This window comes from Pseudonocardia sp., assembly GCF_050246655.1.
In the GTDB taxonomy this organism is placed as follows: Bacteria; Actinomycetota; Actinomycetes; order Mycobacteriales; family Pseudonocardiaceae; genus Pseudonocardia.
Genome location: NZ_JBFWVQ010000042.1, coordinates 1 through 47,688 on the forward strand (window position 1 = coordinate 1; position 47,688 = coordinate 47,688).

The window sequence follows — 47,688 nt, forward strand, 5'->3', positions numbered from 1 at the left end:
ACGGGCGCGGCGACGCGGTCCACGCCGTCCAGGCGGTAGCGGACGGTGGCGCCGGGGAACCCGTCGACGACCGCGCGGGCGCCGACGACGGCGACGTCGTCGCTGTCGGTGGCGGTGATCCGCTCGGCGAGCCGCGGGTCGTCCGTCCCCAGGAACGTGACGCGCCCGTCCTGCCAGCCGAACACCCGCACCTCCTCGGGAACCAGCAGGTGGTTCCAGTGGCCGGGCTCGGTGCGGACGTTGGAGAACATCGTGAACGCCGCACGAGTCTTGAGCCCCAGGTAGGGCATGGCGGCGGTGAGGACGAGCAGGCCGATCCCGAACAGCATGAGGCCGCTGCGCACCCGCAGGTCGGCCCGCGGGCCCTGCGCGGGCAGCCAGTGGCGGCGCAGCCGCAGCAGCACCCCGCCGGTGGCGCCCATGAACGTCACGCACAGCAGGACCGCGCCCCAGTGCCGCGCGCCGCCCTGCACGCCGTCGGGCAGCAGCGCGAGGAGCCCGTAGCGCACCGCCACCCACGCGCCGACCAGGGCGACGAGGACGGCCGCCTGGCGCCCGACCGCAAGAGCGCGCAGCCCGGCCGGCACGAACCGGCGGGCGCCCCCGGCCCCCAGCGCGGCACCGCGGGCGAGCACGGCGGGCGGAAGGAACAGCGCGTACATCGACCAGGCGAACCCGGAGAACGACGAGTGCCCGGCGAACGCCGACACGAGGTGGAACCCGAACGCCAGCACGACCGCGTACGGCCGGGTGCGGTGCATCAGGAGCAGCAGCGGGATCGCGGCCTCGAACGCGATCGTCGCGACGATCACCCACCGGTGCAGCCCGTGCGGCACCTCGACCAGCGGGATCGACTCCAGCACCCACACCGAGCACGACGACAGGACGTCCAGGAAGCCGCTGTTCGCCTTCGAGAGCGCCGCGAACACCCAGAGCAGCACGAACGAGACCCGCAGGAACGGACCGGCGCGGCGAAGGACCTCCGCCGGGTTCCCCGCGGCCGCGGGATCACGCAGCCGCAGCAGCAACCACCACGGGACGAGTGCGAACCCGAGGATCCCCATGGCGACCTGGTGGTTGCTCGGGCTCGGGAGCGAGACGACGGACTCGACCGCGAGCAGCGCCAGCACGAGCATCAGCCGGGCGGGCCGCGCCGGGCGCAGGAGCAGCCAGAACGCGGCCGCCGCCACCGGGATCGCCATCCACCAGACGATCGTGCTCTGGAACTCGTGGATCAGCGTCCCCACGGCGAACGCGGCGGCGAACACCGCGTAGGCGGTACCCGCGAAGGCGGGTGGCGGTGGCTGTCGTGGTGCGGTCGACCGGTCGGTGGTGACCGGGTACGCCATGCTCGGCACTCCCTAGTCGGCGACGAAAGTAAAGAGATCCCCTAGGCAGGGCAACGGGCGTCCGACTCTCACGTTACGGACTCTCCAAGGGCCGGTGTCCGCCGCATGACGGGACCGCGGCATGATGAGGCCGTCCCCCGAACGGACTAGTGCCGCTGTATCGACTGCACCGGCCCGCACCGGCCCCGCACCGGCGCGCATCGACTCGAAGGAGGCACGACGATGGACGCTCCCCCCGCCACCCGCACCTACACGGCACCGCTCGCAGTCGCGGGAGCGGCGATCGTCGCGGGCGTCGTGGTCGTCGGCGCTTTCGCGCTGGTCAGCTCGCTCACCGGGGTCCCGTTCCGGGACTTCAGCAAGGACCCGGTGGAGACGCTCGTCGTCGTCTACTACATCGGCTACCTCGCCCACGCGGTGATGCTCGTCTGGTACACCGGCGCCGTCGCCGCGCTGATCGCCGGCATCGCGCTGCGGGCGGTGGGCGAGCGGGCCGCGTCGACGATGCTGCTCGCCGGGGGGGCGTTGACGACGCTGCTGGTGGTCGACGACGTGTTCCTGCTGCACGAGAACGTCTACCCCCGCATCGGCGTGTCCGAGCTGGTCGCGTTCCCGCTCTACGGGATTCTCACGCTCGCGTTCGCGTGGCGGTTCCGCCGCCGCCTCGGCGCGAACCTGCTGATCCTCGGTGCGGCATACGGGTTCTGGATCGTGGCGGCGGGCTTCGAGGTCGCGCAGGAGCTCCACGGCATCCACCTCCACCTCGGCGAGGACGGCTGCAAGGCCATCGGGGTGGCGCTGTGGGCGGCGTTCATGATCCGGATCGCCCTGCTGGAGCTGGTGGGAGCGCTGCGGGGCACCGGGGACACGGCCGCGCCGGAGACCGAGGGCGAACCGGTCACCGCACAGCTGCCCGTCACCGCCCAGCTGCCCGGCACCGCCCCGGAGCGGTGACCTCGGCGCGCGCGTCCTGACCGGCCCCCGATTGCGCGAACCCCGCCCGGCTGCACCGGAGGGGCACCCTCGCAGACCGCGGACCCGCCTCGCAGATACTGCAGCGCCTGCGAGGCGTGCCTGATCCCTGCGGGAACGCCGGGGTGGCCTGCTGCGCGGCCCGGCCGTACGGTCGGAGGCGACGGGCCGGCGCCGGGAGGGCGACCTTGGACGACGTGTGGCAGGCACAGCGCGAAGCGGCGACGAAGCTTGCCGGGCTGTGGCAGGAGATGGTCGAGCAGAGCATGCGGGGAGCATCGGACACCTTCGACGCGGGGAACCGGTCGGTCGACGCGCTCACGCGGCAGGCCCAGGAGTACGCCGCCGTCCTCGCGCAGCCGATGCGCGACGTCGTCGAGGGGCAGCGCGACTTCGCCGAGCAGGTCGGCCGCTGGGCCGAGATGCAGCGCGAGCTCGCCGAGGAGCTGGCCGCCTGGTCGGCCCGCCAGCGCGAGTACCTCGACGCGCTCGACAGCCTGCTCCCCCGCCGCCCCGGGACCTGACCTGGGACACTGCGGCTGCGCCGTCGGACACGCCCGTGGCCCTGCTCTGCCGACCGGCGTAACGACGGACGCGCTGCAACCGACCCATGAGGAACACGCCTCGCCGATCCCAGGGAACCGACATGGCCGACTCGTACCCGCCGTACTCCGGCGCGCCGGACCCACAGTGGAGCGGCCAGCCCTCGGGGGGTTTCCCACCACAGTCCTACCCCCCGCCGGGCTACGGAGAACAGGGGTACGGACCGCCGGGGTACGGACAGCCGGGGTACGGACAACAGGCGTACGGACAGCACGCGTACGGACAGCAGGCGTACGGGCAGCCCGTGTACGCGGTGCCGACGTCCGGGATGGCGGTCGCGTCGCTCATCTGCAGCCTGGCCGGCCTGTTCACACTCGGGATCGGCTCGATCCCCGGCGTGATCCTCGGTCACATGGCGCTGCCCGAGACCCGCAGCGGTGAGCGCAGCGGGCACGGTCTCGCCATCGCAGGCCTGATCATCGGCTACGTGCAGATCGCGGGCTGGCTGATCTTCTGGGCGTTCCTCTTCCTCGGCGCGGCCGCCGGCGCGGCGGGCGGCTGACGGCGACCGCACCGGACGGCTCTGTACAGCCCCAGCGGCCCGCGTGATGCTGGGCGCCGTGCAGGCCGTCCTGCGGATCCTCGGGCCGCTCGAGCTCCAGGGAGGCGAGGGCGCGGTCCGGCTCGGCGGCCCCAAGGAGCGCTGCCTGCTCACGGTGCTCGCCCTGCACCTGGGCGAGGTCGTCGCCGAAGGCCGCCTGATCGGCGCGCTGTGGGCCGACGATCCGCCGCGGACGGCGGCCAAGACGCTGCAGAACTACGTGCTGCGGCTGCGCAGGCACCTGGCCGGATGCGGTGGTGCGGCGATCCTCACGCGCCCGCCCGGCTACCTCCTCGACGGTCTGGCCACCGACGCCGGTGCCGCCGAGGCGCTGGTCGCCCGCGCCCGGGCGGCGACCGTCGCGGGCGATCACGACACCGCCGTCGGCCGCTACGAGGAAGCGCTCGCGCTGTGGCGCGGGCCCTCGATCGCGGAGTTCGCGCACCGGGACTTCGCGCGGGCCGCCGCGGCCGGGCTCGACGAGCTGCGGGTGACGGCCGCCGAGGAACGGGCGGCCGCGCTGCTCGCCGCGGGCCGCCACCGCGACGCCGTCGCGGACGGTGAGAAGCTCGTCGCCGAGGAGCCGCTGCGCGAGCAGCGCTGGACCCACCTGATGCTCGCGCTCTACCGCGACGGGCGCCAGGCGGACGCGCTGGAGGCCTACCTGCGGCTGCGTTCGGTGCTCGCGGACGCGCTCGGGGTCGAGCCGGGGCCGCGGGCCCGGGAGCTGCACGCCGCGATGCTGCACCAGGACCCCGCGCTGGAGCCGGACACGCGGCCCGGCGCACCCCCCGCCGGGTCCTCCTGGACGCCTGTCGGTGCGCCGTCCACGTCACCCACCGCCGCCTCCGGCGCACCGGCCGCCGGACCACCCACCGCACTACCAGGAAGACCGCCCACGAGCACCTCCCGTACCGGGCACGCACCGTGCATCGGCCGCACCCGGGAGGTCGCCGCCCTGCTCGCCCACCTCGACGACGCAGCCGACGGCCGGGGCCGGACGACGTTCCTGTCCGGTGACGCGGGGATCGGCAAGACGCGGCTGCTCGCGGAGGTCGCGGTGCGGGCGGCCGCCCGCGGCGCGCGCGTGCTGTCCGGACGCTGCCTGGAAGGGCCCGGCGCGCTGCCGTTCCACCCGTTCGTCGAGGCGATCGGGCCCGGGCTCGGGCACGGCGGGGCCGGTTCCCCCGCGCGGACCCTGGCCCCCGACGAGCGCCGGGCCCGGGTCCTCGACGCCGTCGCCCGCCACGTGGTCGCGCTGGCCGCCGACGCGCCCGTCGCCCTGCTGCTCGACGACCTGCACTGGGCCGACGACGGCACCGTCGCCCTGCTGCGCCACGTCGCCCGCTCCAGCTCCGGACGGGCCGTCCTCACCGTGGGCGCCTACCGGGGCGGTGACCTCGCCCCCGGCCACCCGCTGCTGGACGCCCTCGGCGCGCTGCCCAGCGAGACCGAGTGCGCCGTGCTGCGGCTCGGCGGGCTCGACCGCGACGCCGTCGCGGAGCTGGCCTGCCGGGTGGCGGGCGCCCCGCTGGCCGCCGAGCTGGTGGCGGCCGTGCGCGCCGAGACCCGCGGGAACCCGTTCTTCACCCGCGAGGTCGTCCGCCACCTGCAGGAGGACGGGCTGCTGGCGCCGGGCCCGGACGGGCTCGGGGCGCAGCTGCCGCTGCAGGTCGTGCCCGAGGGGGTCCGGCAGGTGCTGGCGCGCCGGCGTCGCCGGCTGGGTGAGCAGGCGAACACCCTGCTGGACGTGGCCGCGGGGATCGAGGGCCCCTTCCCGCTCGAGCCGGTCCGCGCCGTCGCCGGGCTCACCGAGGCGGACGCGCTGCGCGCGCTCGACGAGGCCCTGGCGGCCGGGCTCGTCGTCCCCGATACCGCACCGGACCGCTACGACTTCACGCACGCCCTGGTCCGCCACGCCGTCCACCGGGAGCTGAACCCGTCGCGGCGGCTGCGGCTGCACCGCGCCCTCGGCGAGGCGCTCGCCGACGCCCGCGAGCAGGGTTCGCGCGTGGCGGCCGCCGAGATCGCCGCGCAGTTCCACCGCGCGGCAGCGCTCCCTGGCGCCGCCGCCGGGGTGGAACCCGCCCTGGAAGCCGCCGCCGGGGCGCGCAGCGCAGGGGCCCACGACGAGGAGGCGACGTTCCTGCGGATCGCCTCGGAGCTGCTCCCACCCGGCGACCCGCGCGGACCGGGCCTGGTCGGCAGGCGGGCCGTCGCGCTGGCGTGGGCGCTGCGCTTCGACGACGCCGTGACGCTCGCCCACGACGCCCCGCACGCGGACCTCGCCGAGATCGCGACGGCGCTCGCCGCGGCGGGCAGCAACACGCACGCCTGGAAGCTGGCCGCGGCGGGCCTCGCCGCGACGGGCGGCCCGGGCGGCGCGGATCCCGTGGCCTGGGCGCAGCTCACCCTGCTCGACCTGGACCGGCGGGAGGCCGCCGATCCCGCCCACCCCGGGATGCCGCTGGAGCTGCCCGGGCGCCGCGACGCCCTGCGGATCCTGCACGGGGCGGGACGGCTGGTGCGCCGAGGCGACCTGGCCCGCTACGCCGTGGCCGCCGTCCACGGCCGCCGCGACCGGATCCCCGCCGCGGACGCCGCCGACGCCACGGTGGCGGCGTTCCTGGTCGGCGACTACGCCTCCGCGGTCCCCCTGTTCGCCGCGGACGCCGACGAGGCGGAGTCGCACGGGCAGCTCGCCTGGGCGGTGTACTGCCGCGCGGGCGAGGCCCGCTGCCGCGTCGCCCTCGGCGACCTCGACGGCGCCCGGACGGCGCTGGGACACACCCGGCAGCTCGTCGCGCGGTTGCCGAGCCTGGCGCTGGGCTGGCAGCTGCTGCACCACCAGGGCGCGGAGGACGCGCTGGTGATGGCCCTCGACGAGGGCTGGGAGGCGCGGATCGCCGCGTTCGCCCCCTGGGTGGCCCCCGGTCCCGAACGGCACTGGGGCAACGCCGCGATCGTGGCCATCGCCGCCCGCGCCCACGCCCGGACCGGCCGCGCGGACCGGGCGCTGCCGCTCCTGGGCCGCCCCGTCCGGGCGATGCCGCAGGCACCGGCGTGGGCGCCGAACTTCGGGCGGATGGCCTGCGAGGTCGCCGAGGCGCTCTGGCTGCTCGGGCGCCGCGACCACGTCGCGGTGGTCGAGTCGGCGCTGCGGGACAAGGCCCTGCCCGCCGACTTCCGCTTCCCCATGACCGACGTGCGCCTCGCGCTCGCCCGCCTGTGCGCGCTCGACGGCCGCCGCGAGGACGCCCGCCGCTGGTTCGACGCGGCGCGGGCCGTCCTCGACGCGCAGGGGGCCCGGCCGCTGCGGGCGGTCGTCGACCACGACGAGGCCGTGATGTTCCTGCGCGCCGGGGACGCGGCGGCCGCCGCGCCGCTCGTCGCGGAGGCCAGGGCGGCGTTCACCGCGCTCGGCATGCCCGGGTGGCTGCACCGGCTCGCCGCCGCCACACCGGCCTGACGCCGTGCGACCCGGGTGCGACCGGGCTGCGACCGCCGGGGGTGATCCTCGGTGCCGGCCCGGGCAGCGGGAGGGGGGCCAGGTCCCGCGCCCGGGCCGCACCAGCGCAACCGCTCCCGTCCGGAGGTCGCCATGTTGGCCGTACGCCTGCACGCCTACCACGAGCCACCGCGCCTGGAGGAGGTGCCGGAACCGACGATCACCGGCCCGCACGACGTGATCATCCGCGTCGGCGGGGCGGGGCTCTGCCGTACCGACGTGCACATCCGCGACGGCTGGTTCGCCCCCGCCGTCCCCACCGAGCTGCCGCTCACGCTGGGGCACGAGAACACCGGCTGGGTCCACGAGGTCGGGACCGCGGTGGAGAACGTCGTCGTCGGCGACGCCGTCATCTGCCATCCGCAGCTGTCGTGCGGGCTGTGCCCCCCGTGCCGCGTCGGCGACGACATGCGCTGCGAGCGCGGCCTCGACTTCACCGGCCTCACCCGCGCCGGCGGCTTCGCCGAGCTGCTCAAGACCACCGACCGCGGTGTGCTCCGCCTGCCCGACGGGCTGGAACCCGCGGCCGTCGCGCCGCACGCCGACGCCGGGCTGACGGTGATGCACGTCGTGCGCAAGGCGGTCCCGCTGCTCGGCCCGGGCACCGCGGTCGTCGTCGTGGGCATCGGCGGGCTCGGCCACATCGGCGTGCAGTGCCTGCGGGCGCTCACCGCCGCCGAGGTGGTGGCCGTCGACCCCGACCCCGAGGCGCTCAAGCTCGCGCACGACTGCGGTGCACACCACACCGTCCCGGCGGGCGAGGGGGCCGGGGAGCGGATCGCCGAGATCACCGGCGGCGCCGGGGCGCACGCGGTCATCGACTTCGTCGGCGAGGGCGACGCGCCGTCGTCGTCGCTCGCGATGGTGCGGCCGCGGGGCACCTACTTCGTCGTCGGGTACGGCGGCGAACTGCGGGTGCCGACGTTCAACCTGGTGCTCCCCGAGATCAGCATCGTCGGCAACGCCGTCGGCACCCACGACGACCTGCGCGAGCTGATCGCTCTCACCGCCGCGGGCGCGGTGAGCCTGCGCACCCGCTCCTACCCGCTGGACGCGTTCGCCGACGCGATCGCCGACCTCGAGAACGGCCGGATGCACGGCCGGGGCGTCCTCGTGCCCTGATCCCGGCACCGTGGCCCGGGTACGACGCACCGGCGAGCGTGCACCTCGTCAGGCCGCAACCTGACTCAGCGCACGCTCGCCGCGCCGTTCATGCCGCGAGGCGGGCCTCAACCGTGTCGAGGCGCTCCCGGTACTCGGGCTCGCTCGACATCGCCGCGGCCACCCGGTAGTGCGGCGCGGCCTCACCCGGTCGGTGGGCGCGCTCCAGGGTGCGTCCGAGCAGGAAGCGGGCGTAGTGGTCGGCGGGCTCGCGCTCGACCAGCTCGCGCAGCGCCGTCTCGGCCCTTCCCAGCTGCGCGGTGTGGTAGTAGAGCCGCGCCAGCAGCATGAGGCCGGCGGACGTCCGCGCCAGCTCGTCGCGGTGCTCGACGAGCATGTCGTGGGCCTGCAGGGCCTCTCCTCCGTCGAGGTACGCCTCCGCCAGGCGGACGCGCTCCGGTGTCACGATCATGTTGCTCCTCTCTGTGCGTCCCCTGAACGGCGCAGCACCCCTGGGCATTCCCCGGTACATTCGGTCACCACTGATCGAAGTGCGTCACGCGAGAGAGGGGTCTGTGTGAGTCGTCCGGACGCCGCATCACACCGACTGTCCACCGCAGCGCCCTCGGGTCCGATGCTCACCGCGGTGCGCGTGCTGACCGCATTGGCGGTGCTCACCTTCCTCTACATGGGCGCCACGGCCGGGGAGATCTTCAGCCAGGCGCAACCGTGGCTGTACCTGCACGGCATCGGCGCGATCGTGCTGCACGTGCTCACCGGGCTGACGGCTGTCGCCGCCCTGCTGGTGCAGCGCTCGACCGGCGGCTCGCTCGTCCCCGTCGTGGTCGCGGCAACGGTGTTCGTGCTGACGTTCGTGCAGGCCCTGCTGGGCACGCTCGCCACGCTGTGGATGCACATCCCGCTGGCGCTCACGCTGCTGCTCGCCCTCTGCTGGGTCCTCGCCTGGTCGTTCTCCCGGACTCGGGTGGCATGACCCGGGAAATGGTCCCGTGATCGCACCGGTGGTCGACGCGGCCTGGTGGCGGGCGCACCCGGACGGCTCCCCCGGCAGCCCGGTGCTCGCGGACGTGCGGTGGTACCTCGACGGGCGCTCCGGCCGGGAGGCCTACGAGCGGGGCCACCTGCCCGGGGCGGTCTTCGTCGACGTGGACCGCTGGCTCGCCGCCCCGGGGATCCCGGAGCGCGGGCGCCATCCCCTGCCCCCGCCCGAGGTGTTCGCCGAGGGCATGGCGTCGGGCGGGATCGGCGACGCCGACGTCGTGGTCGCCTACGACGACCTCGGCGGCGTCGTGGCGGCGCGGCTGGTGTGGATGCTGCGGGTCACCGGGCACGAGGCGGCGCTGCTCGACGGCGGCCTCGCCGTCCACGACGCGCAGCGCGACGGTCCGCTGTCCACCGGGACCGTCGCGCGACCGCGCGCGAGGTTCACCCCGCACCCGTGGCCCGCGGAGGCGATCGTCGAGCTCGACGAGGTGCTCGCGGGCGGGCTCGTGCTCCTCGACGCCCGCGACGGGGCGCGCTACCGCGGCGAGACCGAGCCGGTCGACCCGCGGGCGGGGCACGTCCCGGGGGCGCGCAGCATGCCGTGCCGGGAGAACCTCGGCCCGGACGGGCGGCTGCTGCCGGTGGAGCAGCTGCGGGCCCGTTTCGCCACGATCGGGGTGACGGACGCGACCGGCACCGTCTCCTACTGCGGCTCCGGGATCAATGCCTGCCACAACCTGCTGGCGATGGAGCACGCGGGACTGGGCCGGGGACGGCTCTGGCCGGGCTCGTGGTCGCAGTACAGCAACCGGCCCGACCTGCCCGCCGGGACGGGCTGACCCGACGCCCCACCCGGCCGCGCATCACCCCGCCCCGCCGCGCCCCGCCGCGCCCCGCCCCCACCCGCGCGAACGGCCCATACGGGAGCTAGGTCTTCCCGTACGTGCCGTTCGCGCAGATCCGGGTGGGCGCGCCGATGCACCCGCGTCGCATGCCACGGCGTTTCCGCGCACACCGGCGGGTACACACCGATCGCCGACCCGGGCCGGGCGACGCTCCGGGCGTAGCATCGGAGGTGCCCGACCCCTCCGTCCGGCTGGCGACATGGAGCTCATCCCACCTGCATCGATGCGACGTCCGGGGCCCCTGCGCTGGGCCTGGTACGCCGTCGGCGGCCGGCTGCCCCCGCAGTTCCGCGACTGGGTCCTGTTCGACCTCACCTGCCGCACCTGGCCGCTGCGCCACCTGCTGCGCCTGGTGGCCCAGATCGTGCCGATCGCCGCCCTCCTGCTGCTGGTGCTGCCCGGGCCGCTGACGGTGCGCGTCGCGGCGGTCGTCTGCGGCGGGCTGATCGGCCTGGCCTACTCGGCCGTCTTCCTCTACGAGGCCACGGAGACCCGCGCGCTGAAGGCGGGATTCCCGCGCGGCACCCTGCAGCGGGTCCGCGAGGAACGGCGAGCGACCCGGGACCTGGCCCGGGCCGCCGCCCGCCACGACCGGACGTTCCGGCACCTGCCCTGGTCGCGTCCCTGACCGGACAGCAAGCAGAACCTTCCCCCGCCGCCAGCACAACGTCCCCGTCGCGGCGATTACCGCGTGTCCGCCGTCACGCGATGCTCTTCCTACCGGCCGAGTGGCGGACCGGACGACGGGGAGAGTGGCGAGATGGGGACCGAGACGCTGACCAGGCGGGACCGGGCGATCCTGCGGGCAGTGGCCGCGGGCGGCGCGGAGCTGCTCTGCGGGTCCGGCCCGGATCTCCTGATCGACGGGCGCTGCTGCTGCGACCAGCTCGCCGCGCGCCGGCTGGCCCGGGCGGGGCTGATCGCGGCCGCCGGTCCGGCGGGCGAGCGGGTGCCGGCCCGGCTGACGCCGGCCGGGATGGCCCAGCTCGCCGCCTGAGACGCCGGGTCGCCCGACGGACGGGCGGCGGTGGCGGCGGCGGGAGCCCCGCCCGGCCGCCGGATACGGTGTCGACGTGGAGCCGACCCCGACGCGCCGGGTCTGGCCGTTCGCCGTCGCGTTCGCGGTGAGCCTCGTCCTGCTCCTCAGCCCGGGATCGGGCTCGCCACCGCCGTTCGCCGGCGCGGACAAGATCGTCCACGTCGCGATCTTCGCCGGGCTCGCCGTCGCCGGGCTGCTCGCGTGGCGTGCGCCCGCCCGGCTCGCGGCCGCACTCGTGGCCTACGGAGCGGCGATCGAGGTGGCCCAGGGGGCCCTGCCGATCGCGCGCAGCGCCGACCCGCTCGACCTGCTCGCGGACGCCGCGGGCGTGGCGCTCGGGATGGCGCTGGGGCTGGCGATCGCGCGGTTCGGGCTGCGTCGACTCGCTCGACTCGGCACACCACTCGTGGCTGATCGAGAGCACTCCGTACGCCACGATCACGGTTGCATCCCAGGTGGCCGCGCTCGTTGACACGAACGAGCGACGCTCGACAAGCTTCCCGGCAATTCGTCGCCGACTGTCGAACATCTCAGCCGCCCCGCCACCACATCTCCACGAGGAGATCGACCGACGTCGGAGCACCCGCTCACCCGCCGCCGCCTCCTCGGCCTCTTCGGTGCGGCCGCCGCGATCCCGGTCACCGCACCGGTCCCGGCGGCCTGCGGTAGCAGCGTCGGCGGTGGCGGGGGCGGCGAGACCGCGGGCGGGGGCACGGTCAAGGTGGGGCTGGTGATCCCCCAGTCCGGCGTGTACGCCGCCCTCGCCACGGACATGAAGCAGGGTTGGGACCTCTGGCTGGAGCGCAACGGCAGCACGTTCGGCGACTACACCGTCGAGACGGTGGTCGCTGACGAGGGCGAGACGCCCCAGACCGGGGGGGCCGCGGTCCAGACGGTGCTGCAGCAGGACAACGTCGACGTCGTCGTCGGCATCGTGAACTCCGCCACCGCGCTGGGGGCCGCGCCCAGTTCGCGCAGGCCGAGAAGATCCTCGTCGTGGCCAACGCGGCGCTCGTCCCCCAGGGCCGCCGGGTCTGGGCACCGTTGACGGTCGCCGAGCACCTCACGCTCGCGGCGCGCCCCGGCTCGTGGACCGTGCCGAAGATCCTCGACCTGCTCCCCCGCCTCGCCGAGCGCCGCGGCCAGCTCGCCGGGCAGCTCTCCGGCGGCGAGCAGCAGATGCTCGCCGTCGCCCGCGCACTGCTCATCAACCCGCGCCTCGTGCTGCTGGACGAGCCGTCGGACGGGCTCGCGCCCGCGATCGTCGACCAGATCGCCGAGGTCGTCGCCACGATGCGCGGCGAGGGTGTGGCCGTCCTGCTGGTGGAGCAGGACCTGCACCTCGCGTTCGCCGTGAGCGACGAGATCGCGTGCATGGAGAGGGGCCGGATCGTGCACCGGGTGCCGACGCCGGAGTTCCGCCGGGACCCGGAGACCGCGCACCGGCTGCTCGGGGTGACCTGACCGGATTCCCGCACCCGTGCGCCGCGGCGGCGCACGGCGCCCTCGCAGGCATCAGAACTGTGGATAGGTCTTCCACAATATGGCCGCGCCTTCGGCTTCGGTGGTCGCGCGGCCTGATTCGAATCGCCGCAGCTCTCCGTCGAGTTTCTGGCAAACGGAGCCTTGACAGCGCGCGATGGAGCGTTCACCCTTCCGCTGCACATGACGAAGGAGTTGCCATATGGTGGAAGTGCCTGGAGCACAGGCGGCCTACCGGCTGCTCGACGTGCTCAGCGAGCTGGGCATCCATGCGGGCGGTGCGAGCCTCACCGGGCTCGCCCAGGCGCTGGAGCTGCCCCTCAGCACCACCCGGCGGCTCCTGCGGGTGCTCTGCGACCGCGGCTTCGCGGTGCAGGACGAGGTCACCCGGCTCTACGAGCTCGGCCCGCAGGCGCGGATCCTCGGCACGCTCCGCCTGGACCGCCGCTCGCTCGGCGAGCTGGCCCTGCCTGTGCTGGAGGAGCTGCGGGAGACCACCGGCGAGACGGTGTTCCTGTCGGTCCGTGACGGCATGGAGCTCACCTACGTCGAGTGCCTGCGCGCGGTGCACCCCGTGCAGATGTACGGCGAGGTCGGGCAGCGCGTGCCGCTGCACGCCACCTCGCAGGGCAAGGCCATCCTCGCGTTCCTTCCCGAGGTGCTGGTCGACCGGTTGCTGCCGCGGCTGGATCTCGCCCGCTTCACCCCCAACACGATCACGGACCTGGCGGAGCTGAAGGCCGATCTCGCCGCCATCCGCGAGCGCCGGTTCGCCCTCAATCTCGAGGAGCGCGAGCCGGGCGTGCACTCCGTGTCGGCGGCTGTGCTGGACCCGCTGGGCAACGCCGTCGCGTCCGTGTGCGTCGGCGCGCCGAGCTTCCGCCTCACCCCTGAGCAGATGGCTGACGACCTCGCGCCGCTGCTGCTCAAGGCCGCCGAGCAACTGTCCCACCTGCTGTTCCCCCGCGTGGCGGTGCGCCCGTCACGCCGCAGCGGCGCACGTCGCCGCTGAGCGTCCGAACACATCCCATTTCCGCGGAAGGAGATCGCGCCGATGCGATCGATCAGGTACGGAGCGGCGGTCCTCGCGGCCACGGCGCTCCTCACGGCATGCGGCGGCACGGAGGCCACGCAGGTGGACGCCCAGGCCGTGAGCCCGGGCTGTCCGGAGAACGCCCAGCGGATCGCCGAGCTCCAGGACACGCTCTCGAAGAACCTCTACGGCATCGCCGCAGCGGACTCGGGGAAGACGCAGCACAGCGACCCCGAGCCGCTGGGGGCCGGTGCGCCGATCAAGCTCACCTTCTCGATCGAGGGGCTGTCGCACCCGTTCCTCGTCCGCCAGCAGCAGCTCGCCACGGAGAAGGCTGCCGAGCTGGGGGTCCAGCTCGACGTCGTGAGCGCCAACGACGACGTCAACAAGCAGTTCAACGACATCCAGAACGCCATCGCCGCCGGCAGCAACGGCATCGTGATGATGCCGGCGAACACGCAGGGCCTCACCGCGGTGCTGCAGCAGGCGCAGGAGCGCAACATCGCCTACTCCTTCTCGCAGAAGGGCATGCTCGGCGTGCAGCCCGCGACGCAGGCCCTGGCCCCGTACGCGCTGGAGGGCACGCGCCTCGGCGAGTGGGTGGTGGCGCACTACGGCGACCAGCAGGACGTCAAGGTCGCGCTCATCTCGGGCATCACCGGCGACCAGTCCAGCGTCGCGCGCACCGGCTCGTTCGAGCTGGAGCTGCTCAAGTCCTGCAACTTCGACATCGTCGCCGAGCAGCCCGGCCAGTACCGCCGCGACGCCTCCGCGAAGGCCGCCGAGTCCATCCTCGCCGCCAACCCCGACCTTCAGCTGGTCTTCGGCGCGAACGACGAGGGCGCGCTGGGCGCGCTGGCGGCGATCGAGGCCAGCGGGCGCACCGGCATCGACGTCGTCGGCATCGACGGCCAGAAGGAGATGTTCGACGCGCTGAAGGCCGGCAAGGCGCTCGCCACCGTGAAGCACCTGCCGACCGCCGACAAGGCCGTCGAGGAGACGGTCAGGTACCTGCGTGGCGAGCCGGTGCCCCAGTACGTCGTGACGCTCGGTGATCTCGTGACCGCCGAGGACGCCCGGTCCGGGTCGGTCGAGCCGGCGTTCTGACCGACCCCGCTGAAGGAGCTCCGCGATGACCACCCATCTCGCCGACACCCGGCCGCCCGTCACACCGGCGCCCGCCACCCGCACGCGGCGCCGCCTCCCGATCGGCGGCCTGGCCGAGCTCGGGCCGATCGTGGCGCTCGCCGCGCTGCTCATCCTGTTCGCGGTGATCGCACCCAACTTCTTCAGCGTGTTCAACCTGACCAACGTGGTGCGGCAGGTCAGCATCACCGCGATCGCGGGCGTCGGGATGACGATGATCATCCTCGTCCGCGGGATCGACCTGTCCGTCGGGTCGCTGGTCGCGCTGGCCGGCAGCCTCGCCGCGCTCAGCCTGGCGGGCGACCCGACGGGCCACACCCTCGGCGGCGCCGTCGTCGCCGTGCTGATCGCCGTCGGTGTGGGGGCGGCGGTCGGGCTGGTCAACGGAGCGCTGGTGACGGTGGCGGTGGTGCCGGCGTTCATCGCCACCCTCGCCACGATGACGGCGGTGCGCGGCGTCGCGCTGCTCGCCACCGACTCCAGCCCCGTCTCGATCCCGTCGGGCCCGTACCTGCGGATCGGCCTGGGCAACCTGTGGGGCATCCCCGTGCCGGTGATCATCATGGGGCTGGTCTTCGCGATCGGCTACCTGGTGCTGCACCGGATGAAGATCGGCCGCCGCATCTACGCCGTCGGCGGCAACCCGGAGGCGGCGCGGCTCTCGGGCGTGCGGGTCAACCGCGTGCTGATGTTCGTCTACGTCTTCGGCGGGATCTGCATGGCGATCTCCGCGGTCATCCTGTCGTCGCGGCTGTCCTCCGGGCAGCCCGCGGGCAGCGTCGGCCTGGAGCTGGACGTCATCGCGGCCGTCGTGGTCGGCGGGACGAGCCTCTTCGGCGGTCGCGGGCGGCTGGCCGGGACGTTCTTCGGCGCCCTGCTGATCGGCTCGCTCGTCAACGGCCTGCAGCTGCTCAACGTGCCCGACTACTGGCAGCGCATCGTCACCGGCGGCGTCATCGTGGCCGCGGTGGTGCTGGACCGGCTCGTGCGCCGCGACCGGAGCCCGGCATGACCGCGGCCGGCTCGACGACCGCACCCCCGGCCGCGACGACCGCCACCCCCTTCGTCCGGCTCCACCACATCTCCAAGTCCTTCGCCGGGGCCCGGGCGCTCACCGACGTGTCGCTCGACCTGCGGCTGGGCGAGATCCACGCCCTCGTCGGGGAGAACGGGGCCGGCAAGTCGACGCTGTCCAAGGTCCTCTACGGCGTGCACGCGCCGGACGAGGGCACGGTCGACCGCGAGGGCACCGACCGGGACGGCATCACGATGGTGCACCAGGAGCTCACGGTGATCCCGACGCTGTCGGTCGCCGAGAACGTCCTGATGGGCATCGAGCCGGCCCGCGGGCTCTTCATCGACCGGCGCCGGCAGAACGAGCGGGCGCAGGAGTACCTGGCGCGCGTCGGGCTCGACATCGACCCTCGCCGGTCGGCGGGGACGCTGTCGGTGTCCGGCCAGCAGCTCGTCGAGATCGCGCGGGCACTCGCCCGCGACGCGCAGCTGATCATCCTGGACGAGCCGACCTCGTCGCTGGGCCGGGAGGACGCCCGCCGGCTCGTCGGCCTCATGCGGGAGCTGCGCGACGCGGGCCACGGGATCGTGCTGATCAGCCACGACCTCGGGGAGGTGCTCGAGGTCGCCGACCGGGTCACCGTCCTGCGCGACGGACGGCTGGTCGCCTCCGACGCCGCGTCGGCGTTCGACGAGGACGGCCTGATCCGGCACATGATCGGGCGTGACGTCTCGGCCGTGTACGAGCGCCACGCCACCACGTCCGCGGACGCGGGAGCCGCGCCCGCGCTCCGCGTGCGCGGGCTCGCCGCGCCCGGCGTGCTGGGCGCGTCGCTCGAGGTCCGCCCCGGGGAGGTGCTCGGCGTGGCCGGGCTCGTCGGCAGCGGCCGCAGCGAGCTGCTCGCCGCGATCTCCGGCGCCACGCGGGCCACGGCCGGGGAGATGCAGCTCTTCGGCGAGCGGTACACCCCCCGCGCGCCGTCCGACGCGATCCGCCGCGGCATCGGGCTCGTCCCCGAGAGCCGCAAGGACCAGGGGCTGTGCCTCGGCCTGTCCGTGCGGCACAACGTCGAGCTGGCCGCGCTGGACTCCGTGGCCCGCGGCCCGTGGCTGCGCACCACCCGCGGCCGGGCCCTGTACGACGGCTACGCCGGGCGCCTGCGGATCAAGGCCGCGAACCCCGGCGTTGCCGTGTCCACCCTGAGCGGCGGCAACCAGCAGAAGGTCGTGCTGGCCAAGATCCTCGCCACGACGCCGCGCGTCCTGCTGCTCGACGAGCCCACGCGCGGCATCGACGTCGGCGCCAAGGCCGAGGTGCACCGCCTCGTCCGGGAGCTGGCCGAGTCGGGCCTCGCGATCGTCATGGTCTCGTCGGTCCTCCAGGAGCTCCTGCTCACCGCGGACCGGATCGTCGTCATGCGCAGCGGGCGCACCGTGGGCGAGCTGGACGCCGCCGCGGCCGACGAGGAAGCCGTCCTCTCCTACGCGTTCAAGGGATGACCGTGAACCCATCAGCCAGACCAGACAGGCCGGGCGGCTACGCCCGGCTCGACGACCGCGTCGTCGTCGTCACCGGTGCCACCGGCGGCATCGGCGCCGCGACGGCGGAGCAGCTGGTGGCCGGCGGGGCGCGGGTCGCGCTCGGCCACGTCCCCGGCGACGAGGTGGCCGCCAAGGAGCTCGCCGCCCGCCTCGGTACCGACCGCGCGCACCCGATCGCCGTCGACGTCGTCGACGAGGGGTCGGTCGCGGATCTGGTCGCCGGGACCGTCGCGCTGTGCGGCGGTGTCGACGGGCTCGTGACCTCGGCAGGCGTGATGGAGCAGGTGCCGTTCGCCGAGCTCGGCCCGGACGTCTGGCACCGCACGATCGGGGTCAACCTGACCGGCACCTACCTGTGCATCCGCGCGGCCCTGCCGCACCTGCGGCGGGGTGGCAGGAACGGCCGGCCGGCCGCGGTCGTCACCGTGGCCTCCCAGATGGCCTACACGGGCGGGACGGACGCGGCGGCGTACTGCGCCTCCAAGGCCGGGACGCTGGGGCTGACCCGGGCGCTTGCCCACGAGCTCGCCCCGGACGTCCGCGTGAACGCCGTGGCCCCTGGCCCGGTGGACACCCCGATGACCCGCCCGCACGCCACTCCCGAGTGGGTGGAGCGCAAGACCGCGAAGCTGGCGATGCGCCGCTTCGGCACCGCCGGCGAGGTCGCGTCGGTGATCCGTTTCCTGATCAGCGACGAGGCGTCCTTCCTCACGGGGCAGACCGTCTCGCCCAACGGCGGGGGGGCCATGCCGTGAGGTACACCAAGGACGTCCGTGCCCGGTTCGTGACCGCCGAGGAGGCGGCGGCGCTCGTGCCGGACGGCGCGTCGCTGCTCATCGAGGCCTCCGGTGGGGGGGTCGTCGAGCCGGACCTGCTCATCGCCGCGCTCGGCGCCCGCTACGCCCGCAGCGCCGAGCCGTCCGGGATCAGCGCGCTGAGCTGCAGCGGGGTCGGGAACCGGGCCGGGTCGGGCATCGACCACCTCGCGCACCCCGGCCTGCTGCGCCGCATGGTCGCCGGGCACTGGGCGATGTCGCCCAAGCTCGCCACGATGGCGCAGGACGGCGAGTTCGAGGCCTACAACCTGCCGCAGGGCGTGCTCGCCCAGCTGCTGCGCGAGACCGCCGCGGGCCGGCCAGGGCTGCTCACCCGCACCGGGCTGGGGACGTTCTGCGACCCGCGCGTGGACGGCGGGCGGCTCAACGCCCGCACCACCGAGCAGCTCGTGCGTCCCCTGGAGGTCGACGGCGAGGAGTTCCTCTTCTACCGCTCCCCCCGCTTCGACGTGGGCTTCATCCGCGCCACCACGGCGGACGAGAAGGGCAACCTCACGCTGGAACAGGAGGCCGCGAAGCTGGGCGTGCTCGCCGCGGCCACGGCCGTACGCAACTGCGGGGGCGTCGTCATCGCACAGGTCAAGCGCGTCGCGCAGGCCGGGACGCTGAAGGCGAAGGACGTCGTCGTGCCCGCGCACCTCGTCGACTACGTCGTCGTCCACGCCGACCAGCAGCAGACCTCCACCACCGCCTACGAGCCCGCGTTCGCGGGCGAGGTGCGGGTGCCGCTCGCCATGGCCGAGCCGCTGGACCTCACCGAGCGGGCGGTCGTGGCCCGGCGGGCGGCCGCGATGATCCCCCGCGGCGCCGTGGTGAACCTCGGCGTCGGGATGGCCGACGGCGTGGCCGCGGTCGTCGCCGAGCAGGGCCGCCTCGAGGAGGTGACCATGACCGTCGAGCAGGGCCTCATCGGCGGCGTCCCCGCCCGCGGGGTGATCTTCGGGGTGGCCTGGAACCCGGAGGCGGTGATCGAGCACGCCGCCCAGTTCGACTTCTACGACGGCGGCGGTCTGGACGTCACGTGCCTGGGCTTCGCCGAGATCGACCCCGAGGGGAACGTCAACTCCTCGCTGGTCGACGGCCGCGTGTTCGGCGCGGGTGGCTTCATCAACATCTCGCAGGCGGCGAAGCGCGTGGTGTTCTGCGGCACCCTCACCGCGGGCGGGCTGCGCACGGAGATCGCCGAGGGGCGCCTCACCGTCACCCGGGAGGGCCGGATGCGCAAGTTCGTCCCGGCGGTGCACCAGACCACGTTCAGCGCGCGCCGGGCGCGCGAGCGCGGCCAGGAGGTCTTCTACGTCACCGAACGGGCGGTGTTCGAGCTGACGGCCGACGGCGTGGCGCTGCGGGAGATCGCCCCCGGCCACACCGTGGAGGAGATCGTCGCGCAGATGGGCTTCACACCGCTGGTGCCCGCTCCCCCGGTTCCGATGGCCGATCACCTCTTCCGGGCGGTGCCGGGACCCGTGGAGGCGACGTGAACGAGCTGATCAGCGTCGACCCGGACGTCCGCGAACTGCTCGCGGTCGTGCAGGAGTTCTGCGAGAAGGAGGTGGCGCCTCGCGTCCGCGACATCGAGGACGCCGCCGCGATCTACGACACCGACCTGCTGCGCACCGCCGCCGCGATCGGCCTGCAGGGTCTGATCTTCGACGGCGAGGGCGGGATCGAGCCGGCCGGGTTCGTCCCGGCCCACGAGACCAACGAGATCGTCGCGTCGTACTCGGGGTCGCTGGCCCTGGCCCTGTCGATCGCCCGGCTGCACGGCTACATGCTGTGCCGCTACGCGGCACCGGAGATCCGGGACCGCTGGCTGCCCGGGCTGGTCGCAGGCGAGGCGTTCGGCGCGTTCGCGATCAGCGAGCCGCACGCGGGCACGGACGTCCGGGCGATCACGACGGTGGCCCGCCGCGACGGCGACGACTACGTCCTGGACGGCGAGAAGTCCTGGATCACCCAGGGCCCGCGGTCGGAGTTCGCGGTGGTGCTCGCCAAGCTGGAGCACCGCGGGCGCGAGGCCGACACGGCGGCCTTCGTCGTCGACCTGGGCACACCCGGCGCGTCCGCGGGCCCGGCCGAGCCGCTGATCGGCTTCCGCGGGGTGCCGCTGGGGACGCTGAGCTTCTCCGGCTGCCGCGTTCCCGAGGCGGCCCGCATGCGCGTCGACGGCTTCGGCGGGATGCTCGACGGGGTCAACCTGGCCCGGCTGGACTGCGCCTCGTACGCCCTCGGTTTCCTCCGGGGGGCACTGCGCGAGTGCACCACCTACCTCGCGGACCGGGAGGCCTTCGGCGCGCCGCTGGTGCGCAACCCGCTGCTGCAGGCCCAGCTCGGCACGATGCTCGCCGCCTACCTCGCCGGGCGCCACCTCGCCCACGCGGCGCTGGGGAGCTTCGCGGCGGGCGGGGGCGACGGGGTCGACACGGCGCTCGTCTCGGCGGCCAAGCTCGTCACGACGGAGTCCGCGATGGCGCAGTCCACGGTGGCGGTGCAGCTGCTCGGTGGGGCAGGCGTGCACACCGACCACCTCGTCCAGTCGTACTTCCGCGACTCCAAGATCATCGAAATCATCGACGGGACCAGCCAGATCCACCAGCTGATGCTCGGCCGCACGGCGGCCCGCCTGGACTGGACCGCGCCCGTCCCGGGCCCGAGGAGGCGCGCGTGACCGCCGTGCTGCAGACCCCTGATGCGACGGCCACCGACGTCGACGCCGCCGTCGCGCGCGCCCGCTCGGCGCAGGCGGCGTGGGCCGCGATCCCCGGCCCGGAGCGCCGGCTCGTGCTGCGCCGCGCCGCCCGCGCGCTGGAGGACCGGCGCGACGAGCTGGTCGCGCTGGTCATGGCCGAGACCGGCAGCGTGCGGGCGAAGGCGGAGGGCGAGGTGGCGGCCTCGATCGAGGAGCTGCATCTCGCGGGTGCGCTCGCGCTGCACCCGTCCGGCGAGCTCGTCCCGTCGGCGCGGCCGGGGCGCACGAACATCGTGGAGCGGGTCCCGGTCGGCGTCGTCGGCCTGATCACCGGCTGGAACTACCCGATGCACCTCGGCCTGCGGATCGCGGCCCCGGCGCTCGCGCTCGGCAACGCCGTGCTGGTGAAGCCGGCACCCGAGACGCCCCGCTCGGGCGGTCTCGCCTGGGCGGACGCGCTGACCGGCGCCGGGTCGCCGGTGGCGGTGCTGCCCGGGCGGACCGCGGGCCCGGCGCTCGTCGGGCACGCCGGCGTCGACATGATCCACTTCACGGGCTCGAGCGCCACCGGGCACGCCGTTGCGGCGGCCGCAGCGCGGACGCTCCAGCGCGTGGCGCTGGAGCTGGGCGGCAACAACGCCACGGTCGTCCTCGCGGACGCGGACGTGGAGCTCGCCGCCGCGTGCGGGGTCGCCGGCACGTTCGTCCACCAGGGCCAGGTGTGCATCGCGACCGGGCGCCACATCGTCGTGCGCGAGGTCGCCGAGGCCTACACGGCCGCCGTCACCCTGGCAGCGGCGGCGCTGCGGGTCGGCGATCCGCTCACCGAGGACGTCGACCTCGGCCCGCTGATCAGCGACGCCCAGGCCCGCCGGGCGGCCGAGCTGGTCGACGGCTCGGTCGCCCGGGGCGCGACGGTCGTCGCGGGCGGGGCGCCGGACGGGCGCCACTTCCCCGCCACCGTCGTCACCGGGGTGCGGCCCGGGATGCCGCTGTTCGACGCCGAGACGTTCGCCCCCGTCGTCGCGATCACGGTCGCCGAGGACGAGGACGAGGCGGTGGCACTGGCCAACCGCTCCGAGTACGGCCTGTCGGCGGCCGTGTTCACCCGCGACCTGGACCGCGGCTGGGCGCTCGCCCGCCGCATCCGGGCCGGAATGGTGCACGTCAACGACATGACGGCACTGCACGAGCCGCAGGTCCCGTTCGGCGGGATCGGCGCCTCCGGGCTCGGCGAGCGCTTCGGCGGCCTCGCGAGCCTTGACCTGTTCACCGAACGACGCTGGATCAGCCTGCAGAGGAGTGTGTGATGGAGGTCCGTGGAGCGGTCGTCCGGGCCGTCGGCGACAAGTGGACGGCGGAGACGCTGACGCTGGCCGAGCCCGGCCCGGGCGAGGTGCGGATCAAGGTGATGGCGTCGGGGCTGTGCCACTCCGACGACCACATCGTCACCGGCGACTCGGTGGTCGACCTGCCGTTCGTCGGTGGCCACGAGGGTTCCGGGATCATCGAGGCCGTCGGCCCGGGCGTCACCCGGGTGCGGGTGGGCGACCACGTCGCCACCGCGTACCTGCCGATGTGCGGCGTGTGCACCTGGTGCGCACAGGGCATGCAGTACATCTGCGACAACGGCCGCGACGTCCAGACCGGGTACATGCTCGACGGCACGCCGCGGTTCTTCTTCGCCGACGGCGCGCCGTGCGGGGCCATGCAGCGGCTCGGCACGTTTGCGAACTACCTGGTCACGAGCCAGGAACAGTGCGTGCGGATCGACGACGACATCCCGTTCGAGGTGGCGTGCCTCGTCGCGTGCGGCGTCACCACGGGGTGGGGCGCGGCCGTCAACGGGGCGGCCGTCCGCCCGCGGGAGACCGTGATCGTCATGGGTGTCGGCGGGGTCGGGATCAACGCCGTGCAGGGGGCGAGGCACGCCGGGGCCATGCACGTCGTGGCGGTGGACCCGGTCGCGTTCAAGCGGGAGTCCGCGCTGCGCCTCGGCGCCACCCACGCGTTCGCCTCGATCGGCGAGGCGATGCCGTTCGTGGGATCGGTGACCAACGGCCAGGGCGCGGACGCCGCGGTCGTCACCGTCGGGCGGGTGGACGGCGGGATCATCGGCGAGGCCTTCTCCGCGATCCGCAAGGAGGGCCGCTGCGCAGTGGTGTCGATCGGCTCGCACGAGCCCGGCATCGACGTGAACCCGCTGGAGCTGGTGGTCTACGCCAAGACGCTGCGCGGGGTGCTGTTCGGCAACGCGAACCCGACGCGCGACATCCCGAAGCTGCTCGACTACTACCGCTCCGGACACCTGGTGCTCGACGACCTGATCACCCGCAGGTACACCGTCGAGCAGGTCAACGAGGCCTACGAGGACATGCACGCCGGGCGCAACCTGCGCGGCGTGCTGGTGCACGAGCACTGATGGCGGCCCCCACGCTCGCGACCGTGCGGGTGCCCCGGCCGGACGGGAGCACCGCCGAGGTGGCGCTCACCGCACCGGCCGGGCTGCCCGACACCGCCCCGCCGGTGAGCTGCCGGAGGGTGTTCGCGGCCGTCCACGTCGTCGCGGACCCGTGGCGGACCTCGGCCGCCGACGGCGGGATCGACTGGGACGCCACCCTCGACGTCCGGCGCCGCATGTGGGCGCTCGGCCTCGGCGTCGCGGAGGCGATGGACACCGCGCAGCGCGGGATGGGGCTGTCCTGGCCCGCGACGCGGGAGCTGGTCGCCCGCACGCTGGCCGAGAACGGGGACGCCGTCGTCGGGGTCGGGACGGACCAGCTGCCGGACGGCCGCCCGTCCCTCGCCGCGGTGACGGAGGCCTACCTGGAGCAGCTCGCGTACGTCGAGGAGCGGGGCGGGACGGCGGTGGTGATGGCGAGCCGCCAGCTGGCGGCCACCGCCCGCGGCCCGCAGGACTACCTCGCCGTCTACGACGCGGTGCTCTCCGCCGCACGTCGCCCGGCGGTGCTGCACTGGCTCGGCGAGGCGTTCGACCCGGCGCTGCGCGGCTACTGGGGCCACACCGACCCGGACCGGGCCGCCGAGGTGGTGCTCGAGGTGATCGGCCGGCGCGCCGCCCGGGTCGCGGGGATCAAGATGAGCCTGCTGGACGCGGACGCCGAGCGGCGCCTGCGTGCCCGGCTGCCCGCGGGCGTGCGGATGTTCACCGGCGACGACCACCACTACGTCGACCTGATCGCCGGCGACGGGCAGGCGCACTCCGATGCCCTGCTCGGCGCGTTCGCGGCCGTCCCCCGGCAGGCGGCCGCCGCGCTGCAGCAGCTCGAACGCGGCGACGAGACCGGCTTCCGGGCCGTCCTGGAACCGACGCTGCCGCTCGCGCGTCTGGTGTTCGCCGAGCCCACCCGGTTCTACAAGGTCGGTGTCGTGTGGCTGTCGTACCTCGACGGGCGGCAGCGGCACTTCCGGATGCTCGGCGGGCTGGAGTCCGGCCGCGACCTCGCCCACCTCGTCGCGGTGTGGGAGGCGGCGAACGCGATCGGCCACTTCGACGATCCCGAGGCCGCCGCGGCGCGGCTGCTGGCCCACCTCGCCGTCCACGGGATCGGCACCCCGTGACCGTCCGGATCGAGCGGGACGGGCCGGTCGCGGCGCTGGTGGTGGACCGTCCGGCCAAGCGCAACGCGCTGACCACGGCGATGCTCGCCGAGCTGGGCAGGCTCGCCGACCTGCTCGCCGACGACCCGAGCGTGCGGGCCGTGGTGCTGCGCGGGGAGGGGCGGGCGTTCTGCGCGGGCGCCGATCTCGCCGAGTTCGCCGGCGTGGACGCGGAGGCGGCGCTGGCGTGCTGGACGCCGGCGGGCCAGCGCGCGTTCGCCCGGCTCGCCGCGCTGCCGCAGCCGAGCGTCGCCGCGCTGCACGGACCGGTGATGGGCGGCGGGCTGGAGCTGGCGACGGCCACCACGTTCCGCGTCACCGCACCGGACGGGGTGTTCGCCATGCCCGAGGTCGGCATCGGCACGGTCCCGGGCTGGTCCGGGCTCAGCAGGCTCCCCGCGCTGGTCGGGGCGCAGCGGGCGCGGCGGATGCTCCTGCTCGGCGAGCGGGTCCCGGCGACGGCGGCGCTGGAGCACGGGCTCGTCGACGCGGTCGACACCGACCCCGTCGCGACGGCGCTCACGTGGGCGCACCGGCTCGCGGACCGCTCCCCCGTCGCCGTCCGGATCGCGCTCGCCGCCCTGGCCGAGCCTGCGGCACCCGGACGCGACCTCGTGGAGCGGCTCGCCGCGCACGTCACCGTCGGGTCGGGTGAGGTCGCCGCGGCGACGGCCCGGTTCGGAGGACCGCGGTGAGCCTCGGGGTGCGGGTCGGCGACTCGGTGCGGTTCGCCAAGACCGTGACGGAGTCCGACGTGGGGCTCTTCGCCGGCATCACCGGCGACTTCGCCGCGAACCACGTCAACGAGGAGCACATGCGCGCCACGCCCTACGGCGGGCGCATCGCCCACGGCGTCCTCGTGCTGGGCCTGGCGTCCACCGCGTCGACGCTGATGGCCGACCGGATCCCCGGCACGACGGTGTCGGCGGGCTACGACCGCGTGCGGTTCACCGCCCCCGTGCGGCTCGGGGACACCGTCACCGTCGAGTACACGGTGCGGTCGGTCGACGAGCAGCGGGGCCGCGTGCTGGCGGAGCTGCGCGGCACCCGCCAGGACGGGACCGTGTGCCTCGTCGGCACGCACATCCTCGCCGCGGTGGGCGGCGGCAACGACGTCGAGGGGAGCTAGCCGTGTCGATCACGAGCGGGCTGGCGGGCAGCACGATCCTCATCGCGGGCTCGTCGCGGGGCATCGGCGCCGCCGCGGCCCGGCTCGCCGCAGCGGAGGGCGCGAAGGTGCTGCTACACGGGCGTTCGGCGGGCCCGGCGCTGGCCGGGCTCGCCGAGGAGCTGGCCGCACCCGCGATCACCTGCGACGGCCGCGACGCCGCCGCCGTGGACGCGGCCGTCGGGCGGCTGCTCGCCGACGGTCACGCCGTCGACGGTCTCGTCTGCACCCTCGGCGCCGTGTCGGCCACGCCCGCGCTCGGGGGGTCCACCGACGGCTGGCTCGACGAGTTCCGCGCCAATGTCCTCGCCCCCGCCCACTTCATCCGGGCGGTCGCGCCCGGCATGGTCGAGCGGCGGCACGGCCGGATCGTGACCGTCTCCTCCATCCGCGGGCACGACGCGCTCGCCCACGGGGACGTCACCGCGTACTCCGCGGCGAAGGCGGCACTGGAGAACCTCACCTCGATCTATGCCAAGGAGCTCGCCCCGCATGTCACGGTGAACGCGGTGGCGCCCGGGTTCGTCCTCACCGACATGTCGCGGACCTGGTCGCCGCAGGTGCGCGAGGAGGTCGGCCGCAGCCTGCTCGGGCGGGCCGCCGAGCCCGAGGAGATCGCGCGGCTGCTGCTCGTGCTCGTGAGCAACGCGGCGAGCTTCCTCACCGGCCAGACGATCCTCGCCGACGGTGGCCTGCTCGCGCGGCGCACCTGACCCGCCTGAGTAACACTTCAGAGGACGGTCGGCGCAGAATCGTCACTTAACATCGGGATGGCTCGTTGCACCGTCCGAGCCGGGGCCCGCTGCTCCCCTGCCCGCGCGTCCGGACGCGCGGGAGCGGCCCCGGGAGAGGTGCTGCCGATGAGTTTCCGCAGAGTCGCGAGCATCGCAGCGGTGACGGCCGGAGGCGTGCTGGCCGCCAGCCTGGTCGCGGGCCCCGCGGCGGCCGGGCCCGACGACGCCCCGCGTCCCGGACCCGCCCTGCTGTACGCCGACCCACCCCGCGCGCCGCAACTGGAGAACACGGGCATCTGGGTGGCCGAACCGACCGGCATCTGCCACACCAGCGCCTACCGGGAGGGCGAGTACGTCCACCAGGGCTGCGTCTACGACGACCAGGGAGGGGGCAACCAGTACCGCTGGTTCGTCGACACCCTGGCGCGCAACTACACCTACCCCGAGGCGCCCGCGTACCGTCGCAACGCCGCGGACATCGTCGAGGTGCGGGTGAAGCCGCTGGACGGTGAGACCGGCGGGGCCGGCGGAGCGACCGCCTTCCGCGTCACGCTCAACACGATGACCCGCCCCGACCTCTACGCGCTCACGCTGGCACTGGGCGACGGCCCGGCCGTCGAGGCCCCGCACGGGACGAACACCCTGATCCCCGCGCAGCGGTTCGTCACCGTGCACGGCGAGGAGGGCGAGGTCACCGACGCCGCCACCGGGGAGGTCGTCGGCGCGGCGCGGGTGCGCGTCGACGTCGAGCGCCGCCAGGTCGAGATCCGCGTGCCGCACGCCGCGTGGACGCCCCGGGGCACCGAGCGGGTCGCCGCTGCCGCGGGGCTGTGGGACGCCGCGGGCGGGCGCTACCTCGTCCCGCAGGCCATCGCGGACGAGACCCACCCCGGCGGCGCGATCGCCGGCGACCCGACTCCGTCGGCGTTCTTCGACGCCGCGTTCCGCGTCGGCGAGCCCTTCGAGGCCCCCTACCGCGACCGCGACCAGAAGCTCGCCATCGCCCGCGGCGACCTCTCCCCGTTCGCCGCGACCGTCGACTTCGGCAAGCTCCGTGACGGCGTCACCGACGACGGCACGCTCCCGACCAGCGGGTACGTCACCCGGATCTTCGCGTCGGCCTTCGAGACCGCGCAGGGTCGTCGCCTGCCGAGCGACCCCGGAGGCCCGCCGCCGGGCGCCGGCACCCAGCAGGGCGGCATCCAGACCGGCGGCGGGGAGGGCCAGGAGGGACGGCCCAGCTTCCAGTTCGGCTGGCCCTGCCGCGACGACTGCGTGCCGGACCTGCCGGGGCGGCTGCAGCGCTACACGGTCTACGTGCCGGAGAGGCCCGCGCCTGCGGACGGCTACCCGTCCGTGGTCTGGACCAACGGCTACGCCCTGCGCCCCGGCGACGACGTGGCGGGTGACCGCGACCTCTACCGGCAGTTCGCCGACCGCCCCGGCCACCCCACGATGGTGATCGACGTCGACGCCCGGGGGAACGACGGGTGGGGCTACGGGCAGTCCGGGGCCGCGGTGCTCGAGGCGCTGGCCGATGCCCGCCGCCACTACGACCTCGACCCCGAACGCACCACGATGGCCGGGTTCTCCAGCGGCGCGTACATGGCGAACAAGCTCTCGCTGACCTTCCCGGACGTGTTCACGAGGGCGTTCGTCTGCGACGGCCTGGACGTCGCGCCGTCCTTCCCCGGGCTCAACGGCGTCGCCGACACCCTCCCCGTCGACACGCTGACCGACCACGAGGCGGGCTCGAAGCTCACCCCGCTGCTGCCGAGCAGGCGCAACCAGCCGGTGATGGAGTGGGCCGGCACGACCGACGACTTCATCCCGTACCCGATCACCCGGGAGCGCGCCGACGCCTACCTCGCGGGGGACTACGACGTCGAGTTCGTGAGCTGGGCCGGGCCGGCCGCGGAGCACCTGGTCATGTGCAAGGGCGGGCTGTGGGACGTCGCCACGCGGTGGCTGGGCGACGAGCCCCGCGCGGTCGACCCGCACCACGTCACGTACGTGCGCAACCCGCTGATGGACGACCCGGAGTCCGGCCTGGTGGGCGACCACGCCTACTGGCTGTCGGGCATCACCACCACGGGGCCGGACGAGATCGGGCGCATCGACGTCGTCTCGCACGGGCGGGGCGTCACCGCCGCACCAGTGCCGGAGGTGGGTCGCGAGGTGGCGTCCACCGACGGGCACCTCTCGCCGGTGAACCCGTACCTGCGGGAGTTCCGCCACCTGGACGCGCCGGTCGCGGCCCCCGCGAAGGACCTGCTGGAGATCACCGGCACGGACGTCACCGCCGTCACGGTCGACCCGGAGCCGGCCGGGGTGGGCTGCGGCGCGGAGCTCGCGGTGACCAGCAACGTGGCGCTGCGGGTGACGCTGCTCGGGTGCGGCACGCGCTCCTTCGACGGCTCGGGCGGACCGGGCACGACCGAGTACGACCCGGCGGATCCGCTGGCCCCGCTGGATGTCGCACCCGCCCCGCCACTGCCCGGGGAGGTCGGCAACGTCCCGCAGGCGCCGTTGTACGAGCTCCCGCCGCTGCGGATCCCGCCGAACCAGCCGGGCCAGGACCCGGCGCCCTGAGCCCCCGGCGCCCTCGCACCCTCCCCTCCCTCGACAACGAACGGCGCGTTCGTTCAACCTGGTTGGACGAACGCGCCGTTCGTCGCGAGGGCCGCAGCAGCCGGCGTCTCCCGAGCGGCCGTCAGGCCTTGAGGATCGCGTCGGCCAGCCCGTCCGGGGCGGTGAAACAGGCCTCGTGGCTGCCCGGCGCCTCGATCGGCTCGACGCCGAGGCGATCGGCGAACCGGGCCCAGCCGTACTCCCCCGGCGGCAGCGCGACGTCGTCCACGCTCAGCACGTACGCGCGGGCGGTCGCGCCGTCGAGCGGGTCGACGGCCGCGGTGAAGTACTGCAGCGGCTGCGGGACGAGCAGGCCGAACACCAGCCGCTGGACGTCGGCGGGCGCGTCCTGCATGAACGCCTCTTGCCACACCGCGAACGGCAGCACGATCGAGTCGTTGCCGGACGCCGCCGCGGCGCCGCGGAAGAGCTCGGCGTACGCCGGCGGCACCTCGTCGATCAGCGCCGCACCCGCGGCGGGCACGAAGGCGCTCCAGTAGACGACCTTCGCGACCCGCGAGCCGAGCCGGTTCGCGGCGGCCGTCATGGGGTAGCCACCCCAGCTGTGGCCGACCAGCGTCACCTCCTCGCCGACGGAGGTCACGAGGTCCACGAGGAAGTCGGCGACGTCGGACAGCTGGTGGCGGGTGGGGTCGTCGCCGTCGGCGAGGCCGGGCAGGGTCGGCGTGAGCACGCGGTGGCCCGCGGCGCGCAGCCGCTCGGCAACGGGTCGCCACGCCCAGCCGCCGTGCCAGGCGCCGGTGACGAGGACGTACGTCTGGGTCATCTGAGAGCTCCGGTCGGAGATGAAATGATGGTGAGGACGTCGCGCATCATGGAACGTCTACGCGACGGCCGTCAACAAGACGGAACAGAACTGCGGAGGGCGCGGTGAAGGCACGGTCGCTGGTGTTCGACCTCTTCGGCGACTACCTGCGCTACCGCGGGGGCGCCGTGCGCCTGCGGGCGCTGGTGGCGCTGATGGAGTGCTTCGACGTCCCCGAGCCGACGGTGCGCGTCGTCGCCGCACGGATGCGCAAGGAGGGGTGGCTGGAGAGCCACCGGGACGGCCGCGAGACCACGTACGTCCTCACGGACGCCACGTGGCGCCTGCTCGACGAGGGCCGCGAGCGGATCTTCGCCCGGGCAGCCGGGCCGTGGGACGGGCGCTGGCACATGGCGATCTACCAGGTACCGGAGTCCGAGCGGGCGCTGCGCGAGCAGCTCCGCAAACAGCTGTCCTGGCTGGGGTTCGGGGCGCTGGCGCCGTCGGTGTGGGTGAGCCCGCACGACCGGACGGCCGAGGTCAGGCAGGGGCTGGAGGCCTTGGGCGGGTCCGTGCGCCTGGATGTCTTCCACGCGCGCTCCGAGGGCGCCGATGCGGACCGCGACATGGCGAACCGGGCCTGGGACCTCGCGGGGCTCGACCGCGACTACACCGCCCTGCTGGAGACCTACCGGCCGCGGCTGGCCGCCTACCGGGAGGGCCTGCCGACGGGGCGGGAGGCGCTGGTGGAGCGGATGCGGCTGATCTCGGACTACCGCCTGTTCCCGTTCCGCGACCCGGACCTGCCGCCGGAGCTGCTCCCGGCGGGCTGGTCGGGGCGGGCGGCACACGAGGCGTTCCTCCAGGCGCACGGCCTGCTGCGGGCGCCCGCAGAGGCGTTCGTCGACGAGGTGCTGGGGGTGCTCGAGCCCACCTCCTAGAAAGCGTGTCATTTTCTAGACGGTCGTCGTTGGATTGTTGTAACGTGTGCGGCGCCGGCACCGCAGTCGGCACATCCGTCGACTGGAGCCGCCGTGACCCGTGCCGCCGCCCCGACACCCGCCTCCCGTACCGTCCCGACGCGCTCGGGCCTCACCGTCGTCGCCCTCTGCTTCCTCACGATCGTCTTCGACGGCTACGACCTGATCGTCTACGGCTCGGTGGTCCCGAGCCTGCTCGCCGACCCGGAATGGGATCTCGGCCCCGCCGAGGCCGGTGCGATCGGTAGCTACGCGCTCGTCGGGATGCTCGTCGGCGCGCTGGCCGCCGGCGCGTTCACCGACCGGGTCGGGCGCCGCCGCATCGTGCTGGGCGGCATCGTCTGGTTCTCCGTCGCGATGGTCCTCTGCGCGCTCGCCCCGACACCCGAGCTGCTCGGGCTGTGGCGCTTCGTCGCGGGCCTCGGCCTGGGCGGGGTGCTGCCGAGCGCCATCTCGCTCACCGTCGAGTACGCCCCGCGCGGGCGTCGCCAGCTCTACAACGCGCTGATGTTCGCGGGCTACTCCGTCGGCGGGGTGCTCGCGGCCGTCCTGGCGCTGAACCTGGTGGCCGACCACGGCTGGCGGATCATGTTCTGGATCGGCGCCGCCCCGCTCGTCCTGGTGCTGCCGCTCGCGGTGGCGTTCCTGCCCGAGTCCGCGGCGCACCTGCTGGCGCGGGGGCGGCGCGCCGAGGCGGAGGAGCTCGCGGCCAGCTACGGCATCCCGCTCGAGGAGCCGTCGACGGCGGAGGGCGCCGGCCCGCGCGCGCTCTTCACCCCGGCGTACCGCACCACGACCCTGCTGTTCGGCGCGGCGAGCTTCTGCGGGCTGCTGCTGGTCTACGGGCTGAACACGTGGCTGCCGCAGATCATGCGCCAGGCCGGCTACCCGCTGGGGTCGGCACTGCAGTTCCTGCTGGTGCTCAACATCGGTGCGATCCTCGGAGCCGTGGGCGCGTCCTGGCTCGCCGACCGGCTCGGCCCCAAGCCCGTGACGGCGGGTGCGTTCCTCGCCGCCACCGGGTGCCTGCTGCTGCTCACCCAGCAGCTGCCCACCGCGCTGCTGCTCGGCGCCGTCGCCGTCGCGGGGCTCGGCAGCGTCGGGACGCAGATCCTGGTCAACGGCTACGTGGCCGTCCGCTACCCGGCGGCGGTGCGGGCGGCGGCACTCGGCTGGACGTTGGGTGTCGGCCGCGCGGGCGCGATCCTGGGACCGCTGTTCGGCGGCTGGGTACTCGCCTCCGGGCTGGGATTCGCCTGGAACTTCTACGGGTTCGCCGTCCCGGCGCTGCTCGGCGCGCTGTTCATCGCGCTGGTCCCGGCCCGGCTGCCCGCGATCGGAGAGGGGACATCATGACCACCACCGACCCGCACGTCGACGAGCCCACCGCCGAGGAGCTGCGCGCCCTCGACGAGCTCTACGCCGCGTTCGAGGCGGCGCACATGACGCCGCTGTGGACCCAGATCGGCGGGTTGATGCCCACCGCGCCGCGGCCGGACTCCGTGCCGATGCTCTGGCGCTGGTCCACGCTGCTGCCGCTGGCCGAGCGGGCCGGTGCGCTGGTGCCCGTCGGACGCGGGGGTGAGCGGCGCGCGATCGCGCTCGCCAACCCGGGCCTGCCCGGCACCGCCTACGCCACGCCCACGCTGTGGGCCGCGATCCAGTACCTCGGCCCACGCGAGGAGGCGCCGTCGCACCGCCACGTGCAGACGGCGTTCCGGTTCGTCGTCGAGGGCGAGGGGGTGTGGACGAACGTCGACGGCGGGGACGGGCGGGTCGACGCGATTGCGATGCGCCGCGGCGACCTGCTGCTCACCCCCGGCATGCACTGGCACGAGCACCAGAACACGACGGACCACCCGATGGCCTGGATCGACGGCCTGGACATCCCGCTCGTGCGCACCCTCGACGCCGGCTTCTTCGAGCTCGGCCCCGAGGAGCTCGCCACCCGCGAGACGCCCGCGCTCTCCCGCAACGAGCGGCTGTGGGCGCACCCGGGCCTCACCCCCGTCGGGGCGCCGCCGCCCGCGTCGCGGCTCGCGTCGCCGCTCATGGCGTACCGCTGGGAGCACACGGACCGGGCGCTCGCCGCACAGCTCGCGCTGGAGGACGAGGGACACCCGGGCGTCGTCGAGCCGGGGCACGCGGCCGTCCGCTTCACCAATCCCGCCACCGCGGGGGACTGCCTGTCGACCATGCGCTGCGAGATGCACCGGCTGCGCCCCGGCACGGCCACCGCGTCCGTCCGGACGGCGGGATCGGCGGTGTGGCAGGTGTTCTCCGGGTCCGGCCGGGTGTCGGTCGGCGCCGAGGGCTGGGACGTCGGCACCGGCGACCTGTTCTGCGTCCCGTCCTGGGCGGCCCTGCGCGTCGAGACCGACGGCGGGCTCGACGCGTTCCGCTTCTCCGACGACCCCGTCTTCGAGGCACTGGGCCTGGCCCGGAAGGAGACCCCGTGAAGCTCGCCACCATCCGTACCGGCGGCGGCACGCAGGCCGTCCGGATCGACGACGCGCACGCCGTCGAGCTGGGGGCGCCGGACCTCGGCGCGTTCCTCGCGCAGCCGACCTGGCGTTCCCTGGCGGCGGCCGCGGACGGCCCACGGCACCCGCTGGAGGGCCTGGACTACGCCCCCGTCGTGCCGCGCCCGGAGAAGATCGTCTGTGTCGGGCTGAACTACGCGTCGCACATCCGCGAGATGGGCCGCGAGCTGCCCGAGCACCCGACGCTGTTCGCCAAGTTCGCCCGCGCGCTCGTCGGGGCGTACGACGAGGTGGAGCTGCCGGCGGGCTCGGCGGAGGTCGACTGGGAGGCCGAGCTGGGCGTCGTCGTCGGGGCGGAGGTGCGGCACGCGTCGCCGTCCGAGGCGCAGGCGGCGATCGCCGGGTACACGGTCGTCAACGACGTCACGGCGCGCGACTTCCAGTACCGCTCCGTGCAGTGGTTGCAGGGCAAGACGTTCGAGCGGTCGACGCCGGTGGGGCCGTGGCTGGTCACGGACGTCGAGCCCGGCGAGCTCACCTGCACCGTGGACGGCGACGTGGTGCAGAAGGCGGACACCGCCGACCTCGTCTTCTCCCCCGCGGACCTCGTGGCGTACGTGTCGCGGATCGTCACCCTCGTGCCGGGCGACCTCATCGCCACCGGCACGCCCGGCGGGGTCGGCCACGCCCGCACGCCGGCGCGCTACCTCGGGGCGGGCAGTGAGATCGTCACCCGCATCGCGGGCGTGGGCGAGTGCCGGAACGTGTGCCGATGACCGGATCGACGCTGAAGGTCGCCATCGTCGGGGGCGGTCCGGGTGGGCTGTTCCTCGCCACGCTGCTGCGCCGGGGGCTGCCTTCCGCGCAGGTCACGGTGTTCGAGCGCAACCGCGCGGACGACACGTTCGGCTTCGGCGTCGTGTTCTCCGACCGGACGCTCGCGGGCATCCACGAGGCCGACCCGGTGCTGCGCGAGGCACTCGACACCCACGGCGTGCACTGGGACGCCATCGAGGTGCGCCTCAAGGGCGAGCGGATCTCCTGCGGCGGCAACGGCATGGCCGCCGTGCGCCGGCAGACGCTGCTGCGGCTCATGCAGGCCCGCGCGGCCGAGGCGGGGGCGCAGCTGCGGTTCTCGTGTCCCGTCTCGCTGGCCGACCTGTCCGACTTCGACCTCGTCGTGGGTGCGGACGGCACCGGGTCCCGGCTCCGGGACGCGCTGGCGCCCGCGCTGGAGCCGTCGGTCGAGACCGCCACGGCCAAGTTCATCTGGTTCGGCACCGAGTACGCGTTCGACGGCCTCACGTTCGTCCACGAGCGCGGCCCGCACGGCGTGTTCGCGGTGCACGGCTACCCGATCGGGGACGGCGTCTCGACGTTCATCGTCGAGACGGACGAGGCGTCCTGGCGCGCGGCGGGGCTGGACGAGTTCGACGTCACCCAGCCGCCGGGAGCGAGCGACGAGAAGTCGCGCGCGTACCTGGAGGAGCTGTACTCCGACCGGATCGACGGGGCGAAGCTGCTGGTCAACAACTCGCGGTGGGGCAACTTCCGCACGCGGCGCACGGCCCGGTGGCACGTGCTCGCGCCCCGTCCGGTGGTGTTCCTCGGCGACGCGGTGCACACCGCGCACTTCTCCGTCGGGTCCGGGACGAAGATGGCGATGGAGGACGCGATCGCGCTGGCCGGCGCCTTGGCCGGCGCGCCAGCGGACCTGGGCGCTGCCCTCGCCGCGTACGAGGCGGCCGCGCGGCCGTCCGTCGAGGCGATCCAGGGGTCGGCGCGGCCGTCGCTGTCGTGGTGGGAGCACTTCGGGCGCTACCACGACGCGTTCGAGCCGTGGCAGTTCGCCTACCACTTCCTGTCCCGGTCGATCTCGGACGGGCGGCTGGCGCGGCGCGACGCCGGGTTCGTGGGGGCGGCGCACGCGGCGTGGGAGGCGCGGCACGGGGCGGAGGTGCTGGCGTCGCCGCTGGACGTCGGCGGTGTGCGGTTCGGGGCACGCGTGGTGACGGTGGGGCCCTCCGGGATCGCGCTGCCCGACGGAGCCGCGTTCCCCCTGCAGGATCACCACGGGGTGCGGATCGCGGCGCCCGGCGACGAGTCGGACCTGCCGGGCACGTTCGCCGCGCTCGCAGCAGCCGTCTCGGGTGGGGCGCAGCTCGTCGCGGTGGAGGGCGGAACGCCGTTCACCCGCACGCTGGTCTGCGAGCAGGCGCGGCTGCACCACGGGGTGGCCACCCTGCACGTCGACCCGGCGCTGGACCGGGACCGGGCCGTCACAGCCGTCCTGTCCGGGCGGGCCGATCTCGTCGCACCGGACCCGGCCGCGTGGGGTGCGCCGTGACCGCGCCCGGCCGTCCGCGACCGGCCGCCGCTACGACCCCGTCGCCCGAGGAGACCCCGTGACCGGACTCGACACGCAGGCGGCCGTCCCACGCGCGGACGGTCCACTGGCCGCGCTGTTCGCACCCCGCGGGATCGCCGTCGTCGGGGCCTCGCGCAGCCCGGCCAAGCTCGGTGCCGTCCTGGCGCGCTCGCTGCGTGCCTTCCCCGGCACGCTCGCTCCCGTCAATCCCCGTGACGCCACGATGCTCCCGTCGGTCGCGGCGGCGGACGGTCCGGTGGATCTCGCGATCCTGTGCGTCCCCGCCGCCGCGAGCGCCGCCGCCCTGGCGGACGCCGCCGCGGGCGGGGCGCGCGCCGCCGTCGTCTGCGGGGGCGGGTTCGCCGAGGCAGGCGGGCCGGGGATCGGGTACCAGGACGCGCTCGCGGCCGTCGCCGCCGAGACCGGGATCCGCGTGCTCGGCCCGAACACCTCCGGCTTCCTCGTGCCGGGCCGCCGGCTCACCGCGAGCTTCGTGCCGGGCATCGCGGACGTGCCGGCCGGGCGGGTCGCCGTCGTCGCGGCCAGCGGGGGGGTCAACCACGCGCTCGCCTTCGCCCTCGCCGAGGCCGGGCACGGGATCAGCCTCGCCGTGGGGCTGGGCAACGCCGTCGACGTCGACACCGCGGCCGTCCTGGACCATCTCGCCACCGACCCCGGCACGGCCGCCGTCGCGCTGCACGTCGAGTCCGTCGCGGACGGGCCGCGGCTGCTCGACGCCGTCGCCCGGGTCGCCGCGCACCGCCCCGTCGTGGCGCTGGTGGTCGGGCGCCACGACGTCGCCGCGTTCGCGCGGTCCCACACCGGCGCGCTCGCCACCTCGTGGCGGACCACCCGGGCCGCGCTGCGCCAGGCCGGGGCGGTGCTCGTCGACTCCGAGCGGGAGCTGGTGGACGCGGTCGGCGCGCTGTCGCTGCAGCGGCTGGCGCCGCACCCCGACCCCGGGGTCGGGGTGCTCACCGGGCAGGCCGGGCCGGGCTTGCTGCTGCTGGACGACCTGCGCGGGCGCCGCGCGTCCGTCCCGCCGTTGACGGCCGCGACGCGGGAGACGCTCGCCGGGCTGCTCCCGCCGCTCACCTACCAGGCCAACCCCGTCGACACGGGGCGTCCGGACCCCGGCTTCGCGAAGGTGCTCGGCGCGGTCGCGGCCGACTCCGGGGTGGACGTCGTCGCGGCGTACGCGTTGCACGAGCCGGACGCGCTCGACCTCGTCGCAGCGGTGGACGGCGCGGCCGTCGGCGTGCCGCTCGTCGTCGGCGTCGGCGGCGCCGGGGCGGGGCCCGCGGCGGTGCGCCGGGAGCTCATCGCCAGGGGCGTGCCGGCGGTGGGCGACCCGAGCGGGGTGGCCGCGGCCGTCGGAGCGCTGGTGGCGGAGGCGCGGGCGCGCGCCGCCCTCCGCTCGCCCGGATCGGAGCACGGCCGCCCCGCCGCGGACCGGACGGCGCCACCGGCGGCCCATGCGCGCACGCATCCGGCCGCAGCGGGTCCCTTCGACGAGGACCGCGCCAAGTCCCTCGTCGCCAGCCTGGGGTTCCCCACCCCCCGCCGCACGGTCTGCACCGGCCGCGCCGCCGCCCACGCCGCGCTCGCCCGGCTCGGCGGGCCCGTCGCCGTGAAGGTGCTCGACGCGGCGATCCTGCACAAGACGGAGGTCGGCGGCGTCCGCCTCGGGATCGGCACCCCCGCGCAGCTCGACGCCGCGCTGGAGGCGATCGGCGCCGACCGCGTCCTCGTCGAGGAGATGGCCCCACCCGGCGTCGACCTCATCGTCGGCGCCCGCCGCGACCCGGTGTTCGGGGTCGTCGTGCTCGTCGGGCTCGGTGGAACGGTCGCGGAGGTGCTCGCGGACGTCGCCGTCCGGGTCGCCCCGCTCACGCGGGCCGAGGCGGCCGCGATGGTCGACGACCTCGCCGGTGCCGCCCTCCTCGACGGGTTCCGCGGCGGCCCGGTGCTGGACCGCGCAGAGCTGGGCACGCTCGTCGCTCGGCTCGGCGCGCTGCTCGACGCCCGTCCGGACCTCACCGACGTCGAGATCAACCCTCTGCGGCTCACCCGCGACGGCCTCGTCGCGCTGGACGCCGTGATCACTCTCACCGAGGAGACACCCGATGGCCGCACCGGTCTCTGACGGCACCGTCGGCTGGCCCGACGAGTTCGTCGCCCGCTACGTCGCCGCGGGCCACTGGCGGGGGATCCCGCTCGGGACGCTGCTGCGCGAGACCGCGGACCGCGCCCCCGACGCCGTCGCGCTCGTCGACGGGGACGTCCGGCTCACCCACGCCGAGCTGGCCGCGCGGGCCGACGCCGCAGCCTCCCGCCTGGCCGAGCTGGCCATCGTCGCCGGCGACCGGATCGTCGTGCAGCTGCCCAACGGCTGGGAGTTCGTGGTGCTGCTGCAGGCCTGCCTGCGCGCCGGGATCGTGCCGGTGATGGCGCTTCCGGCGCACCGCCGCGCGGAGCTGGAGTACCTGGCCGGGCACGCGGAGGCCGTCGCGATCGCGGTGCCGGACCGGATCAGGGACTTCGACCACCAGGCCATGGCCCACGAGCTCGGCCTGCGCCACGTGCTCGTCGCGGGCGACGTGGCCGGCACCAGCACGGACCTGCGGGAGCTGTGCGGCCCGGCCACCGATCCGGCGGCCGACCGCGCCCGCTGGGACGCGCGGCCGCCGGACCCCCGGTCCGTCGCGGTGTTCCTGCTCTCCGGCGGGACGACGGGCCTGCCCAAGCTCATCGCCCGCACCCACGACGACTACGCCTACAACGCCACGGGCAGCGCGGAGGTGAGCGGCATCGACGCCGCCACCGTCTACCTCGTGTCGCTGCCCGCCGGGCACAACTTCCCGCTCGCCTGCCCCGGCATCCTCGGCACGTTGCTCGCGGGCGGCCGAGTCGTCATGCTGCCCTCGCCGGAGCCGGGGCGCGCGTTCGCGACGATCGCGGCGGAGGCCGTCACGCACACGGCGGTCGTGCCCGCGGTCGCCGGGCGCTGGCTGGAGCACGCCGCCGAGCACGGCCCGCCGGGGGCGTTGCGCGTTCTCCAGGTCGGCGGGGCCCGACTGGCCGACGAGCTGGCCCGCGCGGTCGGGCCCGTGCTGGGCGCGCAGCTGCAGCAGGTGTTCGGCATGGCCGAGGGCCTGCTCAACTACACCCGCCTGGACGACCCGGACGAGATCGTCTGCAGCACACAGGGCCGCCCGATGAGCCCGGACGACGAGGTCCGGATCGTCGACGAGCTGGGTGCGGACCTCCCCGACGGCGAGCCGGGTGCGCTGCTCACCCGTGGCCCGTACACGCCGCGCGGCTACTACCGCGCCCCTGAGCAGAACGCCCGCGCGTTCACCCCGGACGGCTGGTACCGCTCCGGCGACATCTGCCGCCGCACCCCGGACGGCTACCTCGTGGTCGAGGGCCGCGACAAGGACATGATCAATCGGGGCGGGGAGAAGATCTCCGCCGAGGAGGTCGAGAACCTCGTCTACCGGCTCCCGGCCGTCTCGCAGGTGGCGGCGGTCGCGATGCCCGACCGCGAGCTGGGCGAGCGCGTGGCCGTCTACGTCGTGCCCCGGCCGGGCGCCGCGGTCACGCTGGAGGAGATCCGCGCCAGCATGGACTCCGCAGGCGTGGCGCGGTTCAAGCTGCCCGAGCACCTGGAGCTGGTCGGCGAGCTGCCGGTGACGAAGGTCGGGAAGATCGACAAGAAGGCGCTGCGGGAACGGTTCGCGACGCCCTGAGTCGCGGAGGCGGCTGGCCTCCAGGCGCACGCCGCATCCGGCCGACCGGCCGATGCGCGCGGGTGCGCGGGCGACTTACGGTCGGCCCGACCCCGGGAGGATCCATGAAGCTCGCCGAGTACGCCGACCTCGACGCCACCGCCCTCGCGGAGCTCATCCGCGCGAGGGAGGTCACGGCGCAGGAGGTGCAGGACGCGGCGGCCGAGGCGCTCGACGCCGTCCAGCCGGAGCTGAACGCGCTGGTCGGCGAGCGGTTCGAGACCCCGCTGGACTACGCCCCGGACGGCGCGTTCGGCGGCGTGCCGTTCGCGATCAAGGACCTCGTCCTGCACGCGGAGGGGGTCACGCAGCGGGCCGGGACCCGCCTGCTCGGGACCGGGATCCCGATGCCGACCGACACCCACCTCATGGCCCGCTTCCGCCGTGCCGGGCTCGCCACGATGGGCGTCACCGCCACCCCCGAGCTCGGCTTCAACGCCAACACCGAACCCGTCGCAACCGGCTCGGTCCGCAACCCCTGGGACGTGACGCGCAGCCCCGGCGGCTCCAGCGGGGGTTCGGCCGCGCTCGTCGCCGCCCGCGCCGTGCCGGTCGCGCACGCGAACGACGGCGGCGGCTCGATCCGGATCCCGTCGGCAGCCTGCGGGCTCGTCGGGCTCAAGGTCAGCCGGGGCCGTACCTCTCCCGGCCCCGACTACGCCGACCCGCTGCTGGGCCTGGGGGTCGAGTTCGCCGTGACCCGGACCGTCCGGGACTGCGCGGGCCTGCTCGACGCCGTGCACGGCCACGAGCCCGGCGACCGCTACCTGCTGCCCGACCCCGCCCGCCCGTACGTCGAGGAGGCGCACAGCAGGCCGCTGCGAATCGCGCTGCACGTGAGCCCGTTCTCCGGCAGCGGCACCGTCGATCCCCGCTGCGTCGCGGCGACCGAGGCCACCGCGCGGCTCCTGGAGGGGATGGGACACACGGTCGAGCAGGCCGCCCCGCAGCTCGACGCCGCCGCGTTCGACCACGCGAACCTGGTGGCCTGGTGCAGCTTCCTCGCCGACGGCGTGGACGTCGTCGCCGGGCTGCTGGGCATCGAGCCGGGGCCCGACCACCTGGAGGCGACGACGCTCGTCTGTGCCGAGTACGGCCGCACGCTGCGCGCCTGCGACCTCTACGCCGCAGACCGGGTCTTCAACGCCGTCACCCGTGCCGTCGCGGCCTTCCACCAGACCTACGACGTGCTCCTCGCCCCGACGATGAACGTGCCGAACACCGCGCTGGGCCACCTGAACGCGAACGACCCCGCGCACGACCCTCGCGGCTGGTACGATCATCTGTTCGCGAGCGCCGGGTTCACCGCGCTGTCCAACGTCACCGGCAACCCGGCGATCTCGCTGCCGATGGGCCGCACCGAGGAGGGCTGGCCGGTCGGCGTGCAGCTGATCGCGCCCTACGCGGACGAGGCGACGCTGCTCGCGCTGGCCGCGGACCTCGAGCGCGCGCAACCCTGGATCGGCCACCGCCCGGCGGTGGTCGCCGGCTGACCCGCCCCGTCCATGATCACTGCTTCCGTGACAGGAGGTGCACCAGCGCACGCCATGTCCCGGATCCGGCGATCTCCGCATTCCCCCGTTCCGCGGGCCGCAACGTAGCCCTGGGCGGCGCCGCGAGGCGTCCCTACCGTCACGGGCATGCTGAGCGCGGAGAAGAACGAGCGGCTGACGCGGGTGGGGCGCGGCACGCCGATGGGCGAGCTGCTGCGCCGCTACTGGTGGCCGATCGCCACCCACGACATGGCCACCCGGATCCCCGTCAAGCGCCGCCTGCTGGGCGAGGACCTCGTCCTCTACCGCGACGGCAGCGGCACCGTGGGCCTGCTCGCCGAGCAGTGCCCGCACCGCCGGGCGGCGCTGTGGCTGGGCTGCACCGAGGAGGAGGGCCTGCGCTGCGGCTACCACGGCTGGCGCTTCGCCGCCGACGGCACCTGCCTGGAGCAGCCGGGGGAGCCCGCCGACTCGACGTTCAAGGACCGCATCCGCGCCACCGCGTATCCGGTGCAGGAGCTGGGTGGGCTGATCTTCGCCTACCTCGGGCCCGCTCCTGCGCCGGAGCTGCCGCGCTACGACCTGTTCGTCATGGACGGCGCGTGGCGTGACATCGGGCACGCCGAGCTGCCCTGCAACTTCCTGCAGATCATGGAGAACTCCGTCGACCCGTACCACGTGGAGTGGCTGCACGGGCGCTACGGCTCGTTCCTCAAGGAGCTGGGCGGCTCCGGGCCGCTGCCGGTGGTGACGAAAAAGCACGTCAAGGTGGCGTTCGAGGTGTTCGAGCACGGCATCCTCAAGCGCCGCGTGCTGGAGGGGCACACCGAGGAGGACGACGACTGGAAGGTGGGCCACCCGCTGGTGTTCCCGCACATGCTGCGCGTCGGCGCGGCCGGGCTCGCGACGTTCCAGATCCGGGTGCCGATCGACGACGAGAACACCTGGCACGTCTGGTACCAGACCTACGCGCCGGACGGGGGCGCACCGCCCCAGGAGACGATCCCGACCTACGAGGTACCGCTGTTCGACGCCGGCGGGAACTGGCTGCGCGACTACGTCGACGGCCAGGACATCGTCGCCTGGGTGACGCAGGGCCGGATCGCGGACCGGTCGAAGGAGCACCTGGGGCGCTCCGACCTCGGCGTCATCCTGCTGCGCAAGCTCTACACCGAGCAGGTCGAACGGGTGGAGCAGGGGCTCGATCCGCTGTGCACGTTCCGCGAGCCGCACGACCGCATCGACCTGCCGATGGAGCGCGACAAGTTCGGCTCCGCGGTGGAGTTCCGCCAGCTGTGGACGCGCGAGAGCTCGATCCGCTTCTCCCCCATCCGCGACGAGATCTTCGACCTGTTCGGCGACCCGGTCCCCGCCTGGTCATGACCGCTGCCGTCACGGTGAGGTTCTGCCCCGCCTGCGCCGCCGAGGCCACGTTCGTCCAGGAGTACTGGGTCGCGCGGGACCGTCACCTCGTCCTGTGGTGCGCGTCGTGCGGGCTCACCTGCACCGTCGTGCTCGGCGCCCTGGTGGGCACGGAGCCCGAGCACTGACGTCGCACCCCGGCCCCGCCCCGCCCCGTGCCGCCCCCGCCCGGCCCCGTCGAGAACGACGTTGCGCCGCTCGATTCACCCGAATGCGCTGCACAACGTCGTTCTCGACGCGGGGGCGGACGGTCACCACCTCACGTCGAGGCGCTCCAACCCGCGGAAGAAGTAGCTGGCGATGTAGGTCGGCTCGTAGCCGTCGGCCAGCCGCAGCTCCGGCAGGCGCCGGATCAGCGTCTCCAACGCCACCCGGATCTCCGCGCGGGCCATCGGGGCCCCGGGGCAGACGTGCAGGCCCCGACCGAAGGCGAGATGGTCGCGCACGTTGGGGCGGTCGAGGTCGACGGCGTCCGGGCCGGGGAACACGGTCTCGTCCCGGTTGCCCGAACCGAAGAGCAGCAGCAGCGGCGTGCCGGCGGGCAGGTCCGCACCGCCGAGGTGGGTGTCGCGGGTGGTGATCCGGAACAGGCCGCGGTGCGGGGCGTCGCGGCGCAGCGCCTCCTCGGTGAGCTTCGGGATCGTCCGGGCGGGATCGGCGAGCACCCGCTCGCGGACGCCGTCGTTCTCGAGCATCACCAGCAGCGTCGCCGTGATCGCGTCGCGGGTGGTGTCGAACCCGGCGACCCGCGCCGCGCCGCGGACGATGTTGTGCACGTACTCGTCGGCCAGGCCGGGATGGCCGTTCGCGCCGTGGACGAGGTCGGAGACCAGGTCCTCGCGGGGGTTCGCGCGGCGGTCGTCGATGACGGCCTGCAGGTAGCGGGTGTAGTCGACCAGGCCGTGCGCGGCCGCGACCCGCGCCTCCAGGGGCGAGAGGACGTTCCAGAGCGTGTTGACGTCGTCGGTCCAGGCCTGGATCCGCGCGGTGTCCTCGGGAGGGAAGCCGATGATCGCGCTGATCACGGTCTGCACGAACGGCACGGCGTAGCCGCCGACGAGCTCGGCCGAGCCGTCGGTGAAGCCGTCGATCAACTCGTCGGCCCGGGCGCGCATCGTCGGCAGCATCGCCCGCACGCGGGCGCCCGTGAAACCGGCGTCGAACACCCGCCGGATCGGCAGGTGCTCGGGCTCGTCCTCGTTGACGACCATGGGTGTCTCCGCGACGCCGCCGGCGCGCAGCACGTCGGTGACCTCCGGAGGGTTGGCGAAGATCAGCGGCAGCGCCGCCTTCGACGAGTAGGTCTGCGGGTCGTCGATGACGGTCCTCAGGTCCTCGTAGCGGGTGACCATGTAGACACCGAGCGTCGGGCTCAGCCGCGGCGGGCCCTGGCGGGCCTCGCGGTAGAACAGGTGCGGGTCCTCCCGGTGCGGGCTGACCATGGGGTTGAAGTCGAGTGTGGTGGTCACGGCGTCTCCTCCGGTCGGCCGCCGACGCTAGACGTGACGGCCGTCACCTTCGATCCGCGGGACGCAGTCCGGCTGGCCGATTCCCGCGGTGTCCCCGTCGAGAACGACGTTGTGCTGATCAACAGGGCCGTTCCGGCTGCAGAAGGTCGTTCTCGACGGTCACCCGCGCAAGGTGACCGACGGCGCCTGCCCGTACCGGCGACGGTAGGCCGCCGCGAACCGGCCCAGGTGGGCGAACCCCCAGCGCAGCGCGATCTCGGCGACCGTCTGCCACCCCGGGTCCGCCGCGAGCAGGTCCGCGTGGGCGCGGCGCAGCCGCACGTCGCGCAGGTAGGCCGTCGGGCTCACGCCGACGTGGCGCGCGAACCCGTCCTGCAGCCCGCGGCTGCCCACCCCGACCCGCCCGGCCAGCTCCGCGACCGTCCACGGCCGTTCCGGCTCCGCCTCCAGCAGCTCGACGGCCTCGCGCACCGACGCGGGCCGCGGCGTCGCGGGCCGCCGGTCCAGCGCGTCCCGCCAGGGATGCTCGACGGCGTGCAGCAGCGCCGCGACGACCGCCTGAGCGAGCGGCCGCGCCACCATCGGCCGGGCGAGCGGGCCGTCAGGGTCCTCCGCGACGGCGACGAGCGCCCGCGCGAGCGCCCACCACTGCGCGCCCGCGCCGGAGCGCAGGTCCAGCGCGGGGCCGAGGGGGACGACGCCGTCGACGGGCCGGTCGGCGAGCTCGGCGAGGGTCTCCTCGAGCGCCGGGCGCTCCACCTTGATCCCGAGCAGGCGCCCGCCCTCGCGCCAGCCGTGCATGCGGGTGCGGCCGTCCGGGCGGTACACCGCGGCCGTGGCGGGCGAGGCGCACACCTCGGCGTGCCCCGTCCAGGTGCCGAGCAGCCCGTCCAAGGGGACGTTGACCTCGTAGCCGGTCTCCAGCTCAGCGGTCTCCAGGCGGACCTCACCGGCGTAGCCCAGCAGCCCCACCGACACCGGCCCGAGGGAGGCGGCGGTGAGCGTCATCCGGAAGTCCGCCGGGTGGTGCAGCACCGTCAGCCGGTGCGGGAAGTAGACGCGCCCGCACTCCAGCCGGGCCACGTCCGGCTCGGCGGTGGTGATCGAGACACCCGGCATCGTCGCCCTCCCGACGACCACCATCACGGCCGGGACGGGCGCGTCAACTCCTGCGTTCCCGTGCGGCGAACCCCGCTTACTTCAGCAGCTTCTGCACCTCGCGGAACCGCGGGTGCCGCGCGTCGCGCAACCACTCGAACAGGACCATCTCCGAGGTCACCAGCTCGGCACCGTGACGCGCCATGCGCTCCAGCGCGGCGGCCTTGTCGGCGGGGTCGCGGGAGCCGACGGCGTCCGTGGCGACGACCGTCCGGTGCCCGGCCTCGACCAGCCCCAGGACCGTCTGCAGCACGCACACGTGCGCCTCGCACCCCGTGACCACCACCTCCTTCGTGCCGGGCGGCAGCAGCGTCGCGAACCCGGGATCAGCGGTGGCGGCGAACGCCGTCTTCGCCGCCACCAGCGCCGGATAGGCCGCGAGCTCCCCGACGGTGGGACCGAGCCCGTCCGGGTACTGCTCCGTGGCACACACCGGAACGGAGAGCAGCTGCGCGGCCTCCGCGAGCCGGACGATGCGGGCGACCATGGTCGGGCCGTCGTGGAGGGCCGGGACGAGCCGTTGCTGGGCGTCGACGATCAGCAGGGCGGCGCCGGCGGCGGTGAGCAGCACACCGGTCACGCTAGTGCAGGCGGGCCCGCCTCCGCCGTCGCGCGCAGGGATTCCGGCACCGGCGCCCTAGGCTGCGCTCCACCGCCGAGCAGCCGGGAGGGCGACGTGCGCACCGGGACCGTCCGCGCGACCCTGTGGCTGCTGCCGCTGCACGCCGCGCTGCTCGCGCTCGGGACGCTCACCCACCAGCCCGACCCGAAGGCGGCGTTCGACGCCTACGCCCGGTACGTCACGACGGCGGTGTTCCTGGCCTCCCACCTGGGCGCGAGCATCCTCGGGGCCGCGCTGGGCGTGCTCGGCGTCGTCGCGGCGGCGGCGTACCTGCGGCCCGGACCGGCGACCTACCTTGCGGTCGCCGGGACGGTGATCGGCAACGTCGTCACGAGCGCGGTGTTCGGCGCGGCCGCGTTCGCCCAGCCTGCCGTCGGGCGCGCGCACCTGCGCGGCTCCCCCGACGCCGCCGTGATCGACGCCGACGTCTACGGGCTGCCGCTGGTCGCCACGGCGGCGACCGGCGTGCTGCTCCTGGTCGTCGGGGCGATCGCGTTCGGCACGGCGGTGGCCCGCCGCGGGCTGCGGGCCGCCGGCACCGCCTACGCCGTGCTGCTGCCGGTGTTCGTGGTGGCCGGGTTCACGGCGCAGGTCGCGCAGCCGGTCGCGGCGACGGGGCTGGCCGTCGCCGCCGCTGTGATCGCGGCCCGGCTGCCGAGGGACCGACCGCAGAGCTGACGGGCCGGGTCCCGGTGCGTCGGGGCCGTCCGGTGCACCGGATCGGGGCCGTTCGCCCTCGGTGCCCGCCGCGTCACCGGACGACCCTACGGACCGGGAGGTGGTCACGATGATGTGGTGGTACGGACCCGCGGCCGGTGGTTGGGGCATGACCATGGCGGCGGTGACCACGGTCCTCGTCTGGCTGCTGGTCGCCGCGGCGGTCGTCGTCCTGCTGCGGCACCTGGCACGCCGCGACGACCGGCCCGCGGCGCGCCCGCGGACGGCCGAAGACCTGCTCGCGGAGCGGTTCGCCCGCGGCGAGCTGGACGAGCCGGAGTACCGCGCGCGGCTGGAGGTGCTGCGCGAACGGCACCTCGACCGAGCCGGGTGATCACAGGCGGCACAGCCTTCACCACAGCGTCCGCAGCCGCGGCAGCGCCTCCTCCGCCGCTGCCCGGCCGCGGTCGACGAACTCATCGAGGCGGGCGAAGTCGAACAGCCCGAGATCGCCGAGGTCCGGCGCGAGCAGCGTGTGCGCCGCGGAGTACGCCCGCGACCCGCGGCGCGCCCCCGCGAGCGTCATCGACCGGCCGACCGTGTCGATGATCCCCGGCAGCCTGCTCCCGTCGCCGAAGGTCGCGTCGAACCGCGGCGCCACGTCGGAGGCGACGACCGGGCCCTCGCCCTCGGCCGCCATCGTCTCGACGGGCAGGTTGTCGAGGATCCCGCCGTCGACGTGCAGGCGCCCGCCGACCCAACGCGGCGGCGCGATCCCCGGCAGCCGCACCGACAGCGCGACGGCGTCCGCGATCCGGCCGCGGCGGTGCACCACGGGCTCGGCCGCCACGAGGTCGGCGCTCACCGCGAACATCGCCGTGCGCTGATCCTCGATCCGCGCGTCACCGAAGACCCGGCCGAGCAGCCGCTCGGCCCGCGCCCCCCGGATCAGGGAATGGCGCGGCCACACGACGTCCCCGAACGGGCGCCTGCGGGCGAGCTCGCGGCGGGCGAGGTCGAGCATCTCGGCTGTGTCCCGGCCCATCGCGACCATGCCCGCGACGACCGCCCCCATGCTCGTCCCGCCCACGCGGTCGATCGGCGCGCCGGCCCGCCGCAGCACGTCGACGACGCCGATGTGCGCGAGCCCCCGCGCCCCGCCACCGGAGAGCACCAGCCCCAACGCCCGGCCGCTGACGCGGCGGGCGAGGCGGTCGACGTCCGCGTCCGGGGAGCTCGGGTCGACGAGATGGTGCGCCGACGGCCGGACGGCGTCCAGCCAGCGCCCCAGCCCCGGCCCCCCGCCGAGGACCACCAGCTGCGCCGATCGCGGGAACCGGCGCCCCGGCGTCGGCTCCTGGGCGGGATCGGCGATCACGAGCGGCCGGTCCGCGACCCGCAGGCAGAACCGCGACCACGCGTCCGCCGGGTGTGACGCGACGAGCAGCACGCGGTCGTGGCGGGCCTCCGCCTCGGCCAGCCGCGCGGCCCACCGGCTCGGGTCGCCGTCGGCGTCGAGTCGGGCGACGCGCCCGCCCCGGCGCAGGTGGAAGGCGAGGT

Annotated in this window: 45 protein-coding genes; 38 read left to right on the top strand and 7 right to left on the bottom strand. The window is 74.9% G+C overall.

The window, feature by feature from the left end; translation table 11 throughout:
• Positions 1–1,349, bottom strand: a 1,349-nt coding sequence (locus AB7J25_RS15320; RefSeq protein WP_428509470.1) for a hypothetical protein, incomplete at its 3' end; no start/stop codon positions are given.
• A 222-nt stretch (positions 1,350–1,571) separates the two neighbouring features.
• Here AB7J25_RS15320 and AB7J25_RS15325 point away from each other — a divergent pair.
• From AB7J25_RS15325 to AB7J25_RS15345, 5 genes are all read left to right on the top strand, one after another.
• The gene (locus AB7J25_RS15325) at positions 1,572–2,303 is read left to right on the top strand and encodes a hypothetical protein (protein WP_428509472.1); all 732 of its coding nucleotides are present in this window, start codon (positions 1,572–1,574) and stop codon (positions 2,301–2,303) included.
• Between the two features lie 206 nt (positions 2,304–2,509).
• Entirely contained in the window at positions 2,510–2,845 is a 336-nt protein-coding gene (locus AB7J25_RS15330; RefSeq protein WP_428509474.1) for a hypothetical protein, read from the top strand.
• 323 nt (positions 2,846–3,168) lie between these two features.
• Positions 3,169–3,426: a DUF4190 domain-containing protein gene (locus tag AB7J25_RS15335; RefSeq protein WP_428509476.1), complete on the top strand. Its 258-nt coding sequence runs from the start codon at positions 3,169–3,171 to the stop codon at positions 3,424–3,426.
• 58 nt (positions 3,427–3,484) lie between these two features.
• A complete protein-coding gene (locus tag AB7J25_RS15340) occupies positions 3,485–6,934 on the top strand; it encodes a BTAD domain-containing putative transcriptional regulator (RefSeq protein ID WP_428509478.1) in 3,450 nt (1,149 codons plus the stop codon).
• A 132-nt stretch (positions 6,935–7,066) separates the two neighbouring features.
• Complete coding sequence (locus AB7J25_RS15345) at positions 7,067–8,095, top strand: NAD(P)-dependent alcohol dehydrogenase (protein WP_428509480.1); 1,029 nt, start codon at positions 7,067–7,069, stop codon at positions 8,093–8,095.
• A gap of 88 nt (positions 8,096–8,183) precedes the next feature.
• On the opposite strand, the gene AB7J25_RS15350 is transcribed toward AB7J25_RS15345, so the two are convergent.
• Positions 8,184–8,546: a tetratricopeptide repeat protein gene (locus AB7J25_RS15350; RefSeq protein ID WP_428509482.1), complete on the bottom strand. Its 363-nt coding sequence runs from the start codon at positions 8,544–8,546 to the stop codon at positions 8,184–8,186.
• Between the two features lie 174 nt (positions 8,547–8,720).
• Here AB7J25_RS15350 and AB7J25_RS15355 point away from each other — a divergent pair, with 174 nt between their 5' ends.
• The 21 genes from AB7J25_RS15355 to AB7J25_RS15455 all read left to right on the top strand — a co-directional run bounded on the left by AB7J25_RS15355 (position 8,721) and on the right by AB7J25_RS15455 (position 28,880).
• Positions 8,721–9,068 (top strand): hypothetical protein, encoded by a 348-nt coding sequence (locus AB7J25_RS15355; RefSeq protein WP_428509484.1) that lies wholly within the window; start codon positions 8,721–8,723, stop codon positions 9,066–9,068.
• A 16-nt stretch (positions 9,069–9,084) separates the two neighbouring features.
• Complete coding sequence (locus tag AB7J25_RS15360) at positions 9,085–9,918, top strand: sulfurtransferase (RefSeq protein ID WP_428509486.1); 834 nt, start codon at positions 9,085–9,087, stop codon at positions 9,916–9,918.
• 289 nt (positions 9,919–10,207) lie between these two features.
• Complete coding sequence (locus AB7J25_RS15365; RefSeq protein WP_428509488.1) at positions 10,208–10,612, top strand: DUF5313 family protein; 405 nt, start codon at positions 10,208–10,210, stop codon at positions 10,610–10,612.
• A gap of 132 nt (positions 10,613–10,744) precedes the next feature.
• The gene (locus AB7J25_RS15370; protein WP_428509490.1) at positions 10,745–10,981 is read left to right on the top strand and encodes a hypothetical protein; all 237 of its coding nucleotides are present in this window, start codon (positions 10,745–10,747) and stop codon (positions 10,979–10,981) included.
• Between the two features lie 76 nt (positions 10,982–11,057).
• A complete protein-coding gene (locus AB7J25_RS15375) occupies positions 11,058–11,495 on the top strand; it encodes a VanZ family protein (RefSeq protein ID WP_428509492.1) in 438 nt (145 codons plus the stop codon).
• 249 nt (positions 11,496–11,744) lie between these two features.
• Positions 11,745–12,071 (top strand): ABC transporter substrate-binding protein, encoded by a 327-nt coding sequence (locus AB7J25_RS15380; RefSeq protein ID WP_428509494.1) that lies wholly within the window; start codon positions 11,745–11,747, stop codon positions 12,069–12,071.
• Complete coding sequence (locus AB7J25_RS15385; RefSeq protein WP_428509496.1) at positions 12,020–12,487, top strand: ABC transporter ATP-binding protein; 468 nt, start codon at positions 12,020–12,022, stop codon at positions 12,485–12,487. The genes AB7J25_RS15380 and AB7J25_RS15385 overlap by 52 nt, the downstream gene beginning before the upstream one ends.
• A 220-nt stretch (positions 12,488–12,707) precedes the next feature.
• Positions 12,708–13,517, top strand: a complete 810-nt coding sequence (locus AB7J25_RS15390) for an IclR family transcriptional regulator (RefSeq protein WP_428509498.1) — start codon at positions 12,708–12,710, stop codon at positions 13,515–13,517.
• A gap of 42 nt (positions 13,518–13,559) precedes the next feature.
• Positions 13,560–14,645 (top strand): substrate-binding domain-containing protein, encoded by a 1,086-nt coding sequence (locus AB7J25_RS15395; RefSeq protein ID WP_428509500.1) that lies wholly within the window; start codon positions 13,560–13,562, stop codon positions 14,643–14,645.
• Positions 14,646–14,670: 25 nt separating this feature from the next.
• Positions 14,671–15,696 carry an ABC transporter permease gene (locus tag AB7J25_RS15400; RefSeq protein ID WP_428509502.1) on the top strand — a complete coding sequence of 342 codons (1,026 nt, stop codon included), beginning with the start codon at positions 14,671–14,673 and terminating at the stop codon, positions 15,694–15,696.
• Positions 15,693–17,198, top strand: coding sequence for a sugar ABC transporter ATP-binding protein (locus tag AB7J25_RS15405; RefSeq protein WP_428509504.1), 1,506 nt, complete (start codon positions 15,693–15,695; stop codon positions 17,196–17,198). Before AB7J25_RS15400 ends, AB7J25_RS15405 begins: the two co-directional genes overlap by 4 nt.
• Before the next feature lie 2 nt (positions 17,199–17,200).
• Positions 17,201–17,995 (top strand): SDR family NAD(P)-dependent oxidoreductase, encoded by a 795-nt coding sequence (locus tag AB7J25_RS15410; RefSeq protein WP_428509506.1) that lies wholly within the window; start codon positions 17,201–17,203, stop codon positions 17,993–17,995.
• Positions 17,992–19,557, top strand: a complete 1,566-nt coding sequence (locus AB7J25_RS15415; RefSeq protein ID WP_428509508.1) for an acyl CoA:acetate/3-ketoacid CoA transferase — start codon at positions 17,992–17,994, stop codon at positions 19,555–19,557. Before AB7J25_RS15410 ends, AB7J25_RS15415 begins: the two co-directional genes overlap by 4 nt.
• On the top strand, positions 19,554–20,744 hold the full coding sequence (locus AB7J25_RS15420; RefSeq protein WP_428509510.1) for an acyl-CoA dehydrogenase family protein: 1,191 nt from the start codon (positions 19,554–19,556) through the stop codon (positions 20,742–20,744). Before AB7J25_RS15415 ends, AB7J25_RS15420 begins: the two co-directional genes overlap by 4 nt.
• Entirely contained in the window at positions 20,741–22,075 is a 1,335-nt protein-coding gene (locus tag AB7J25_RS15425) for an aldehyde dehydrogenase family protein (RefSeq protein ID WP_428509512.1), read from the top strand. Before AB7J25_RS15420 ends, AB7J25_RS15425 begins: the two co-directional genes overlap by 4 nt.
• Positions 22,075–23,187 carry an NDMA-dependent alcohol dehydrogenase gene (locus tag AB7J25_RS15430; protein ID WP_428509514.1) on the top strand — a complete coding sequence of 371 codons (1,113 nt, stop codon included), beginning with the start codon at positions 22,075–22,077 and terminating at the stop codon, positions 23,185–23,187. Before AB7J25_RS15425 ends, AB7J25_RS15430 begins: the two co-directional genes overlap by 1 nt.
• The gene (locus AB7J25_RS15435; protein ID WP_428509516.1) at positions 23,187–24,347 is read left to right on the top strand and encodes a DUF993 family protein; all 1,161 of its coding nucleotides are present in this window, start codon (positions 23,187–23,189) and stop codon (positions 24,345–24,347) included. The genes AB7J25_RS15430 and AB7J25_RS15435 overlap by 1 nt, the downstream gene beginning before the upstream one ends.
• Positions 24,344–25,081 (top strand): enoyl-CoA hydratase/isomerase family protein, encoded by a 738-nt coding sequence (locus AB7J25_RS15440; RefSeq protein ID WP_428509517.1) that lies wholly within the window; start codon positions 24,344–24,346, stop codon positions 25,079–25,081. The genes AB7J25_RS15435 and AB7J25_RS15440 overlap by 4 nt, the downstream gene beginning before the upstream one ends.
• The gene (locus tag AB7J25_RS15445) at positions 25,078–25,515 is read left to right on the top strand and encodes a MaoC family dehydratase (RefSeq protein WP_428509519.1); all 438 of its coding nucleotides are present in this window, start codon (positions 25,078–25,080) and stop codon (positions 25,513–25,515) included. Before AB7J25_RS15440 ends, AB7J25_RS15445 begins: the two co-directional genes overlap by 4 nt.
• Before the next feature lie 2 nt (positions 25,516–25,517).
• On the top strand, positions 25,518–26,267 hold the full coding sequence (locus AB7J25_RS15450) for an SDR family NAD(P)-dependent oxidoreductase (RefSeq protein WP_428509521.1): 750 nt from the start codon (positions 25,518–25,520) through the stop codon (positions 26,265–26,267).
• Between the two features lie 147 nt (positions 26,268–26,414).
• A complete protein-coding gene (locus AB7J25_RS15455) occupies positions 26,415–28,880 on the top strand; it encodes a hypothetical protein (RefSeq protein ID WP_428509523.1) in 2,466 nt (821 codons plus the stop codon).
• A 121-nt stretch (positions 28,881–29,001) separates the two neighbouring features.
• On the opposite strand, the gene AB7J25_RS15460 is transcribed toward AB7J25_RS15455, so the two are convergent.
• Positions 29,002–29,706: an alpha/beta fold hydrolase gene (locus tag AB7J25_RS15460; protein WP_428509525.1), complete on the bottom strand. Its 705-nt coding sequence runs from the start codon at positions 29,704–29,706 to the stop codon at positions 29,002–29,004.
• A gap of 104 nt (positions 29,707–29,810) precedes the next feature.
• On the opposite strand from AB7J25_RS15460, the gene AB7J25_RS15465 reads away from it, so the two are divergent.
• From AB7J25_RS15465 to AB7J25_RS15510, 10 genes are all read left to right on the top strand, one after another.
• On the top strand, positions 29,811–30,626 hold the full coding sequence (locus AB7J25_RS15465; RefSeq protein WP_428509527.1) for a PaaX family transcriptional regulator: 816 nt from the start codon (positions 29,811–29,813) through the stop codon (positions 30,624–30,626).
• Positions 30,627–30,719: 93 nt separating this feature from the next.
• Positions 30,720–32,021 (top strand): MFS transporter, encoded by a 1,302-nt coding sequence (locus AB7J25_RS15470; RefSeq protein WP_428509529.1) that lies wholly within the window; start codon positions 30,720–30,722, stop codon positions 32,019–32,021.
• The gene (locus AB7J25_RS15475; RefSeq protein WP_428509531.1) at positions 32,018–33,124 is read left to right on the top strand and encodes a cupin domain-containing protein; all 1,107 of its coding nucleotides are present in this window, start codon (positions 32,018–32,020) and stop codon (positions 33,122–33,124) included. Before AB7J25_RS15470 ends, AB7J25_RS15475 begins: the two co-directional genes overlap by 4 nt.
• Complete coding sequence (locus AB7J25_RS15480) at positions 33,121–33,924, top strand: fumarylacetoacetate hydrolase family protein (protein WP_428509533.1); 804 nt, start codon at positions 33,121–33,123, stop codon at positions 33,922–33,924. Before AB7J25_RS15475 ends, AB7J25_RS15480 begins: the two co-directional genes overlap by 4 nt.
• Positions 33,921–35,495 (top strand): FAD-dependent monooxygenase, encoded by a 1,575-nt coding sequence (locus AB7J25_RS15485; RefSeq protein WP_428509535.1) that lies wholly within the window; start codon positions 33,921–33,923, stop codon positions 35,493–35,495. The genes AB7J25_RS15480 and AB7J25_RS15485 overlap by 4 nt, the downstream gene beginning before the upstream one ends.
• 58 nt (positions 35,496–35,553) lie before the next feature.
• Positions 35,554–37,662: an acetate--CoA ligase family protein gene (locus AB7J25_RS15490; RefSeq protein WP_428509537.1), complete on the top strand. Its 2,109-nt coding sequence runs from the start codon at positions 35,554–35,556 to the stop codon at positions 37,660–37,662.
• On the top strand, positions 37,643–39,268 hold the full coding sequence (locus AB7J25_RS15495; RefSeq protein WP_428509539.1) for a (2,3-dihydroxybenzoyl)adenylate synthase: 1,626 nt from the start codon (positions 37,643–37,645) through the stop codon (positions 39,266–39,268). Before AB7J25_RS15490 ends, AB7J25_RS15495 begins: the two co-directional genes overlap by 20 nt.
• A gap of 104 nt (positions 39,269–39,372) precedes the next feature.
• Positions 39,373–40,800, top strand: coding sequence for an amidase (locus AB7J25_RS15500; RefSeq protein ID WP_428509541.1), 1,428 nt, complete (start codon positions 39,373–39,375; stop codon positions 40,798–40,800).
• Positions 40,801–40,947: 147 nt separating this feature from the next.
• A complete protein-coding gene (locus AB7J25_RS15505; RefSeq protein WP_428509543.1) occupies positions 40,948–42,183 on the top strand; it encodes a Rieske 2Fe-2S domain-containing protein in 1,236 nt (411 codons plus the stop codon).
• Complete coding sequence (locus tag AB7J25_RS15510; RefSeq protein WP_428509545.1) at positions 42,180–42,350, top strand: hypothetical protein; 171 nt, start codon at positions 42,180–42,182, stop codon at positions 42,348–42,350. The genes AB7J25_RS15505 and AB7J25_RS15510 overlap by 4 nt, the downstream gene beginning before the upstream one ends.
• A 123-nt stretch (positions 42,351–42,473) precedes the next feature.
• Here the strand turns inward: AB7J25_RS15510 and AB7J25_RS15515 are convergent, their stop codons facing one another.
• The 3 genes from AB7J25_RS15515 to AB7J25_RS15525 all read right to left on the bottom strand — a co-directional run bounded on the left by AB7J25_RS15515 (position 42,474) and on the right by AB7J25_RS15525 (position 45,420).
• Complete coding sequence (locus AB7J25_RS15515) at positions 42,474–43,691, bottom strand: cytochrome P450 (RefSeq protein WP_428509547.1); 1,218 nt, start codon at positions 43,689–43,691, stop codon at positions 42,474–42,476.
• A gap of 159 nt (positions 43,692–43,850) precedes the next feature.
• Complete coding sequence (locus tag AB7J25_RS15520) at positions 43,851–44,810, bottom strand: AraC family transcriptional regulator (RefSeq protein ID WP_428509549.1); 960 nt, start codon at positions 44,808–44,810, stop codon at positions 43,851–43,853.
• Positions 44,811–44,886: 76 nt separating this feature from the next.
• The gene (locus AB7J25_RS15525; protein WP_428509551.1) at positions 44,887–45,420 is read right to left on the bottom strand and encodes an isochorismatase family protein; all 534 of its coding nucleotides are present in this window, start codon (positions 45,418–45,420) and stop codon (positions 44,887–44,889) included.
• 105 nt (positions 45,421–45,525) lie between these two features.
• Between AB7J25_RS15525 and AB7J25_RS15530 the strand changes: the two genes are divergently transcribed.
• Both AB7J25_RS15530 and AB7J25_RS15535 read left to right on the top strand, forming a co-directional pair.
• On the top strand, positions 45,526–46,149 hold the full coding sequence (locus AB7J25_RS15530) for a hypothetical protein (RefSeq protein WP_428509553.1): 624 nt from the start codon (positions 45,526–45,528) through the stop codon (positions 46,147–46,149).
• Between the two features lie 163 nt (positions 46,150–46,312).
• Positions 46,313–46,522 carry an SHOCT domain-containing protein gene (locus tag AB7J25_RS15535; protein ID WP_428509555.1) on the top strand — a complete coding sequence of 70 codons (210 nt, stop codon included), beginning with the start codon at positions 46,313–46,315 and terminating at the stop codon, positions 46,520–46,522.
• Between the two features lie 18 nt (positions 46,523–46,540).
• Here the strand turns inward: AB7J25_RS15535 and AB7J25_RS15540 are convergent.
• Positions 46,541–47,688 (bottom strand): patatin-like phospholipase family protein (locus AB7J25_RS15540; RefSeq protein WP_428509557.1); only part of this gene is annotated, 1,148 nt, incomplete at its 5' end.

What these genes read in the sequence shown, in the direction of transcription:
- AB7J25_RS15325 (WP_428509472.1), top strand. Translation starts at nt 1,572, where the DNA reads ATGGACGCTCCCCCCGCCACCCGCACCTACACGGCACCGCTCGCAGTC.
- AB7J25_RS15345 (WP_428509480.1), top strand. Translation starts at nt 7,067, where the DNA reads ATGTTGGCCGTACGCCTGCACGCCTACCACGAGCCACCGCGCCTGGAG.
- AB7J25_RS15350 (WP_428509482.1), bottom strand. Translation starts at nt 8,546, where the DNA reads ATGATCGTGACACCGGAGCGCGTCCGCCTGGCGGAGGCGTACCTCGAC.
- AB7J25_RS15365 (WP_428509488.1), top strand. Translation starts at nt 10,208, where the DNA reads ATGCGACGTCCGGGGCCCCTGCGCTGGGCCTGGTACGCCGTCGGCGGC.
- AB7J25_RS15370 (WP_428509490.1), top strand. Translation starts at nt 10,745, where the DNA reads ATGGGGACCGAGACGCTGACCAGGCGGGACCGGGCGATCCTGCGGGCA.
- AB7J25_RS15390 (WP_428509498.1), top strand. Translation starts at nt 12,708, where the DNA reads ATGGTGGAAGTGCCTGGAGCACAGGCGGCCTACCGGCTGCTCGACGTG.
- AB7J25_RS15395 (WP_428509500.1), top strand. Translation starts at nt 13,560, where the DNA reads ATGCGATCGATCAGGTACGGAGCGGCGGTCCTCGCGGCCACGGCGCTC.
- AB7J25_RS15400 (WP_428509502.1), top strand. Translation starts at nt 14,671, where the DNA reads ATGACCACCCATCTCGCCGACACCCGGCCGCCCGTCACACCGGCGCCC.
- AB7J25_RS15405 (WP_428509504.1), top strand. Translation starts at nt 15,693, where the DNA reads ATGACCGCGGCCGGCTCGACGACCGCACCCCCGGCCGCGACGACCGCC.
- AB7J25_RS15430 (WP_428509514.1), top strand. Translation starts at nt 22,075, where the DNA reads ATGGAGGTCCGTGGAGCGGTCGTCCGGGCCGTCGGCGACAAGTGGACG.
- AB7J25_RS15435 (WP_428509516.1), top strand. Translation starts at nt 23,187, where the DNA reads ATGGCGGCCCCCACGCTCGCGACCGTGCGGGTGCCCCGGCCGGACGGG.
- AB7J25_RS15455 (WP_428509523.1), top strand. Translation starts at nt 26,415, where the DNA reads ATGAGTTTCCGCAGAGTCGCGAGCATCGCAGCGGTGACGGCCGGAGGC.
- AB7J25_RS15460 (WP_428509525.1), bottom strand. Translation starts at nt 29,706, where the DNA reads ATGACCCAGACGTACGTCCTCGTCACCGGCGCCTGGCACGGCGGCTGG.
- AB7J25_RS15475 (WP_428509531.1), top strand. Translation starts at nt 32,018, where the DNA reads ATGACCACCACCGACCCGCACGTCGACGAGCCCACCGCCGAGGAGCTG.
- AB7J25_RS15485 (WP_428509535.1), top strand. Translation starts at nt 33,921, where the DNA reads ATGACCGGATCGACGCTGAAGGTCGCCATCGTCGGGGGCGGTCCGGGT.
- AB7J25_RS15495 (WP_428509539.1), top strand. Translation starts at nt 37,643, where the DNA reads ATGGCCGCACCGGTCTCTGACGGCACCGTCGGCTGGCCCGACGAGTTC.
- AB7J25_RS15500 (WP_428509541.1), top strand. Translation starts at nt 39,373, where the DNA reads ATGAAGCTCGCCGAGTACGCCGACCTCGACGCCACCGCCCTCGCGGAG.
- AB7J25_RS15505 (WP_428509543.1), top strand. Translation starts at nt 40,948, where the DNA reads ATGCTGAGCGCGGAGAAGAACGAGCGGCTGACGCGGGTGGGGCGCGGC.
- AB7J25_RS15510 (WP_428509545.1), top strand. Translation starts at nt 42,180, where the DNA reads ATGACCGCTGCCGTCACGGTGAGGTTCTGCCCCGCCTGCGCCGCCGAG.
- AB7J25_RS15520 (WP_428509549.1), bottom strand. Translation starts at nt 44,810, where the DNA reads ATGCCGGGTGTCTCGATCACCACCGCCGAGCCGGACGTGGCCCGGCTG.